This window comes from Pirellulales bacterium, from assembly GCA_035546535.1.
Taxonomy (GTDB): Bacteria; Planctomycetota; Planctomycetia; order Pirellulales; family JACPPG01; genus JACPPG01.
Genome location: DASZWQ010000064.1, coordinates 1 through 57,671, shown reverse-complemented (window position 1 = coordinate 57,671; position 57,671 = coordinate 1). Strand labels below are relative to the sequence as shown.

The window sequence follows — 57,671 nt, the reverse complement described above, 5'->3', positions numbered from 1 at the left end:
TGTACGCCGGCGAACACCGACGACTCGTCGAGCCAGCGGTGATGACAACTGATGCCGCCGCAGCACTGTCCACAATAAGGGCACGGTGTCAGATACAGCGGACGACCATACTCGTCGTACGTCACCGGTCCGCCATCGTCGTACCAGCCGTCCGCTCCATAGCCGCCGTCGTCGTAGCCGTCGCTAAAACCATCGGGGCCACCGGACATGCCGCCACCCGGCGCGAACCCATCATCGCCGTACGTGCCGGGAACGAAGTTGCCACCCGCTTGCGGCGGGTAGGTCATCGTGGGCGCGCCGTTCGGATAATACGTCGTATTGCCACCGCTCGGGCCCGGCACGAATTCGGCTTGCGGCTGCGGAGCACCGGCTGGCGGCAGCTCGTATTCCCGATTCATCGTCGATGCGGGGCGATATCGCGGTCGCGCGGCCATTCGCGGCGTGTCGTCGAGCAAATCGCGCTTGGGCAGCACGCCAAGGTTGGGACCGCTTTCGGCGCCGCTCTCGGCGCCTGGCCGGTAGGCCGGAGCCTCGGAAAGTTTCGCCCGCTGCGCCTGCTCGCGCGAGGCGCGCCACTGGTAGCCAACCGGCTGCACCTGGTCGTCATAGCGACGTGGCCCGCGCGGCGCGTGGTCATGACCGGCGTGTTCGTCGGTGCCGTGATCATGAAACTCGTGACTGTCGACCGCCGGTCGGCCGTCGCGCGGCCGGCGATAATCGTCTCGCGGCTGTTGCTCGGGCGCCGCATAGCGATCAGGCAGTCGCGGACCGCGATCGTTGCTCGCTTGTCGCTCGTCACCGTCGCGATAGGGACGCTCGGCCGGCGGCATGCGACGCGGCGGCTGCTGATAACGGGGGCGCGCGCGGTTGACCGTCTCGTAGCGCCGGGGATCTACCGGCCGCTCATCGTCCGCTTGTGCAGCTCGCGGCTCCGCACCTCGCGGGCTGTCGTAACGCCAGTTGCCGTTTTGCGTGGGGGCGCGTTGATAGTCGGGCAGCTCGTCGTAGGAGCGGCTTTGCGCGTGCAGCGAGTCCGCCACGAGCGCGATCGCCAACCCCGCGACCGATGCAATCATGCTTGACGCAAACTTCCCGAACCGCTCGTTCATCGCGCTCACCTTCATGGCCAGCTGCACGAAATCGCCGTCGTGCTAGCAGCGAGACTGTCGTTTAACAGCCAGGGTATCGGACGGGCCGCTGTGGCAACTTGACGTTAAACTCATCGCGACCGGAAAAATTTCGCCAAAGCCCGCCAATTCACGGACGCGCAAAGTGGCGTTGCTGGCAAGGTGGCGAGAAGGGACCGCCGATTAGCCGGCTGGCGTGCCCGCCGTGCCCGATTGGTCGCATCGTTCCCGTTCATGCGGAGCGCGAAATTGCCGCGATCACGCTTCGCCAAACGCCTGCTTGATCGCCTGCTCCAAGTCGTCACGCAGGTCTTCGAACGCTTCGAGGCCGACGCTCAGGCGAATCAGACCGTCGGTGATGCCGAAAGCCTGTCGGGCGACGGCGTCATAGCTAGCATGCGACATCGTGGCCGGAAGCTCGATGAGCGACTCCACAGCACCCAGGCTGACCGCCAGTCGGAAAAGGTGCGTACTTTCCACGAGCGCGGCGGCCTGCGCCAATTCACCGGCCAGCTCGAAGCTAAGCATCGCGCCGAAGGCGCCCTCCATTTGCCGGACGGCCACCTCGTGCCCCGGATGGCCCGATAGCCCCGGGTAATAGACGCGGTTGACGCGCGGGTGGCCGGCCAGAGAGTCGGCGATCTGGTGGGCCGTGCGCGATTGCTCGCGCACACGCAGTTCGAGCGTTTTCAAGCCGCGCGAACAGAGAAACGCGTCCCATGGGCCCATCACGGCCCCGGTGGCGTTCTGGATGTAATACAGGCGTTCCCCCAGGTCGCGATTCCGCACGACCAGTGCTCCGCCCAACACGTCGCTATGCCCGCCGAGATACTTCGTGGCCGAATGCATGACGACGTCAGCGCCCAGGCCAAGCGGCCGGGTGAGAACCGGCGAGGCGAACGTATTATCGACCCCCAGCAAAGCGCCCTGGGCATGCGCGATTTCGGCGCAGCCGGCAATATCGGTGATCGACATCAGCGGATTGCCCGGCGTTTCGATCCACAAGAGCTTCGTGGCCGGCGTAAAGGCGGCGGCCACGGCCGCCAGATCGGTCGAAGGCACGGTCGACACGCGCACGTGCGCGCGATCGAGAATCTTGTGCAGCAGGCGGTACGTCCCGCCGTATAAATCAGCGCTCGCGACGACGTGATCGCCCGGCGACAAGAGCATCATCACGCAATGCGTGGCGGCCATGCCCGACGCAAATGCCAGCGACCGCGTGCCCCCTTCGAGCGAAGCTAGTGTCGTCTCGAAGGCCTTGCGGGTCGGGTTGCCGGAGCGCGAGTAGTCGAACTCCAGGCTCGGGTGCGCGCCCGGCTGCACGAACGTTGTCGCCAGGTGCACCGGCGGAATGACGGCGCCGGTCTGCGGATCGGGCTCCTGCCCGACGTGAATCGCACGAGTACGAAATTGCATCAAACGGCTGTCCTCAAAGTGGCAGGCGGTTCGCCAAGGGTCCGCCGCGGATCGGCGGCGGAGTGCGTCGAGTTTCGAGCCGGCGCGGCACGAGCACGAACTAGCACAACTCTAGCTCGCCACGAGTCGGTCGAAGGCGCATTTCGAGTCGGCCAAGAGCGACTTGTAGCACGAATTTTCGATATCCTCGCCCATCAGCTCGACGTCGTAGTCGCCGTTGTAGCCTCCGCGAACCAGGCCGTCGACGATTTCGGCCAGCGGCACGTTTCCTTCGCCCAGACGGGCCCGATTCTGCTCGCGCTGCGGCGGCTCGTGCCCGTCGCCCAAATGCACGATCGCAATGCGGGGGGCCAGCTCACCGAGTTGCGACCGCACCTGATCGTCATGCCCGAAATGATAGGTATCGAACACGATCCGCAGGGCCGGATTGCCCACGGCCTCGATCAGTTCCAGCGTCTTGTCGATGTCCGTAAGAAATGTGAAATCGGTGGCGCAGCCTGGATGCATCGGCTCCAAAGCCAGCTGCACTCCCAGATCGGCGGCCAGACCGGATACCTCGCGCAGCGCGTCGCGCGCCAACCGCTTGGCGTGATTGTGCGTGTGCTGATACCGCGAGCCGGTGTAGACGACCAGGCAGCCGGCTTGCATCATCGCCGCCAGGCGGACGGCCTCGAAGGCGTCGTCGATGCTGTCGCGAAATGAGCGGCCGTCGCTGCCAGTGAAGCCGCCCGCCCACAACAGGCTCGACACGGCCAGGCCGCTTTCGGCCAACAGCTCGATTCCCTTCTCCTCGCCATAGTCGGACAGCTTTTGCCGCCAGACGCCGATGGCCGGAATGCCCGCGGCCTTATAGTGCGCCACGTCTTCTTCGAACGACCAGCGGTAGGTCGTCATTTCGTTCATCGACAGCCGTGCCATGGGCGAAGCGCTCCCTCGGAACTTTCATGCGGTCGTGCGCCGGCTGCCGGCGCACAAACGTCGATGAGCCACGCGGGGGCGATCCAGCCCTGGTCGCCGCGCACACGTTCGGCAGACCCGCACAAGCCCCGAGACGACCGCTCTCGTGACGGGATTCGAAATCCACCACCGGGCGTAGCGACTACCGCGCAGGCTGGTAGTATCCGCAATGCGGCCGCAGGTGTAAAGCGGCGGAGCTCTGCTGGCTACGCCCGTCCGCTTTCTTGCCGTAGCTTCATGTAATAGCGCTGCACTTCGCCCACGCAGGAACGACCGTCGGGCGCCAGCGACTGGCAGCGGGCTTCGGCAGTTTTCGCGCGCTCGACCGTCGCCCGCACGCGTGTCACGCCTCCTTCGCGGATATCCTGCTCGACGTCGTCGCGCGTCAGCCCGAAACAACTGCACAAGGGCGCCTCGAGATCCTTCGGCCACACCGGATATCGCAACTGTTCCACCGTGGCCACGCGCTCGAACGTGTCGAAGTACGCGACCTCGCAGCGTGGGAAGGGGCAGAACCAGGCCGTCTCGGACAGGTTCGCAAGCGCCGCAGCATCCAAATGTTCGCGCACTGCTTCCGCGGTCGCCGCCACAGCCAGCGATCCACAGCGCGGGCAGTGTCGCTGCCCGGTATCTTCCGGTTCGCGAACGAAGGCTTTGTTCATGTCTTTAGTCGATCTTCGTTCCAGTAACATGCACCGATTAGCCACCGAGCACACAGAGGTCACCGAGGGAATTTCTTTTGAACGCAAATCGCTGGATCGCGATCGCCCTCAGGCAAGCTCGCAAGATTCACCCCTGCTCCGACTCTGTGCTCTCGGTGTACTCCGTGGCAAATTTTCTCGACGGCAGATACCGGCCAGACGACTAGCTCATCGCGCGTGGCTGTTGCTGCGTGCTACAGTGGAAGGTGCCCAGGCCCCAGACAAGCTCGACGGCCCGCAGCCCACGCACCTGCCGGCCGGGAAAGAGCTGCGCGAGCCGCTCGATGGCGACCGCATCGGCTGGGCAATCGAATTGCGGCACGATAACCACGCCGTTGGCGACGTAGAAATTCATGTAGCTGGCCGGCAGTCGGCGGTCGTCGTAATACACGGCGCGTGGCATCGGAAACGTGACGACCTCCAGCGGGCGTCCCTCTTGATCGACGGCCGATTGCAGGCGGCGCAGGTTGTCGGCCAGCGCCTGATAGTTTTCGTCGGCCGGATCGTCTTCGAGCGCGGTCACGACCGTACGCGGCCCGACAAAACGCGCCAGCTCGTCGATATGCCCGTCGGTATCGTCACCGACAATGCCTTCGCCCAGCCAGATCACGTGCCGGCCGACGCCGTAATCGCGCAAGTAGCGCTCAACGTCGGCGCGCGAAAGGTGCGGGTTGCGATTCGGGTTCAGCAGGCACTGTTCGGTCGTGAGCACCGCGCCCAGCCCATTCACGTCGATCGCGCCCCCTTCGAGAATGATGCCCGGCTCGAAGCGGCGCATGCCGAGAAGGCGCGCGATCTTGGCCGGCACCTGCACGTCGCGGTCGAAGGGCGGATACTTGCCGCCCCAGGCGTTATAGCCCCAGTGCACAAGGGCCGGTTCGGCGCCTGCCGGACCTTGCAGGAACATCGGTCCGTGATCGCGCGTCCAAGCGTCGTTCGTCGCGATGTCGTGAATCGTGACTTGCGGCAAGTCGCCCACCATCGCGTGGGCCTGGGCCAGCACTTCGGGCCCTCCGGCCAGCACGTGTACCGGCTCGTGCGCCGAAAGGGTGCGCACCAGCTCGGCCCACACACCGGGAATCGGGTCAAAGTTGCCGGGCCAGCTTTCCAGGTTGTGCGGCCACGACAGCCAGGTCGCCGCGTGCGGCTCCCATTCGGCCGGCATGCGATAACCAAGCGAGGCAGGCGTTTCGACAGAGTTCATGGAGGGCCGACCAGAGCAGGCAGAGGCAGATGGCAGCGGGCAGTAAATCTAAAGTTAGCCGCCGAGCTTGCTCGGCGCTATGCAAGAATCATCGCGCGGTCGGCCAGCTTACCGCGCATGCAATTCGTTGGCCAGGAACGCCGCGATCGCGCCGTTGACCGCCGACGAATTCTCCAGCGGCGACATATGCCCCGCGCCCGGAATGACCGTGAATTGCGCCTGCGGAATTCCGCCGGCCAGTTTGCGCATTTCATCCGGCGGGCTGATGGCGTCTTCTTGCCCCACCAGGACCAGTGTTCGCACAGTAATCTTGGACAGTAGATCGGTCGAATCGGCGCGCTCGGCCATGCCGCGCAGCGCCGCTGCGATCCCGTGCGGATCGGTGGCGAGGATCATTTCGCGCACCGCCTCGGCCACGAGCGGCTGTTCCGCCCGCGTGCGAGGACCGAGCAACTTGGGAAGCATGGCCTCGGCGACCACGCCGGCTCCGTCGGCAAGGACGCGGTCCGCCGTCTGGTGCCGGCCGGCGGCCGCCTCGGGCGTGTCGGGCAGGCTGCGCGTATCGCACAAAATCATCGATCGCACCCGATCGCGATGGCGACGCCAAAATTCAAACGCCACGTAGCCCCCCATCGACAAGCCGCACAGGCATACCGATTGGCGAATGTTCATACAATCGAGAATGCCGGCCACGTCGTCGGCCATCTGGGCCATTGTGACCTTGCCGTCGGTGACCGTGCTGCGCCCGAAGCCGCGCAAGTCGGGGGCAACCAGGCGATTCGTCGCGCCCAGCTCGTCGAGCTGGCGCATCCACATCGAATGGCTCAGCGGAAAACCATGCAGGAAGACGACCGCGGGACCCGCCCCGCGCTCGTAGACGTTGAATTGAGCCTCGCCAACGCTGATGCGGCGCATGGGCAAATCCCTCCCTCGCGAAATCCTACGGCCCCTTGCGCTCGGATTTCTCCAGCTCAGACTTGAATAGTTTCAGTTGCTTGCGCATCTGGCCCGAGTGCGGATCCAATTCGATGGCTTTCGTCTGCGTCTCGACGGCGCGGACCAGGTCGCCACAAGCATAATGGCATCGCGCCAAGGTATCGAGATAGCCAGCCTCGGACGAGCGCCCTTCCTTGTCGTCGGACTGCGCGCGAATGATCTCCAGTGACCGCTCGCTGTTGCGCCGCGCCTCTTGCGGGTCACCTTCGGTGTTGGCGATCAACCAGGCCAGTTGGTTGTAGTTCGTGGCGTCATCCGGCGATTCCTGAATATCGCGGCGGAAAGACTCGATCGATTCGTTCAGCAAACGACGCGTTTTTTCTTTCAGCTCGGCGTCGAGATTCGGGTAATGATACATGGCGATCAATACGTCGATTTCAGTCGGATCATCCTCCAGCCCGGCTTTCAGCTCGACCAACTGCTCGGCGGTGTTTCCCTCGGCCAGGTAGCGACAGGCTTTGAAGAAGTGCATCCGCGCCCGCATCGTTTCGATCGGCCCAAAGCGGTTGGCCAGGTCCTGAACGTCCCCTTCCTTGTTCTTCTCTTTGGCTTCGCGGGCCTTCACGGCCTCTTCCCACACCTTGGCCGCCAGGGCATCGTCCCCCTGATCGTGTGCTAGCTCCGCCAGGCCACGCTGGGCAAAAAGCGTGATGAAATCGCCGGGCGCGCCGGTCGAGATGACGTGCATGTATTCCTGCTGGCACCACTTCAGCATGCCGCGGCGCTGCAGCTCGCGCGCGGCTTCGACGTGCTGCACCAGCTTGTCGAACGAGTTCCCCTCGTTCAATTTCAGGGCGCGCTCGGCCGTCTGCTGGGCGAGAGCTTCGTTCCCGCGCACTTGCTGTGCCTGGGCCAGCGTATAGAGCAGGATCGGCTCGCGGTCGATGCGGTCGGCAAAGCGTTTTGCCACGGTGTCGACCACGTCCCAGGCCTCTTGCTCGACCAGCCAGCGCACCAGTTCGGCCAAGGTTTCGCTGTGCCCTTCCTCGAGATCGACGATCTTCATCATCGAGGCCACGGCTTCGTCGCGACGATCAAGCTTCCGCAATACGGCGACCTGCTGCCGCCACAGGGCACACACGATCTGCGGCTGTGTGTGCTGCGGCATCGCGTGCTGCTCGAGCTCAGCCAGCTTGCCCCATGCTTCGATCGCCGCGGCGGGATCTTGCTGCGCGGCCAGGTACGTCCGCAGCCACTCGGCGGCAGCACGCGGGCTGTTGCCCAAAACTTCCTTGATCGTCTTTTCGCGGGCCGGCCAACTCTCTGCCCCGGGCTTTTTCTGTTCGATGATCGCCAGCGCGGCCAGCTTCGAGAGGACTGGCGATTTGTCGAACCGCACCAGCCGGCACAAAACCGGCAAGCCTTTGTCGCCGGGTATCTCGGCCAAGGGGGCGATAAGAGCGATGTGGGCCGCTTCGTCCTTGAGCCCGTAGTTGTGCAGTTGCTTTTTGACCTCCGGCGGATCGTCGGCCGTGGTCCACTCGATTTGCATCTGATTCACGAGCGCCTTGGCGCGCGAGGCAATCTCGATGTCGTCGTTCTCGGCGGCGACCTCCAAGGCGTCGAAGGCTTCGAAGCCGATCTTGCCCAGTTCCCCCTGGGCGCGCTCGCGCACGAAATAATCGTTGTCGCCCAGCCGCACGATCAGACCTTGGACGCGATCGGCGAGACCGGCATTGGGGTCGGCCGCACGGAGCTGGGTACCCAACCCGACCCCGGTCAGCAGGCCGGCAGCCGCCAGCAGGCGCGCTCGCGGGGCAATGGTAAACAGGCTGGCGAAGTACTCAAACATGCGCATTCTTCGGAAAAAGTCAGAACGGCAGCCACCTGTAGTTAGGATAGCTGAAAATAGGGGCCAGAGGGAAAGGGGGCCCGGGCAGGGCGACTCTGTAGCTGGGGTCCGTGACGCCGGTAGCGATACCATCGAATTTCGGCATCTTGGAAGCCGACGAGCGCATCCAGGGTCGCAGACCCCGGCTACAGTGACTTGCACCTACGCCGCTAATCCAGTTCCAATCACGGGGCCGGCAGGGCCAGTTGCTCTTCGATCGCCTGGTCGATCAGCTCCGGGCGGAATGGAATCGTGGGATCCGAAGGCGAAATGCGCTTCACCAGTTTCCCGTCGCGGCCGTAGATCGCGTAATTCGGCAGTGCCCCGTCGAAGTCGAATTCGTCGGCCGAAGATTCCGCCGCGCCCACTTTGCTGATCAGGTTCTCGAACGTTGCGCCTTTGTCGGCAAGGAACTTTTGCACGCTCTCGACCTCCGTTGGCTCGTCAAACGAGAGGGCGATCACGTCCAGACCGCGATCGCGGTTTTTCTGCCACAGTTCGACGGTATGAGGAAACTGCTTGACGCACGGTCCGCACCAGGTGGCCCAGTAGTCGACGAGCACCACCTTGCCCTGATGCGCGGCGATGGCCTTTTGATACTCCTCCTTGCCAACCACGGTGACCGGGATCGGCGCAGGCTTGCCTTCCTCGGCCAGCGCTTCGGTCTCGGATTTGCCAACTTTGCCCGCTTTGGATTCAGCGCCCGGATGTTCCTTGGCGCAGCCGGCGAGCATCAAGCAGGTCGAGAAAGCCAACCCGCCGAATGACAACGCGCAAGTAATTCGAAGGAGGCGCCACATCAGACGAAGCTCCCAGAGGAATCGTAGCGAACGCCGCCGTTCAGGACCGTAGCCGGACCGGGACTTTCTAGCGAGCGTATTCGATGCCGCAGCCCGTGGCGCGCGCTTCCTGCACCTCGGGGCTCTTACCCGACAGCACCGCGTCGAGTGCGTTGCGGACGTACGGCTTCTTCACTTCGTCAGCGGCCATCCAGCTATCGTCGATCGCGCCCATGTACACGACCTTGCGCTTGCCGTCGAGAACAACGACCTCGGGCGTCTTTTGCGCGCCGTACAGTTTGCCGGCCGCTTGCGTCGGATCGGACAAGTAGGGGAAGTTGAACTCGCGCTCTTCGGCGCGCTTCTTCATGTGGGCCAGGTTGTCTTCGTCGCCGCCGTTGACGCAGATGGCGATGACCTGCACGTTCTTGTCCTTGTAATCGCGCTGCAATTCGACGAGCCGCTGCTCGTATTGTTGCGCGACCGGGCAATGATTGCAGGTGAAGACGACCACGATCGCCTTGGCATCCTTATAGTCGGCCAGGCTGTGTTGCTTGTCGTCAGTGCCGACAATGTTGGCCAGCGACGGGGCGGTATCGCCGATGCTCAAAACCTTGTTGAACTTGCCGGCCACGGCCGTGCTTGCCAGCAGAACCACCAATAGAAAGGCGATTGCCGAAATCTTGCGCATCGTCGATCAACTCCTGAAAGTCAGGGACGAATAGGGATTTCACACAGGGAAACGCCCGGCGAAGCGGTCGGCAGGGCGCGTTTTCCACGGCGGGATTCGGGCGAGCCGTCAAAGGGCTTACCCCGAGTTTCACTAACTAGTTTCGCGGGTTCAGGAAACCATGTCAATCGAGCTATTCGGGGCAACCGCCGACGCCAGCGGAGCCCAATACGCCAAAGGTCGTAGTCGGTTGTTATCCCTTTTCCCCCGAGTAAACTCGGCCGGTAGCATGAGCAGAAAGTTGGGCGTTCGAATTTCGCGGCCACGGCCGATTGCTTAACGGAACTTTGTGGAGGTTACACCCATGCGTGTCGGCTTGTGGTTCATCGTACTTGGATGCACCTGGCACGGAGCGTGTTTCGCCGCCCAGCCGGCGGCGGGCGGCCTGCGCCTCAATCAAATCCAAGTGGTCGGCACGCACAATAGCTATCACCTGCGACCGCCGGCCGGAATCTTGAAAGCGGCCATCGCGGTGCGCAAAGATGCCAAGGATTGGGACTACTCGCGCCAGCCGCTCGACCAGCAATTGGACCAGGGCGTGCGCAATTTCGAGTTGGATTTGAACCTGTCGTCCGAAAAGGGGTGGCAGGTGATGCACGTGCCCGGCTTTGACGGCGGGACGACCGTGCCAACATTTCGTGATGCGCTCGAGACGATCAGTCGTTGGTCGAAAGCCCACCCGCGGCACGTTCCCATCTCGCTTTTGATGGAGCTCAAGGAAGAGGGATTTCAACTCAACAAGTCGTACAGGCGCCCCACGCCGGCCGACGTAATGCAACTCGACGAACAGCTCCGCGCCGTGTTTCCGGGGCCACGGCTCTTGTCGCCCGACGACGTGCGCGGCCAGCACAAAACGCTGTGGGAGGCCGTTCATGCTGGCAAATGGCCAACCCTGGCTGATGCGGCCGGCAAGGTCTTTGCCATCTTGCACGAAAACGGCGCCAATCGCGCTGGATATCTGGAAGGGCATCCGGCGCTCGAAGGTCGGGCGATGTTCGTCGAATCCGACCTCGAACAACCTCACTCGGCGGTCCTGATTCGAAACAATCCCAACGATCCGGCGATCGACGACCTGGCCCGGGCCGGCTATCTGATTCGTACCCGCGTCGACTCGCAGGGAAACATCCGCGCTGCCGGGCGCGAACAAGCGTTGCGCGGGGGAGCGCACATCCTGACGACGGACTACCCGCACGGCGAGATCGAAGCGGATCGTGCGTTCGGATTTCCGCGCCTGGCGCCCGCGCGGGTCAATCCCGTCACAGGTCCGACGGCGGCGCGCGGGAATGAATTGAGCGAGCCAATTCCGGAAAGCGGCAAGTAGCGCCGTAAAGGTGTGTTCGCCGCGCTACGGCGCACTCCCCATTCATCCATCAGTTCGATCGCATCTTCAGTAATGCATCGCTACCGCGGCGAGCCCAGACTTTTGCGCGGCTCGGCCACTTGTCTGATCTTGACGGAAATGCGGTATCTTCTTATTTTCTCCCGCCGCCAATTTCGTCCGTGCCTTCGGGGAACTGCACCTGCGAGGGGATATCGCTTTAATGAATAAACCCGCAGCTGGATCGGCCGACATCCACACGGCCGTCAATCATGGTTGCGATCTGTGCGGCGAGGAGCGCTTCGACGAGATCGCACGGCGCGATCGGCGCGTCCAGCCGCTTGCCACCGTTGTTTGTCGGTGCTGCGGCCTGGTGCAACACGCGATTCTGCCCAGCGCCCAGGAACTGGACACGTTTTATGCCCACGAGTATCGCCGGCAGTACAAAGGCGAGGTCAGCCCGTCGCCGCGGCGCATCATGCGGGCGTGGCGAAAAGGGGAACTAATCCTCGAGCGGCTGACTCCGCACCTGGCGCCCGGCGAGCGAATCCTCGAAGTGGGGTCCGGCATCGGCTGTACGGTGCAAGTCTTCGACCTGGCCGGCTACGACGCGCAAGGCATCGAACCCAACGAAGGCTTTTGCGCCTACGGCGCGACGAAGCTGCACGCCCGCGTCCGTATCGCTTACCTGGCGGACGTGCCGGCCGAGCCGCAGTTTGATGTGGTGCTCTTGGTACACGTGATCGAGCACCTTGCCTCGCCACGCCAGGCACTCGCTCAGATTTTTCAGATGTTGCGGCCCGGCGGGCGGCTGTATCTGGAATGCCCAAACTTCGCCGCGCCGTTCGCCGCCGTCGAGCAAATGCTGCACTTCGGTCACATTTACAACTTCACGCGCGGCACACTCGAGGCGGCAGCGCGCCGGGCAGGCTTTGAAGTTGCCGCCGAGTACGCGCTGGCCGACGATCCGAACTTGCGCCTGTTACTACGCAAGGCAACGCCGCAAGAGTCATTCCTGCCGGCCGACGGCTATGCGACGACCATGGCCGCCCTCCGCCGTGGCAGCGTCGCGCACTATCACCTCCGCGCGGATTATCTCCGCATGAGGCTCGGCATGCTGCGGCGCTATGTCGGCGAATACCTCTTCGCGCCGCGCTTCGTCCGGCGGCGCATCGCGCTGTGCGCCGCGTCGGCACGGGCTCGCGAGCTACGGATGGCTTCTCACGAGCGCTCGGCAGCGGCTTAGCTTCGTAAATCGCCATAACTGGCGAACACGTCGTCTCGTGGTTCAGGCGAGGTCGAAGCGATCGAGGTTCATCACCTTGCTCCAGGCCGCGACGAAATCGGTGACGAACTTTTTCTGCGCGTCGCTGCTTCCATAGACCTCGGCCAGGGCGCGAAGCTGGGAGTTCGATCCGAAGACCAGGTCGACACGCGTGGCGGTCCACTTTGGCTCGCCCGTCTTGCGGTCGCGGCCTTCGAACAGGTCAGCCTGCTGCGAGACCGGCTGCCACTGGGTGCGCATGTCGAGCAAGTTCACGAAGAAGTCGTTCGTCAGCGCGTCGGTGCGATTGGTGAAGACACCGTACGGTGTACTGGCGACATTGGCATTCAAGACACGCATGCCACCGACGAGCACCGTCATTTCGGGCGCGGTCAGCGTGAGCAATTGCGCCTTGTCGATCAACAGCGCCTCGGCCGACACGGTGTATTTGCCCTTCAGGTAATTGCGGAATCCGTCGGCGATCGGCTCGAGCACCGCGAAGCTTTCGGCGTCGGTTTGCTCGGACGTTGCGTCAGTGCGGCCGGGCGAGAAGGGAACGGTCACGTTCTGGTCGGCGTTTTTCGCCGCCTGCTCGACGGCAGCGCAGCCCCCCAGCACGATCAGATCCGCCAGCGAAACCTTCGTGCCGTCGGTCTGCGACCTATTGAACTCGTTTTGGATACCTTCGAGCGACTTCAGCACCTTGGCCAGTTGCGCCGGCTGATTGACTTCCCAGTCCTTTTGCGGCGCCAGCCGGATACGAGCGCCGTTCGCGCCGCCGCGCTTGTCCGAACCGCGGAACGTCGAGGCCGACGCCCAGGCCGTGGACACCAGCTCGGAAATGGAAAGGCCGGACGCCAGAATCTTGCCTTTCAGCGCGGCAATGTGCTGCGCATTGATCAACTTGTGATTCACTGCCGGCAGCGGGTCCTGCCAGATGAGCTCTTCGGCAGGAACCTCGGGGCCAAGGTAACGCGCGCGCGGGCCCATGTCCCGATGCGTCAGCTTGAACCAGGCGCGGGCGAACGCGTCGGCAAACTGGTCGGGATTCTCCATGAAGCGGCGCGAAATCTTTTCGTAGGCCGGATCGAATCGCAGGGCAAGATCCGTCGTGAGCAGACTCGGGGCAATGCGCTTCGACGGGTCGTGGGCATGAGGTACCGTACCAGCACCGCCACCGTTCTTCGGAGTCCACTGGTGTGCACCCGCGGGACTTTTCGTCAGCTCCCATTCGAAGCTGAACAGGTTCCAGAAAAAGTTGCCGCTCCACTTCGTGGGCGTGGTGGTCCAAGTGACCTCGAGTCCGCTGGTGATCGTGTCGGCGCCGCAGCCGGTGCCGAAGCTGTTCTTCCAGCCCAGGCCTTGCTGTTCGAGGCCGGCCGCCTCGGGTTCTGGTCCTACGTTCGAAGCGGGGGCGGCGCCGTGCGTTTTGCCGAAGGTGTGGCCACCAGCGATCAGCGCCACGGTTTCTTCATCGTTCATCGCCATGCGCGCGAACGTCTCGCGGATATCGCGCGCGGCGGCGACCGGATCGGGATTGCCATTGGGGCCTTCCGGGTTGACGTAGATCAAACCCATTTGCACGGCCGCCAGCGGATTCTCCAGTTCGCGATCGCCCGAGTAGCGACTGTCGCCCAGCCAGTTTGTTTCGGTTCCCCAGTAGACGTCTTGATCGGGCTCCCACACGTCTTCCCGCCCACCGCCGAAGCCGAAGGTTTTGAACCCCATGGTTTCGAGCGCCACGTTGCCCGCCAGGATGATCAAGTCGGCCCAGGAGAGCTTGCGACCATACTTTTGCTTGATCGGCCACAGCAGTCGTCGCGCCTTGTCGAGGCTGACGTTGTCGGGCCAACTGTTCAGCGGCGCAAAACGTTGCTGTCCACGGCCGCCGCCCCCGCGACCGTCGGCGATGCGATAGGTGCCGGCACTGTGCCACGCCATGCGAATGAACAACGGACCATAGTGGCCGAAATCGGCTGGCCACCAGTCCTGCGAATCGGTCATCAGATGCGCCAGATCCTTCTTGACTGCCGCCAGATCGAGGCTGCGGAACTCGGCCGCGTAGTTGAAGTCCGCGCCCATCGGATCGGACTTCGACGAGTGCTGGCGCAGCAAATCGACGCGCAGTTCATTGGGCCACCACTTGAGGTTCGACGTGCCGCCACCGGCCGTGTGATGGAACGGGCATTGAGTTTCGGTCGCCATGCGCTTTCTCCTTGATGTCACGGCTGTTCAACAGCCTATTTTTATGGCGCGATCTTCGTCGATCGCGCGGTACGTTTCGCAAATCATTTTCGAAAGCTGCCACGGCTTCAGGGAGTGCTGCTTCGTCCTTGCGACCGTGAGCGCGGAAGCTTCCGATCGCTCGAATCGTAACGCCCGCCTCGGGAGGAAACAACATGCGCAATTCGGGCCGAACGGAGAGGAGCCGGCATGGATGAACGCGCCTCCTTGCATGCCAAACAAGAACCGCCCGCGAATCGGTTGATTCGAGGGCGGTTCGAGGAACTGCGAGTCGCGCTGGCTTACGGAGTGATCGTATTCAAGAAAATCGCGCCGTGCCCATTGGCCAGCGTCACCGAGGTGACCGGCACGCGCGTGATCGAGCCATCCGAATTGAGGGGATACCAGGTCCCTGCCGGCAAATCATGCGTGGTGACCGTCGTGATCGTGTCCGTGTTCACTGTACCGGTGCCGTCGTCCGAGAGCGGCTTGAAGAGCACCAACGCGTTCGTATAGTTGCGGCCGATGACCTCGTAATAGTAGCCGCTCGCCGTGGGGTCAGGCACCGTAGGCCCACCGGCGAAAATGTAGCAGTCCCCCACCGGTTGACCGACATCCACGTTGATAAACGGTATCCAGCGATTCGGCTGGAATTGGTCGGGGTGCGTGGGGTCGGGCTGTACGTTCTCGGCACCAGTGTTGTTGCCGAACGGCTGGAAGTACGTGCCCGGACGAGCAAGGCAATAGTAATAGGCCAGGAACGCCATTTTCGTAAAGTCTTGCGGCGCCTGCGTGGAATTCGCATAGGTGCAGAAGGTATCCACAACCTGCACGGGCTCCGGACAGAAAAGGCCAGCCGTCGTATCAAGAACATTCTTGTTGTCCCAAAACCGCGACCAGCCGTCGGTGTCCTTCAGCATGTCTTCGCGCCAAGCCATGGGACATTGTCCCAAAACGCGTGCCGGCGCCGCCGTTCGACCCATGTTAAGGATGAAAAAGCGTTGTCCTCTGGGGCCGTGTGGAATAAACCGCCACAGTAAATTGAGCAGCCCGCCGTAACCCTCGCCGTAGCCGGTTGAATCCTCGACGGTCTGATTGACGCCAAAGCCGTTGTCGCCCACGGATGATTCGTCGAGGAACAGGCCGTCGTACATCGGGTAGGCCACGCGTATGCGATCCACGTATTCCGCGACCCACAGCTGCCAGTTGGAACTTTGGACGTTGGACCACAGCACGTTGGAGCCATAGCCGGTCACGAAACGTGATTGATACTTGAACTTGACTTGATTGCCGCTGCCATTCGTCGGCGATCCGGCGGCCGAGTACTCCGAGTCGTTCAGATAATTGTCACCGTCGAGGTCAAAGGCAGCCGGCCAGGTATGCACCGTGCCCGCCGGACTGGTGCCGCTCTGGTTCAAGTAATTGCTGGCGTGGCAATCGGTTACAATCGGCGTTGTGCCGGTGGCTGTTGTTCTTAGCCGGACGTAGTAGCCTTGCATGCCGGTCGAGGGTACGAGCGCCGGATTCGGGTATCTGAGCATCGCCGCACCGTCGGGCACGCTGTAAGCCTTCACCCAATCGGTGAGTAGCGAGGCGTCCCAGTGCATCCGGCCACTGGCCGTGCATCCGCTGGTGGTATCGCTCGCCAACGTGATTGTTCCCCACGTAGTGGGAACGCTGTTGGCATCAACCGCGGTGGGGTACTCGAGCACCGCGGTCCAGCCACCACTGGCGGGCGTCGAGAAGGTCCAATTGATTTCATCGAACTTCTCGGGGTAGCCCAGCCAGATGGCGTCGTTCATGTTCGCACCAAGCGTGACGTGGCTCGTGCCGTCGTTGAACTTCGTCGGGGCGCCGTCCAACGTGGAATGTCCCGGTTGCAGCGTATACAAACCGGTCATCGTGCTGGTGCTTGCGGTGTACGATTGAGCGTCCCACCACCACCGCACGGGGAAACCTTGAGCGCCAAAGTTCGTGCTCATAATGGCTTGGTTGGGGCTGGCGTGGAAGAAAGCATCTTCCCGATCGACCGATTGATCGTCGAGCCAATTGCAGAGATCAAGTATCTGGTACCACGACAGCTTGGTGACGCATACGTACGTCCCCACGCTCATCGTCGCCCCCGCCGCCTGGATGATCTCGACGTCGGATGGAGTACTGATCACGCCCAGGTCGAGCGACGATTCCGCCAAGACCTGGTCCGCCTCGCTCATCGATTGATACTGGTAGTGATACGTCTTGATGTGTGGAAAGTGATGGGCGATCGTCGGCAGCGTCAAGCCGGCCGCGTTGTCGACGTTGAACGTGATCGTGTCCGTGGATTGGCTCGAATAGCTGATCGTTTGCGCCGTGTAATCGGGAACTCCCCATTTTTCCGCCAGGTAACCTTCGACATGCTGGCGGTCGGTGGAACCGAGTACGTGGTTGAACGCGATGACCTCGGCGATCTCCAGGGTTCCGTAGAGCGCGGTGCCGCTGTATTTCAAGCCTCCCAGCGTGATGTTGGCTGTTCCCGACAAACTCCCAAACCAGTTGGCGCCATCGTTGCCCGTCGTGGTTGTGCCCAGCGAGATGCCGTTCATCCACATCTGATAGGCGGAACCAGTGCAACGCCATTGCATCAGATACATGCCATTGAGAACCATGGCCGAGCCGGTGCCGGTGGCAGAGATGTTGCGCGCTCCGTGGGCAGTCGACTGGCTGTTCATGTTCATCACAGACGACTGCGCCTGGCACTCCAACAAATTAGTGCTGTTTGACGCGGCGCCGAGCACGATGTCTCCCGTCGGGTTTCCCTGGAAATGGACGACCGCGAACACGTCACCCACGGTTGCCGAGAGACTGCTCGTGCTTTGCAAAAGCTGGTTACTCGATTGAGTAAATTGCGCGACCCCTTGGCCGTTGTACCGGTCTTCCGAATAGACCGGCGCCGACGACCCGGAAGGAACCGAAAAAGCAGCGTTGACGCCACTTTTGTCGTTGACGCTGGTCACCGTGCCGCTGGAAATGGTGAGATGGCTCGTGTCGGCAAAGTCCACCCACAGCACGCAGCCACTGATCGAAGTGGGGTTGATATTGCGAAACGTGCCGGTGTAGGCCGTCGCTTGGAGCGAATGCTCGCCTTGACTGCAAATCGTGCTATCGAAGGGCACGGTGGCCGTAAAGGGCGCACCGAAACCCTGCAAGGTGTACAGCTTGGTAAGGTTTGTCGTGCCATCGACGGTCAATTGGACGTAGTCGACAGGCGTGTCACACAAAATGGAAATGGTCGTGGCGCCGCTGACCGTTTAGTCGACGGTCGGTAAAGCAATATCCGTCATAAAAACCCTTCTCCGCGCTTGTTGAACGATCGATCGCCCTCTCACCTCGTTTTCGAAAAGCCTTGCGTCGCTAGCGGCCATCAGCGCTCCGCGCGCATCGCTACCTCCTTCTTGTGGCTAATGGGAGATTCACTTATCGCTTGCGACACGTTCGCAGCGACAGAACACGTGTAAGGCGGTGGCGATGCTAACAAACGACGATTCGATATTCAAATTGGAATTGGCCACTTCACGCGATGCTGCGAGCGCGCATATGCGAAGCGAAGTGAGGCGCGAGATCGCGTGCGTCTGAGCGCACTTGGACGTCAGCGGCGCGCAGGAAGGAGAACGGGCAAAGCTGGATCTCTTTATCGTCCTAGCGTTTTGGCCGCACGCCGTCATTCACTCAGCCGCGACTCAAACTCCGTGCGCCACACAGCCGCCAATCTGGGAATCCCGAGGATTTTTCGCAAATCGCTTGCCGCGGGCGTCTTGGTGAAGATCAACCGCAGCATGTCGGTGACCGAGACCCGACGTTCGTCCCTGTGGACAAGCTCGATCACATCGCCGGACCCGACCTGGCCCTCTTCGGTCACCGCGAAATAGATGCCCGGTCGGCGCGACTCGAGAAACGCTTTGATGATGTGCGGATCGCCGAAGAGGAGACCCAACTTGTAGCAAGGGAGCCGCGGCTGAGTCACGACCATTCGCGCCGTGCCGATGCGGTATTCGTCACCGATACAGACCTGATCCTCGAGAAGACCTTCGGTTGTGAGGTTCTCGCCGAACGCACCGGGAAGCAACGACCGGCCGACAACCGCTTCCCAGTCTGGGTAATGCTCGCGTGGGTAGGCATACACGGCTTTGTCAGGACCACCGTGTACGGTCAGATCGGCCTGTCGATCGCCATCGAAGTTCAAAGTGCGTAGCGCGATCCGACCCGCGACTGGCTTCTTGAAAATGCCCGTGGTCACGATCTCCCCCTGCCACGTCACCTCTTGCGGCATGCCGACATTGACGGACGCTACACGCATGGCTCAAGACTTCTGCATCTCGTTTGGATTTTGGAACGGTTATCGATTCTTGACATGCCGTGCGAGAAAGTCGCGCATCCGTCGTGCCATCTCCGGCCCGTTCGACTCGAGCGCGAAATGCCCCGCGTCGAGCAGATGGAATTCCAGATTCTTGAGATCGCGTTTGTACGGCTCGGCACCCGCCGCGGGGAATATCTCGTCATTCTTTCCCCACATGATCAACATTGGCGGTTGATGCCGGCGAAAATACTCCTGCCACTTCGGGTAAAGCGGCGGATTGCTGCCATAACTCAGGAACAGGTCGAGCTGGATCTCGTCATTGCCGGGCCGATCGAGCAGATACTGATCCGTCGTCCAGCCATCGGGCGCAATCAGCTCGGGCCGCGGCACTCCGTGCGTGTACTGCCATCGCGTGGCCTCGACCTTGAGAAACGGCCGCAGCGCATTTCGCTTCTCGGGGTTGTCCGGCTCCTGCCAGTATGCCTTGATCGGCTTCCAGAATTCGTTGTCCAGCCCTTCGACGTAGGCATTGCCATTTTGCACCACGATGGCCGTGACCCGTTCGGGATTTCGCGAGGCCAAGCGAAAGCCGACGGGCGCGCCATAATCCTGCACGTACAGCGCATACTTCGACAGACCAAGCGCGGCGGTGAACTCGTCGACAACATCCGCCAGATTTTCAAACGTATAGGCAAACTTGTCGCGCGGTGGCATCGCGCTGTGACCAAATCCAGGATAGTCGGGGGCCACCACGTGGAATTCTTCCCCCAGCGCAGGGATCAGGTTGCGAAACATCTGCGAGCTGGTAGGAAACCCGTGCAGCATAAGCACGGTCGGAGCTGCCTTTGGACCAGACTCGCGGTAGAAGATGTCCAAGTCACGGACTTTGACCGTACGATGAGCGACGCTTGCGGCGGTAGTCATGGAATCACCTCGATCCTGCGTAACAGTTCATTGGCCGCTGCTGTTCATCAAACCTCTTCCTGGCATTTAATTAGCGCTCTTTGATGATCTTCGTGGCAAGCGCCGGCAGGCTTGCGGCTACGAAGTCCGGTTGGGGTAGTCCCCTCACCGGCAGCGGCGCGTTACCGGGTCGCGTGATCAAGCCTGCCGAAAGTCCCGCGCTTTGCGCTCCGACCGTGTCCCAAACATGGGCGGCAATAAGGCAACAATCGGCCGGGGCCACGTCGAGATCTTGCGCCACCATGTGGTAAAGGATTGACGCCGGCTTGAAGGCACGTGCCGTCTCGACGCTGAACTGCCTTTCGAAGAAGTGCGCCAGACCGGCAGTCTGCAGCGGACACTTTCCGCTCGGACGGGAGGGCGAATTCGTCAACGTGACCATCCGAAATCCCGCTGCCTGCAATTTCCTCAGGCCACTGCCCACGTCCGGATGAGCAGGCATCGACAGCATTCCTTGTTTGAGATTCTCCAGGTCTGCTGGACTGACCTTTGCTTTATGAATTGTGGCAAGCATTTCGAACGCCCCTTCTCCAAGGGTGATGAAATCCTTGTACAGGCCTGCCAGGGTCAACGTCATGGAGTACAACACGAGTTGTCCGAACCATTCTCGCAACACGCGCTCGTCGCCGAACAGCCGCTGAAATAGCGGGTTCAACGATTCGATGTCGAGCAGCGTTTCGTTGACGTCAAAGATCAGGACCGACGGCCGCGGACCGCGCGGTCGGCCGCGTCTGGGCGTCGATCGCGGGGTTGCTTTGCCGCGAGAGCGGGCGTTCATTGATGAACCACCACCATTTTGCCGCCGGCCTCGTTGGCTTCCATGACCCGGTGCGCTTCGGCGATCTCTTCGAATCGAAACACACGGGTCGGTTTGGCATCGAGCCGTCCGGCCGCGACATCGGCGGCAATCTTCGCCAGTGGAACATCCGCGAGCGGAAAGCCCGGCGTGCCGAAGACGAAACTACCGAAGAAGGTCAGGTACACGCCGCTGGCCATTTGCAAAAGCGGATTGAAATCCGCGATCGGGGCGAGACCGCCGAGCCAGCCGGCCAGGCAGGAGCGCCCACCGCGCCGGAGCATCGCCAGCGAGTCGAGCAGGACGCTATTGCCCACCAGGTCGAGCACCGCATCGATCTTCTTGGCTTCGGCGATATGCTGCGATAGATCAGGCCGCTCGATCTCGCAGCGCTCGGCTCCTATCTTTTCGAGGTGGGCGAAGCGTTCCCGATTGCGCGTCGTGCCGATGACCCGCGCGCCGGCGTTGACCGCCATCTTCACCGCGGCTTGTCCGAATGATGAAGTCGCACCACGGATCACGAGCAACTGGCCCCTTTGAATGTCCAGATTCCGGAACAGGCACGTCCAGGCCGTGGCGTATGTTTCGGGAATCGCGGCTAGTTCCGCCCAGGGCAAGTCGGCGTCGATCAGCGCCACATTCGAAACCGGCGCTCGCGTGAACTCGGCGTAGCTGCCATTGATCGTGCGGCCCAATCCGCCCATCAGCGCGGCCACTTTCGCCCCAACGGGAAACTCGCCGCCGGGGCAGGATTTGACGAGGCCGACGCACTCGATGCCGCTCACATCGGCGATCTCGGCCCATTTGCCTTGGCGCATGTGCAATTCGGCATGGTTCAGGCCGAATGCCTTGACTTCGATCACCACGTGGCCCGCTTTGGGCTCCGGCTCGGGAATGTCGCGAATGACCAGGACTTCAGGGCCGCCGAAACCGGTTCTGAGAATCGCGCGCATGGCACACCCTCCCTTGCCCCACACTCCTCTCTTTACGTAACCGGTAAAATGATTGTATGGAAGTTACAAGGTCCGAGCAACCGCCTCGCGACACTTTTTCTGGTTACTATGGAAGTAGAGTTGTTACTGACCCCAAGAGGCTCCGTATGTCCGTGGACCGACCGCCGCCGTTTTTCGTCGGCAATCATTTGGCGCTCGATTTTCTCAATACGACCGCCGCACCGCAGGGTACGCCCGTCGATTGGCTGTGCGACGGGCAGGATTTGGTCCGCTGGCTCGTGAAAGCTCAGGTCATCGATCGGCTGGTGGTTGAAAAGAGCGCCAAGTGGCCGCGCGACGCCCTGGACAAAGTCGCGGGCGACGCCCGAAAGTTTCGCACCTGGTTGCGCAGATTTGTCACCTCGCGCATGGGGAAACCTTTGCGGACGACCGCTGCGGCGCTTGGCCCACTGAACGAGCGTTTAGCTCGAGATAAGAGTATTTCGCAGGTTGAAACGGTTTCCCGCGGCACCGCAACGAGACCCGGTCTGGAACTGCGTCGCGTCCACCACTGGAAGCGGCCCGACGAGCTCTTGGATCCTATCGTTTCAGCCGCCGCGGAATTAATCTGCCAGGAGGATTTCCGGTTCATCCGGGCTTGTGCCGGGCCCGACTGCATTTTGTTGTTCCTGGACCGCACCAAGGGGCACGCGCGGCGCTGGTGCAGCATGGCCGTCTGCGGCAATCGCTCCAAGGTGGAAGCGCACCGGGCGAGACATACGCGCCGAAAACGACATTCGGGTTAGCGGCGCCCCAGCCCCGTGAGCAACGACCGCTTATGCCTCCCGGAACTCGTTAGGACGATACTTGTCTGGACATCTATTGTCCACACAGATATATTCGGAGCCATGTCCCGACCCTCCGATCCACGATTTTCTTGGCAAGGATTCGCAGGTTACCTGGCCCTGATCGCCGGCGGCGTGGGGCTGTTCCTGTTGATCCGCGCCTTCGGCGCCCATCTGACGTCGCAAGCGGCACCCGCCGACGCGCGGCCCGTCGGACAGCCGCTGCCGGGCCAGGTCGACGTGGTGCTGCACGTCATTGCGACTTTGGCAGCCGTTGTTTTTTTCGGGTTTGTCTTGGGGCGCCTGTGCAAGCATCTGGGCCAGCCGCCCGTGATTGGCGAGGTTCTGGCCGGCATCATGCTTGGTCCGTCGTTGCTGGGGGTTATTTCGCCTGACGCACTCCACATGCTCATTCCCGCGGCGGCCGACGATCCGAAGGGTCAGGTGCCCGCCGCGTTGCGCGCGGTATCACAGCTGGGCGTCATCTTGTACATGTTCCTGGTCGGACTGGAGCTGAACGCGGCCCGCCTGGCGGGTCGGGCCCACGCGGCCGTGGCGGTCTCGCACGCCAGCATCGTGCTGCCATTTGTGCTCGGCGCAGCGCTGGCGCTGGGACTCTATCCCGTGTTTTCGCACGACGGGGTGCCATTCACGAGCTTTGCACTCTTCATGGGCGCGGCGATGTCGATCACAGCCTTTCCCGTGCTCGCGCGGATTCTCACCGATCGCAAGTTAGACAAAACGGAACTCGGCACGGTCGCGCTCGGTTGCGCCGCTGCCGACGACGTAACCGCCTGGTGCTTGCTGGCCCTGGTCGTGGGTGTCGCTCAAGCCAAGATCGGAAGCGCCGTGCTGGTGATCGGCGGCGCGCTGGCATTTATCGCGTTCATGTTTCTGATCGTCCGACCATTGCTTGGGCGACTGATTCCTCGCATGGAGAGCCGATCTGATGCGTTATCCCCGCTGGCCATCTCGGGCACGTTTCTGGCGGTGCTGTTGGCCGCCCTGGCTACCGAGGCGATCGGCATTCATGCCGTGTTCGGCGCGTTCTTGCTCGGCGCGGTGATCCCCCACGATAGCCGGATCGCACGAGAGTTCTCTATGAAAATGAAGGACCTGGTAACGGTCTTGTTGCTGCCCGCGTTTTTCGCATTCACGGGCATGCGCACGCAGATCGGCCTGGTCAGTGGCTGGGGCAATTGGTTGTGGTGCGTGGCGATCATCCTGGTGGCGACGATCGGCAAGTTCGGTGGCACGCTCGGCGCCGCGCGATTAACCGGCCTGAAGTGGCGCGAGGCGGCTGCCCTCGGCACGTTGATGAACACCCGCGGCCTGATGGAATTGGTCGTGCTGAACATCGGGCTCGACCTGGGCGTCATCAGCCCGACGTTGTTCGCGATGATGATCATCATGGCCCTGGTAACCACGGCCGCTACGGCGCCCGCTCTCGAGTGGTTGATGCCGTCGCTTGGCCGTGAGACGGTATCGCCGACGGATGAGCCGCAAACGGTCAATTCCTCGACCGCGAAGGCCGTCTGAACCGTCGCCTGGCCAACGTTTTCGGGTTCAGGCGGCTATTTCCGTCCTGACGATCGTCACAGACGGCCACGAATACAGGGCGAGGCTGTCCCGCACCGTCCCCAGAACCCGCTGATTTCAGCGAATGCGCCCGCTCGGGCGAGGTACCATTAACTTATTGACGACTTGTCGTTTGCCGAAGAAGGCACCATAACCTGATTCCTAATTAACTGCCGGCATAGGTCGAGGCGATTTAGGGCCATGCCCCGATGAACACGATTCTCGTCACCGGCGGTGCCGGATTCATCGGTAGCTCGTTCGTCCGGCATTGGCTCGATAACGGGCTTGGCCGCGTAGTCAATTTCGACAAGCTGACGTACGCCGGCCACCTGGCCACGCTCGCCGGCGTGATCGACCATCCGGACCATCATTTCGTCCATGGCGACATCGCGGACGGTGTGCTTGTTCGGCGATTGCTCACCGAGCATCGCCCGTGGGCGATCGTGCATTTCGCTGCCGAGTCGCACGTCGATCGCTCGATCGATGGGCCCGCGGCGTTTGTCGCAACGAACGTCGTCGGCACCTGGACGTTGTTGGACGCGGCCACCGGGTATTACACCGGCCTCTCCGCGGCCGAGCAGACGAGCTTTCGCTTCTTGCACGTATCGACCGACGAGGTCTTCGGCAGCGTAACGGGCGCGGCCGCCGAGGAAGCGGCGCCCTACGCGCCCAACTCCCCGTATGCAGCCTCGAAGGCTGCGGCCGATCATTTCGTCAGGGCGTACCACGAGACCTATGGCCTGCCGACGTTAGTGACGCGCTCTTCGAACAATTTCGGACCGTACCAGTTTCCTGAAAAGCTGATTCCGGTAGTTATCCAAAACGCACTCTCGGGACGGCCCATCCCGGTTTACGGCGATGGTCAGCAGGTGCGCGATTGGCTCTTCGTCGAGGATCATTGCCAGGCGCTCGAGATAATTCTGGCCGGTGGTGTTCCGGGTGAAACGTTCAACATCAGCAGCGGAGAGGAACGGACGAATCTCGACGTCGTGGGTGCCGTGTGCGATCTGCTGGATGAGTTGCGGCCCCATCCGTCGCGCCCTCACCGCGACCTGATTACGTTCGTACCCGATCGGCCCGGTCACGATCGTCGTTACGCCCTGGATTCGACGAAGGTGCGCCGTCAATTGGGCTGGCAGCCACAAGTGACTTTCGCCGACGGCCTGCGCTTTTCGGTCGCGTGGTATCTGGCGAACGCGGCCTGGACTGAAGAAGTCACGGGCGGTCGGCCACTTGCGCGTCTCGGTTTATCTCGACCGTCGGCGAGCACGATCCCATGACACCCCGCTCGGCCTTTCACAAAGGGATTGTTCTGGCTGGGGGCGCTGGCACGCGCCTGCATCCGGCCACGAAGGTCGTGAGCAAGCAACTGTTGCCGGTCTACGACAAGCCCATGGTCTACTATGCACTGTCGACCCTGATCGAGGCAGGCATCCGCGAGATCCTCTTGATATCGACCCCCAAAGATGTCCCCCTCTTCGAACGATTGTTGGGAGGCGGTACACAACTGGGATTGCGCATTACCTACGCCGCGCAGCCGCGGCCCGAGGGGATCGCCCAGGCATTTCAGATTGGTCGCGACTTCATCGAGCATGATAACGTCGCACTCATTCTGGGGGACAATATCTTTCACGGCGGCAAGTTCGCCGAGCGGCTAGCCGCTGCCGCCGCGCGACCGAACGGCGCCACGATCTTCGTAAAGCCGATACGCGACCCGCGTCGTTATGGAGTGCTCGAAACGGATGCGGCGGGCCGGCCGGTCGACATCCAGGAAAAGCCCGGTGAGACGGGGTCAAAGCTGGCAGTGACGGGCCTGTACTTCTACGACAACCAGGTCGTCGATATCGCGGCCTCCTTGAGCCCCTCGGCCAGGAACGAACTGGAGATCACCGACGTCAACCAGGCGTACCTCGAGCGCGGCGCGCTGCACGTCGAGGAATTGGACACCGAAACCGCATGGTTCGATGTCGGCACGCACGAAAGCTATCTGGCGGCGGCGAATTTCGTTGAGATGGTCCAGACCGAACGAAATGCGCAAATCGGCGCCATCGAAGAAGCAGCTTTTCAACAAGGTTTGATCACGGCCGAGCAGCTACTCGCCCTCGCGCAGCAGTGCGACAACAATTACGCCCAGTATTTGCGCGATTCGGCTCGGGCCGCGCTTCGCACCGGTTGACGCACGGTCATGACGTCACTGGCCGCGAAGCGCGCCTTTTTGCCGGCAAGCGCACGCCGGGATGGTTGAACGCGTGCTTCTGACGCTGCCCCTATTTCTTCTTGAGAAGCGCATTTGCCGCGTCTATTATTGCGCGATGCGCACCGTCAAGATATTGGAGCCGTTTGACATGGACGTAGCCCGCGGCGCGTTCAAGGAGCGGAAGAAGGCTCGCAAAGTCGCGCACAAAATAGCTCACTGGCCGCCTTGGAGATAGCGGTTGACTGCGAACGGAACAACCGTGGGTTCACCATTGGAACCAGCAACGCTGCCGGCACCTGGCGATAGAAGGCGGCTCACGCCGCTGCGGTGTTTCTTCGTTGGCATCGCGGCTGCCGTCGTGGTGCTCTTCGCGTTCTCCCCGCGGTTTGTCTTATGGCCCTGTTTGGCTATGGAGGAACCGCCGGTACGTGCGGCGGATTTTTCGCGAGCTGCCTGGTCGCTCGCGCAGCTCGACGATCCGTGGATCCCGATAGATGACGCCGATTACATGGTCATCCGGTGGCGACTGCTCTTTCCACTTGTCTGGCATTATCTGCAACTACCGCCTTGGCTCTACCTGGCGATGCCGCACCTCGGCTGTTTGCTTGTGTGCTGGCTGGTCGCATGGATAGCGCATCAGAGCTTAGGCAACTGGCTGCAAACGTGGATGGCGACTGTCATCTTCGCAGCGCTGCCCTGGTTCTTTGTCTCGACCGGCTGGCTGGCGTATTTTGATTCATGGCTGGTCGCGGGCTTGCTGGCAGCGGTATTCATTCCGTCCCGCTACGTGCTGGGATCGGTGTGCTTAGTGGTGCCGTGGATCGACGAACGCTTCGTATTCGCGCTACCTATCACGATGATGGCACGCGCGGTCGCTCTGTGGAGGATCGAGCAGAAGCAATGGCGCTCGACGCTACTGGACGCGGCGGTGGTCATTCTTGCCAGCATCCCCTACCCGACCGTCCGAGCCATCGCCTGGTTGACCGGTGACGCGCAGACGACCTCCTACGTGCAATCCCATTGGCAGCAGATATGGAACGTTTCATGGCGGAGATATGCTAGGGGGCTGTGGTCGGGATACCGGGTCGCATGGTCGATGTTCGCTGCGGCGATGTGGTTCGTCGGCGCGCGCTTGGGCTGGAAATGGGGCGCGGCCTTTGCATTCATGGTCATCGCGAGTTCGATTGGGTGTCTCTTTATCGCCGGCGATATGTCGCGGTCGCTGATGATCGTGAGCCCCGTATGCCTTTTGGGTGTGCTGGCCTGGAAGGAGTGCTGGCCGTCTACTCTCGCCCTGGCGCTGCCCCTCGTAATGACGGGAAATCTGCTGTTGCCCGCCTGGCATGTGGTTTGGACGTGGCCGGCGTCCTTGCCCATTGAATCGCTGCCTACGGAAATTTGGAGCTGGCGGAATCCGCCGCGGTTCATGCAAGCAGGCGAGCTCGCCAACCAGGGAAAGGCGCTCTTTGACGAAGGCAAACTAGTCGAAGCGCGCGAAAAATACGACGAGGCGATTCAATTGGACGACACCATCGCGCTGCACTACCTGCGGCGCGCCTTGATCAACATGCGTCTCAATGATCGGGGCTACGCCGCCGCGGACATCGAAAAGGTGCTGCGGCTCGATCCGCTTTATCCCGACGCTCTCTGCCTGCGCGCCAGGCTCCGTAAAGAGCAGGGCATTAAATCACCGTCGACTGCTGAGGATCTTCGCAATGCGCTGCGCATCGCCCCCGCGAATTGGGCGATGCGCGAAGAAGCCGAGCAACTCCTCGTGTACTTCACGGAAGACGCAAAACCCACATCAACGCGTCCCGCAGCCCGGTAGTGCTTCGCTCTGGAGTGAAGCACCACCTGATTCCCTGCCGGTTGACGCAGGCGGGGCAGAAGAAAAGCAAAACCAACCCGGCCGCCGCGATACCGGTCGCCAGACAAAGGCCCGCATCAATATGGCTAAAAAACACCCGGCTGTCCCGTAGGGTGCTCTGCGAGCACCAATTCCCAAAGTAGGGCTTGTTGCGCAAAATCGCACCCTACAGGCTGCCGATGCGCGAAAAACAGCTGCGGCCCGCCGATCAAGCCGCGCTTGCTCGGCCGCACGGCATCAACTAGATTTGAGCGCGCCCGACGGATCGCGCCCCGAAGCAGCTCGAGCGGATCCGATTCTGGGCTGCGTGGCGGCGCGCAAAAAAGCTTCCTTTCCTCAAAGCCAGCAACCGGCCGTTCTCGGCCGGGAGAGTTCTGCCATGATGCGCTTCTGGATGTGCGTCGCCCTGGTCATGTGCCTCGGCGTGTCGACGGTTCCATGGGCCTGCGCGGAAGAGGCGCCGGCCGATCAGCCCAAGGTTCATGCCGACGCGGCGACCGCGCCCTTGGCCATCCCCGGTTGGCTGAACCGTGGCGGCCAATGGGTGCCCGACGAGCCGTACGTCGCCGGTCAGCCGCGCGCGACCGGCTTGCAGGCGCCGTTTCCGCCGATGCGCTCGCTCGACAGCAACCCAATGACGCCCGAGAAAGTCGCCCTCGGGAAGCTATTGTTCTTCGACCCGATCTTGAGCGGGCAGAACAATATGTCCTGCGCCCACTGCCATCACCCCGATCACGGCTTTTCCGACGGCCGCAAACTGAGCATGGGCTACGGCGGCTCAGGAGTCGGCCCCGACCGCAGCGGCGGCCACGTTCTCGGTCGCAGCGCCCCCACATTGTGGAACGCCGCTTACCACAAGTGGCAATTCTGGGACGGCCGGGCCGATGACCTCGAGGCCCAAGCCAAGGGCCCCATCACCAACGAACACGAGATGGGCGAAAAGCCCGAAGTTCTCGTCCAAGAATTGCGCGCCATCCCCGAATACGTTACGGCCTTCCAGCAAGCCTTTGGCGGCAAGCCCGGAGAGGCAGTGACGTTCGACAACGTGGCCAAGGCCGTGGCGGCCTTCGAGCGGACGCTGCTGTCGTTCAACTCGAAGTTCGACCGCTACGCCGCCGGCGATGCCACGGCACTCAACGAGCAAGAACGGAGCGGCATGAAGGTTTTTCGTTCACTGAAGACCCGTTGCTTCGAATGCCATAACTTTCCCACGTTTGCCGACGATACATTTCGCGTGATCGGCGTGCCGGACAACGGCGAGCATGACCGCGGCCGGGCCGGCGTGCCGGGCGAAGGGCCGGACGGTGCTTTCAAGACCACGTCGCTGCGCAACATCGCCCTCACGGCTCCCTATATGCACAACGGCGCGTTCGACACGCTGGAAGACGTGATCAAGTTTTACGCCAAAGGGGCCGGCCGCGCTGAACCCAATCCGTCGCCGGGGCTCGACGATAAGATCGGCAAGTTCGACATCACAGATCAGGAGATCGCCGACCTGGTGGCGTTTCTGAAGGCCCTGACCGACACCTCTCTGCAGCCTGACCCGCCGCAAAAGGTTCCCAGCGGACTGTCCGTGATCGAAGTGAAAACGAAGGCCGAGCCCGCTCCTGTCGCGCGCGGACGTAGCGGTCGTGGGTCGGCGCCGAATGCGATTACATCCGTCGCGGCAGTCCCGCCTGTGGCCGCGCCAGTCCTGCGCGAACGCCCGCGACCGATCGCAAACTTGAATTCCGCGGGACCTCAATCCGCTGCGCCCGCTGGCGGCAGCACCGGCGGTGCGCCCCTTACGGGCTATTCGAGCGGCAACATGCACCGCGTGCCGGGCTTGGAAACCGTCGCTGTTGCGAATGCAACTCGTGCGAACAACGCATCGACAGAGCGTGCGCCGGGTACAGGACTCGATTGGGTCGCCGCGCTCGGCCACGCGCGCCCGGCCAGCCGAGCCTCGGCCACGTTCACCGTGCGGCCCGGGCAATCGATTCAAGCAGCCATCGACCGTTGCGCCCCCGGTGATCGCGTCGAGGTCGAGCCAGGCGTTTATCGGCAGACCGTGGCGATCGACCGCGACGGCGTGACCCTCGTCGGTTTGAATCGCGACGGCCAGCGGGCCGTGCTCGACGGCGGCAACCAACTCGCTGATGCGGTGCAAAGCTCGGCCAACGATCTGACGATCGAGGGCTTTGTCATTCGGCATTTCAAGGGCAATGGCATCTTGGCCAGCAAGGCCAGCCGGGTGGTCTTTCGTGACCTCATCGTCGACGACGCAGGTCTGTATGGCGTATATCCCGTCGAATGTGCCGGCGTGCTGGTCGAGGGTTGCACCGTCAGCGGCATCAGCGACGCCGCGATCTACGTCGGCAGCAGCCGCGACATCGTCGTGCGCAACAATGAAGTCTTCAACAACGTGGCCGGCATCGAAATCGAGAACTGCGTGGCGGCGCTCGTCACCAACAACAGCGCCCATCACAACACGGCTGGCATCCTGGTGTTCGTGCTGCCCAACAATCCCTCGAAGATCGGGCTCGACACCCGGGTGATCAATAATCGCTCGTGGGCGAATAATCACAAGAACTTCGGCAAGCCCGGCACTCTGATCGCTAACCTGCCGCCGGGCATCGGCATTCTGGTCATGGCGGCCGATCGCACCGAGGTGACGCAAAACTACATCGCCGAAAACGACTCCTACGGCATCACGGTCGGCGCTCTGACGCAGTCGACCGAAGGGCACAAGCTCGATATCGAGCCGAATTCGGACTACACGACGATCGCGTCCAACGAATATCGCGACAACGGCCGTAACCCCGACCCCCTCTATCGTGAAAAGCGCAAGGCCCCCGGCGGCGACCTGTACTGGGACGGCAGCGGCACCGGCAACACCTGGCGTGAGACCGGACCGCTGGTCACGTTTCCGGCCGACTTGCTCGGCGGGCAGAATGCCTCGGCCAAACCGTCCCGTAGCGCAACGTCGACGAATAACTGACGCCGCCACAGACTAATACTGGCCACAGAGATCACGGAGTTCACAGAGAAGACAACGTTTGTTCTGTGTGTCCTCGGTGCCCTCTGTGGCAAAATAAACCTGAACAATCAAGCTCATCCCCGATCGACAGGAGGTTTGCCATGAAGTCCTCGCTGGAATGGTTTGCCCTGGTCGCGTGCTTCGGCCTGTTGTCGCTCTGCACAGTTGCGGCTGCCGAAGAAGACAAGTATCCCGAGCGTAACGCCGCGGCTCCCGCCGTTACGCCCCAGAGTATTCGCGGCACGTTCCAGGTCGGCCCCGGACAATCGATCCAGGCGGCGGTCGATCGGGCCCGCCCGGGCGATCGCATTCAGGTTCTGCCCGGCACCTACAGCGAGTCGGTCACGATCGATTTCGACGATATCGAGCTGGTCGGCATCGTGCAGAATGGCGAGCGGCCGGTCTTCGACGGCAAGGGCAAAATGAACGACGCCGTGCTCGTCTCGGGCAATAACTTTGTCATCTCCGGTTTCGAAGTGCGCGACTACAAGGGCAACGGCGTGGTCGTGAACAAGGCCAAGAACGCAACGTTCCGCAACCTTGTATGCCACAACACCGGCAAGTACGGCGTCTACCCGGTGCTGTGCCAGGGCGTGCTCGTCGAAAACTGCGTTGTCAGCGACGTGTGGGACGCGGGCGTCTACGCGGGGCAGTGCCAGGACGTCGTGATCCAGAATTGCGAGTCGTACCGCTGCACGATCGGCATGGAAACCGAGAATTGCGTGAACGTGCTGATGGCCAACAACTCGGCCCATCAGAACTCGCTCGGCTTGCTCGTGGTGCTGCTGCCGGATCTGCCCACGACCGTCGCCTCGAACGCGCGCGTAATCAACAACCGCGTGCTGGACAACAACTACCCGAACCTGTCGCCGCCGGGCAACACGGTGAACCTGGTCGAGCCGGGCATCGGCATCGCCGTCAATGCTGCCGACAACACTGAAGTAACGAAGAACGAAGTGCGCGGTCATGGCTCATACGGCATCGCCATGTATGCACTAACCGACGTCTTTCCGCCGGAGCACAAGCTGAACGTCGAGCCGAACCCCGATGGCAATTACATCCACGACAACGCGCTGGCCGACAATGGTCAGAATCCGTCGAAGCGTTTGAAGAGCCTCGGTGCACCCGGCGGCGACTTGTTCTGGAGCGGCAAGGGAGTCGGCAACGGCTGGAACGAGACGACCGAGAAGAGCTTTCCGGCCAAGCTCCCGGCCTGGAGCGGTAACCCCGGCGCCGCCGGCGGCGGACGGTAGCACGCAGTGTCCGATGTTTCCCAGTCCGAACCGCGAGCGGCGACGTATCGCGAGCGCGTCGAGCGTTTCGATGCGGAAGCACGCGCCTGGCAGCGCCGCTCGGATCGTTTCGTAAACCTGCGCTTCGCGACGGCGGGCTTTGTCGTGGCCGCCCTCGCCATAGGTTGGTGGCAAGGGATTGCGCATATCGTGCCCTGGTTGATCGCGGCTGCGTTTGGCGCGCTTGCGTTCATCGTCGTCGTGGCCCGGCATCGCTGGATACGCCGGCGGCAGGAACGCGCCGCAGGATTGGCCACGCTGAACCGGCACGGCCTGGCGCGGCTCGATCGCGCCTGGAACAAGTTGCCTTCCGTCGCCACGCCGCCGGATGTGCAACTGACCGCGACGGCGCGCGACCTTGATCTGTTTGGCCCGGCTTCGCTCTTTCGGCTGTGCTGTCTGGCCGCGACTGGGCTGGGGCGCAGATGCCTGGCCGGCTGGCTGCTCACGCCCGCGGCGCCTGAGGAGATTTCCGCCCGGCAAGAGGCAGTCGCCGAGCTGGCCGCGCAGCTCGATTTGCGCCAGGAGCTCGCCTGGCGTGGCCAGGTGCTCGAGAGCTCGCGCGCGGCGGCCGACGTCGAACCGCTCGTGCGCTGGGCCGAAGCGACCGGCTGGCTCGCCAAGCGCCCGTGGCTCGTCTGGTACGCACGATTGTCGCCGATTCTGCTGCTCGCGCTCGTCGCCGTCTACGTGTTGGGCTTTGCGCCGGCCATGCTGCTCGGACAGGTCGTCGTGGGCTTGCACGTCGCTGTCAGTTATCTGCTGGTTCGCCACGTTCATGAAATCTTTCGGCAGATCGACACCGGCGAGCAGCAGTTGCACCGCTTTAGCGCGATGCTTGCGCTCGTCGAAACCTGGCCCGTCACCGCGCCGCAACTGCTCGGCTTGCAAAACCGGCTGTCGGCCGGCGGTCATCGCGCCCACGAGCAGTTGACGCGCTTGCGGCGGCGACTGAACCTGGCCGACCTGCGTTTCTCGCAAGTTGTGTACGGCGTCGTGCAGGTTATCTCGCTGTGGGACTTTCACGTGCTCTCGTCGCTGGAACGATGGAAACGGCAAGTCGGACCGCACCTGCGCGAGTGGCTGGATGCACTTGCTCAGTTCGAGGCACTGTGCTCGCTGTCGACGTTGGCGTTCGATAATCCATCGTGGTCGTTTCCCGTGGTCGACCCCAGCGGGCCGCGCTTGATCGCAGCGACCGCGCTGGCGCATCCATTGATTCCTGTTGCGCACGCCGTGGGGAATGACGTCGAGGTAGGGCCGGCCGGCACGTTCCTGCTGGTGACCGGTTCGAACATGTCAGGCAAGAGCACGCTCTTGCGCGCGATCGGTGTGAACCTTGTCCTGGCCCAGGCCGGCGCGCCCGTCGCCGCGCGACGGCTCTCGCTGCCGCGCGTGCTGGTTGAAACGAGCATGCGCATCGACGACTCGCTGGCCGACGGCGTATCGTTGTTTCTGGCCGAGTTGAAACGGCTCAAGGCCATCGTCGAGCAAGCGCGAAACTGCAATCGGCCAGGGGGGCCGGTGCTAGTGTTCCTGCTGGACGAGATCCTGCACGGCACGAACTCGCGTGATCGGCAGATTGCGGTCCGCCGCGTGGTCGATCGGTTGCTCGCGCAGCAGGCGATCGGCGCCGTCTCGACGCACGATCTGGAATTGGCCGCGGCGCCCCCATTGAGCGAATCGTGCCGGGCCGTGCATTTCCGCGAGACGTTCGAGGGCGCCGGAGCCGAGCGGCAAATGAAGTTCGACTACGAGCTTCGCCCCGGCATCGCCTGCACGACCAACGCATTGGCGCTTTTGGACATGGTAGGCCTGGCGGACGAGCAACATTTGCACGATCCGAACGAGAATGCATCCACAGATTTTGAAGAGCGACACTAGTCAGGTGATGACACCGACTCAATCCCTTTCAACCAAGCTGCGAAATCTGTGTAATCTGCGGACGCATTCTGAGTTCTCCTACGTCGAGCACACGCCTAGCCATCATTACCCATCGCCGCAGCCCCGTACTTGGCGAGTAAGCCGTTGACGATCTGCTGCGAGAGGCTCAGCGGCAGTACCGGCTGGGCCGCCGTGCCGGCATAGACGTCGATCTCCGAAATGAGCGCGGCCGCGAAGCCTTGCGCTCCATCGGATCTTTCGAAGTCGCCGATCGTGAGATTCGTGAGATTCGCCGAGGCCCCGAACCAACTGCCTGCGACCTGGTTGAAATCTGGCGCCGGCTGGGCCGATGTGCCACTATAGAGCGGCGAGACGTCCAGGCCGTTGACCGTCATGCCGTAGCCTTTGCCAGTGCCCATACCCCAGAAGTGCAAAACGTAAGTAACGCCGGGCTGCAGTATCACCTGACTGCCGCGCACATCGGTCTGAAAACTATCGTCGCGGAAACGCAGGCGAGGTAAGGGCACGCCACCGCCGGCGTCCGCCGGAACGATATTCGTCCCGGGATTGTAGGAAGCAAAGAACACGTAATCGACCGCGGTCGTGTCCGACGCCGCCGAGAAGAGCGTGTCTCCCTCGAAGTTGTCGCCGCCGCCGGTAAATTGCGCGACGATAAACACGTCGCCGCTGTCCTCGCTCGGCAGCACGGTCGAGGCGTACTTCAGCGCATCGTTGATGCCATTGAATTTGAGCGCCGGCTGGTTATTCATCGAGGGCACGCTCGCCAATAAATCGGGCGCTTGCCCCTCCGGGCTGGGCGTGAAGGCCGTCGGTAGCGTCCCCGTTCCCTTCCAGGACGTGACGATCTGCTCGCGCACCACGCCCGTCGGATTCTGCATTTGCGCGCCGGCCACGGCGTCGGTCGCAGGACCGCTGCCCCCAGTGAGAGCGAATGATTGCACAAGGCCGGCGCGCTGGCTGGCATTCATCTGCGCGTAGGGCAGTGTGTCTCCATGGAGCGATTGGATCTGCGACTGCGTCCTGGCCGTGGTCCAGATGTTCAGATTCGTCATTGCGCCGTCGATGTAATTGCCCAACCCGTTCCAACGACCCAATTCGAGGGGAATACCGGTCGAAGCTGCCAGCGATGTCGGCACGTTACCCAGGTCGAAGTTGGTCTGCTGCGGCACGCCATTAACGTAGATCTGCACCTGCCCGGCGTTATAGACGACGGCAATATCGTAGGTGACGCTGGCTTGCAAGTTGGCCCCGTGAGTCTCGACGATGCTTATCGCCTTGCCGCTGGCGTCGGCAAACCACACAGCGATCTCGCCTTGCTCTCCAGCATGTTGGCCGGTCGTGATCGCGATCGATCCGTTACTGCCGTAGTTCCACTTGGTGAGGAAACTGCGGTTGATGGCCAGCGTCGTCTGGCGGGCCTGGAACTCAATGGTCAATTGCTTCGCACCGTTGAAGATGCCGTCGAGCGTGGTGTTGTCGGGCTCGGTCATGTACTGACTCTGTGCCGCAGCGAACAGCGCGCCCCCCGGGGTCGTCGTAACGGTCGAGGACGCCGTGGCGTCGAGCCGAATTTCCGGGGTCGTTTGGATGGGTGTCGTCGTCACCGAAAACCGGTTCGTGCTGTCGCTCAGGCTCTCGCTCGCGGTACTCGTCACAAGTACGCCAAAAATCTGATCCTGGAGCGCGGCCGCGTAGGTGTACGACAACTGCACGTCGAAACCGCCGTTCGGATTGGCCACGATCTGCCCATTGGAACCGGGCGTGCCATTGAGCGTTACCGTGTTGCCGTCTCCGAGTGTCACTTGCGCTGTGAACTTGCCCGGCGTGGCGCTCGCGTCGGTGCTCGCGAAGTGGTAGACAACGACGTTGTGTAATGGCGTACCGACGACGGCCGTCGGCGGCGTTAAACTTCCTCCGATCAGCTGCGAGGAGGCGACGGAGAACGAGCTCGTGCTGGCCGTGGCGGTCATGCCTTCGCCGTCCGAAACCATGACACCGAACGTCTGATTCGCGAGCGTCGTCGTATAGGTGTACGACAATTGCACGTCGAAGCCGCCCGTGGGGTTGGCCGTGATGCGGCCGAATTGATTGACCGTGCTGGTCAACGTCGCCCGATGTCCATCTCCCAAGGTGACGACCGCCGTGAACGCGTCGGCCGTCGCCAGCGGGTTTCCGTCCGTGAAATGGAAAATCGTGGCATTCTTGATCGGCACGTTTTGAACAGCCGCCGGCGGTGTCAACTTTCCAGCCGTAAGCGGGGCATCCGCCACGGAAAACGTGTTCGTGCTGATGCTGGTGCTCTGGCCGTTCGGGCCGTTGACTTGCACCGTGAACGTGGCATTCGCCAAAGTCTTCAAATACACGTGCGATATCTGAACGTCGAATCCACCGCCTGGATCGGCGATGATGCGACCATTCGCTGTCGGAGTGCTGTTGAGAGTAACGTTCGTTCCGTCGCCGAGGGTAACGAGCGCCGTATAATCGCCGGCCTTTGCCGTGGGATTCGCGTCCAGGAAATGCGATACGGTAACGTTCGTGTACGTGGTCCCTTCGACGGCGGCCGGTGGCGTCAACGTACCTACCGCGAGCGTGCCCGCGGCCCTGCCGAATTGCGACGAGATCAGGGCCAGATCTTGCGCGTTGACGATGCCGTCGAAATTCGCATCACCGGCCAGCGGTTGGTTGCCGTGCTGCAACCAATTCGCGCTGACCAGCGCCAGATCCTGAGTGTTGACGATCCCGTCGCCGTTGACGTCGCCCGTGGGGCGCGCTGAGGTGACGCTCAACAGATTGCGGGATTCAAGAGCCTCGAATCGTAATCGTCGTCCGCCAGGGCGAAGGTAGCGCTGTGTTCCCAACGGTATGTCCGTGATGCAAGACCCCTTCTCAGCCGCCAAGCCTAAAAGAATTCTCCGCAGGCGCCAAACAATCTGCCCACCCTCAGGTCTGGACAGATGACAGCGGCCTGCTCCTTGGAATCGTCGTGGCGGCGCGTTTGGCGGCAAAGCGACAAGGTACCGTGCCGCTCATGGATGCTTCGTGACCACTTTGCGTCACGGATGGCCGGGAAGCAAGAGGCGGATTACGACCGTCGGGTGCCGGCTGGCTTAGGGCGAGCAGCCGCCGAGCGCAAGTCCAGGAACCGGAATCTTACCGCCGCCGGCTATTCCACCGTGACGCTCTTGGCCAGGTTGCGCGGCTTGTCGACGTCACAGCCTCGCAGTACCGCGATGTGATAAGCCAAGAGTTGCATCGGGATGGCGGAAACGATGGGTTGCAGGAAATCTTCGACGGTGGGAATCTGAATCACGTCGTCGGCCAGCTCCGCCGCCTGGGCGCCCGCTTCGCAAGTGATGGCGATCACCGGACCACCGCGCGCCTTGATCTCTTCCATGTTGGCGATCACTTTGTCGTACACCACGCCGTGCGGGATGAGGAATACGCTGGGCGTATTCTCGTCGATCAACGCAATCGGGCCGTGCTTCATTTCTGCGGCCGGATATCCTTCGGCATGGATGTAGCTGATTTCCTTGAGCTTCAAGGCGCCTTCCAGTGCCGCCGGGAAATTGAACTGCCGGCCCAGGTACAGGAAGTTGCCGCACTGGTAATACTTTTCCGCGATGCGGCGAATTCGATCGTTCTCATTCAACACCTGCCGCACCTTCTCCGGCAGCTCCTGCAAGCGCTCAATGACTTTCATCCCCTGGGAAAAGCTCAGGTGCCGTAGACGCCCGAAGTACAGAGCCAGCATCGTCAGCACGGCGACTTGAGAGGTGAATGCTTTGGTCGAGGCCACGCCAATTTCCGGACCGGCGTGCAGATAGATTCCGCCGTCGGCCTCTTGCGCGATGCTCGAGCCAACGACGTTGCAGATGGCCAGGGTCGGATGCCCCTGCCGCTTCATTTCCCGCAAGGCCGCCAGGGTGTCGGCGGTTTCGCCGCTTTGCGTGATGGCAAACACCAGCGTGTTATTGTCGATCGGCGGATTGCGGTAACGCAATTCGCTCGCGTATTCCACTTCCACGGGCAGCCGGGCAAATTCTTCAATCAAGTATTCGCCGACCAGGGCCGAATGCCAGCTTGTGCCGCAGGCCGTGAGAATGATGCGATTCACGCTGCGCAACTGCTGCGGCGACAGGTTCAAGCCGCCGAAATGCGCCGTGGCCTCGTCCACCGACAAGCGGCCGCGCATCGCGTTGCGCAACGTCTCGGGCTGCTCGAAAATCTCCTTGAGCATGAAATGCTCGTAGTTCCCCATGTCGACATCGCCGGACTGCAACTCTAGCGTCTGTACGCTGTGATGCACTTCGCCCTGATCGCGGTGAATGACGCGCAGGCTGTCGGCCGTGACGACCGCAATCTCATGCTCGGCCAGGTAGACGATCTTGTCCGTGTAGCCCACCAGCGGCGAAGCGTCGCTGGCGACAAAATGTTCGTCCTCGCCCACGCCGACCACCAAGGGGCTGCCTTGCCGGGCGGCGATGATCACATCGGGATAGTCACGGAAGATGATCGCCAGCCCGTACGTCCCCTGAAGCTTCGCGAGCGCGCCGCTGACGGCGGCGATCAGGGGTTCGTGCCGATCCGCAGCGCTGCCACTGCCGTTATGCCCATGATGCGCCAATTCCTTGGCCAGACAGTCGGCCACAAGATGGGCGACGACCTCGGTATCTGTGGCGGAGTGGAACTCGTAACCCGCGCTCAATAGATACTCTTTGAGGGCGCGGTAATTCTCGATGACACCATTGTGTACGATCGCCAAATCGTGCCGGCCGCCATAGTGCGGATGAGCGTTGGCGTCGGTCGCCGCGCCGTGCGTGGCCCAACGCGTGTGCCCGATGCCGATTTGCCCGTCGGCGGGCTCGTCGGCCAGAATGTTCACCAGGCGGTCGAGTCGCCCGGCGGCCTTGGCCAGCGCAAACTCGCCCGACGGCGTGATCGTAACAACGCCCGAGCTGTCGTAGCCGCGATATTCCAGGCGGCGCAGCCCTTGGACGAGGAACTCACTGGCGTTGCGAAAGCCTACGTAGCCGACGATGCCGCACATGGAAGCACCCTATGAGGCTGGGGGAACGGCCAAAACGACCGCGCGACTCATTGATTCTACAGCCGCCAAGGGCGAAACCTAGTTGGTTTTCACCCGCTGGGGCGACGGACAACCTTCACGGCCTGTTAGCACGGACATTCCGGGCTATCAGCCGTTACAGGAACAAGCTGGGCAGGGAAGGGACAGGACGGGAGAACGACGGGAAAGGAGAAATCGATAGTCCGATTGTAGTCAGGTTACCCGGGGTCGTCACGCTTCTGCCCCTACGCTGCCGCACAAGTTTTCGTTCAAAATCCGCGGCTCGCATGGTTGCGAACAGCCTATTCGGCAGATTTGTCACGCGCGCGCCAGAACGATCGGCGTAACCGGCCTGCCGACTTGCGATGGTCGATGTGCGACCATGCCGCAGGCAGCTTTCACCCGTCCACGCCAGCGTTACCCAGATGTGGCAATTTGTCATCGCGGCAATGAAAACGGCGTTTTTCACGGCCGAAACGAGAATCGACAGCCACTTATTGACGCCGCCCGAGGCGATTGCTAACTTCTGGGCTCGTGCATTGGTGGCCGGTTGGCTCCGTTTTGAGCCGGCCGGCAAACAGGGAACTCCGGTGTAATTCCGGGACGGCCCCGCCGCTGTAACCGAGTGCTACTTAGGGAAGCTGCTTCAAGCCATTGTCGTGCGGCCTGCTAACGCGAGTTAGCTGCCGGTACGACGAGAAGGCCAGCTCAGCCCGAGCTCGGGAGTCAGAAGACCTACCAATGCGGTGCTCGGCAGCTTCTCCGCGAGGGACGGAGGCTGCGGAAATTCGGTCTGTCGAAGGACGCCGCTAATCGCACGCTTGCTGCCCTGATCGGCCCACGCGGGATCCGTCATGCGCGGTTGCTTGCGCAACCGTGCGCCAAGGTCGCGCGTTGCTCGTCGCTCGGCATGCGCGCGTGCGCGGTGAAACAGCCATGATCGGGTCGAAGCTTGCCAGCCGTTGCCGGGCAAATCGCGGATTGTCGACCCGTGGCTTCAGCCTGGTCGAAATCCTGGTCGTGATCGCCATCATCGGCGCGCTGACGGCGCTGCTCCTGCCGGCGGTGCAGCAGGCGCGGGAATCGGCCCGCCGCGCGGCCTGTGGCGACAATCTGCGGCAGATCGGCATCGCGCTCGCGAACTATCACGATAGCCTGGCCGCGTACCCGCCGGGCTGCACCGATCGTAATGTCCAGCAACTCGCCTGGTCGCTATACGTTCTCCCGTATCTCGAACAGCAGAACATTCGCAGCCAGTTCAATACGTCGTACCGCTACGACAGTCCGGTGAACGCACCGGCCACGAGTCAGGTGATCGCGGTTTATCTCTGCCCGTCGACCAGCCGGCTGACCAATGACCGCGACGGCAATTTCACCGGCAGCTTGCCTCTCACGCCGGGCGCCATGCGCGCCTGCAGCGATTATGGCGGAATGTTTGGTAACGGGCTGCTGCCGCTTTCGCTCTATGCCAACGGCGTGATGCTTTACGACCGCAGCATTCGCCAATCAGAAATTGTCGATGGCCTGAGTCACACCATCATCATCGCCGAGGACACGGGCCGGGGCAGCTTGACGGGTGGCGAATGGGCCAATGGCGAAAACATTTTCGATTCGACCAAGAGCGTGAACATTTTCCAGGACAACGAAATCTGGTCTGACCACGTCGGCGCCGCCCAGGTGCTGATGTGCGATGGCAGCGCCCATTTCCTTGATGCTTCGATTGATTTCAAGGTCCTGGGGCCTCTCTGTACCCGCGCGAATGGCGATGCTGATTACTTGATTGAATAGCGGCCCGCACGGCCGCTGACACCCATGATGCTCCTCGAAAGGAAAGATTCCATGCAATTTGATTTTTTCGAACGTACCTGCCTGATGATCGTCCTGGCGGGTGGCTGCTTGCTATATGCCTCGACGCCCGTGGTCGCCGCTCCGTTTCTTGCGCCAGGCTTCCAGACGACCGACCTCTCGTCGGTTACGACCAACGCCGCAGGTGTGGCTTACAGCCCGGATGGCACGTTGTACATCGTCGAGGGTTCGTTTAACTCGCCGTCGCATACGATCGACGTCGTGCATAGCGACGGTTCGCTCGGGACGCCAATTCAAGTGCAGGATACGAGCGACTTCGGCGGCTTCGGCAGCGTCGGCGGTGTCACCTGGGATCCGATCACGGGCGGTTTGCTCATCACCGACTCGGATGGTGGCGATTATCTATTTTCCGTGCCCGTGACGGGCTCGATCTCGAGCGGACACGTCAACGTCACGCCCAGCACGATTTTGAGTGATCCCGGCTTCAGCGTCGTGCCGTTTATTTCTCAAGTTGCGGTGCGACCGAATGGCGACATCTTCGTTTCAGACGCCGCCGGAGGCCCGGGCATTCAGGGACCCGGAGCGTCGATCTACGAAATCAACCGCTCGACGGGCGCGGCGAACCCGGTGATCAATACCGGACAGGATTACACCGCCGGCATGGGCTTCGACTCGCAAGGGCACCTGATCTATCAGACCGGCGCTTTTAACTTCAGCGGCGGCCCTCCCACGTCATCGATTTTCCAGGTCACGCTTTCCGGTACCGGCGACGCGACGGCGACCAGCGGTTCTCCGCAGTTATTAACCTCCAACGTCGGTAGCTTCGACCTGGCCGTCACCTCGGGCGATCACTTGTTGGTAACCGGTAGCGTGCCGGTATCGACCGACAGCGGCGCCAATCCCTACACCTTTGGATTGTTCCAGCCGGGCCTGGGGAGCAACGCAGCCGACGGCATCCTCAGTCTGCCGACGGCCAGTGGCAGCGAATTCGGCGAAAGCCTCGCTTATTTGCCAGGCACGACCGATTTCGCCCCCTTCAGCGGTGCAGCCGGCGGGCGCGTGGCCTTTGTACTGAGTCAATCGGGCCCGGGCGCTGGGTTTAGTGACACCGTGATGGTCGTACAGCCGGTCCCCGAGCCGGCCACCGCCGCCTTGGCTGCCGTCGCCCTGGTGCTGGTCGCGGCGGGCATTAAACTGCGGCGATGAACCGCGAGCCCGCAGATTTCTCGTCCGTTGCCCGGCAGCATAACGCCCGTGCGTGGGATGCGCTGGTGTCGCGGCAGCAGCGTTTCACACGGCCGGCGCGCGACAGCGACATCGCCGATTCGCCCGCCACGGTCGCCGGCGATTCCTGGCTCGAGGAAGGTGTCGCCCGCCGGCGCGTCCTCTGCCTCGCCGCTGGCGGCGGGCGGCAAAGCGCGTTCTACGCGGCAGCCGGCGCGCAGGTGACGGTCGTCGACATCAGCCCCGCCATGCTCGCGCTCGATCGCGCCGTAGCGACCGAGCGCGGATTGAATATTCGCGCGGTGGAAGCGTCGATGGACGACCTGTCGTGCTTTGCGGCCGACGAATTCGACATCGTCATCCAGCCGGTCAGCTCTTGTTACATCCCTGACGTATCGCGGATGTATCGCGAAGTGGGACGCGTGATCGCGGCCGGTGGTGTTTATATCAGTCAGCACAAACAGCCCGGCAGCCTGCAGGCCGACGTACGGGCAAGCGCGCGCGGCTATGAGCTCGTCGAGCCCTATTATCGTAACGGACCGCTACCGCCGGTGGCCCAAAGCCCGCATCGCGAGGAAGGGACGCTCGAATTTCTGCATCGCTGGGAAGAGTTGATCGGCGAAATGTGCCGCGCCGGCTTCGTCATCGAGGATTTACTCGAACCGGTTCATGCCGATGCGCAATCCTCGCCGGGCGAATTCGCGCATCGCAGCCGGTACGTGGCGCCATATGTCCGGATCAAGGCGCGGCGCAAGCCGAAGTCGCCCGTCGACACGTCTCGCGGCGGATCGCCCGGGCTGTGGATGCCGTGACCGTCGCGACAATCGGCAAATGATGTTTTTCGACCACCGCGGTGGTTGAAAATTGGGGCGGCAGCGGGGATGATTGAGGCGATTCATCCGGCCCGAGACACTCGCATTCCCGGCCGGTGTCATTGCACCACCTCCCTTAGTTCGACGGATGATTTGCCGTGCCCCGATCTATTTTGCAAGAGGTGTGCGCTCTCTTGGGCCAGGCCGTTGCCGGTAATCCGACACAGTACATGATGGAGAAATTGTTCATCCATCATGGTCTCGATTGGCGTTACCTGACGTTGGAAGTCACGCCCGAAAATCTGGGGGATGCGATTCGCGGCATCCGCGCGCTGGGCTTTCGCGGGGCCAACATCACCAAACCGCACAAGGTGCCCGTTCTCGAGTACCTCGACCGATTGACCGACGCCGCGGCCTTGATCGGCGCTGTGAACTGCATCGTTCGCGATGGCGAGCAATTGGTCGGCGAGAACACCGACGGCAAGGGCTTCTTGCAGTCCTTGCGCGGTGTCGTTGATCCGGCTGGAAAACGCATCATGCTCTTGGGCGCCGGCGGCGCGGCCCGGGCGATCGCCGTCGAACTGGCGCTGGCTGGCGCGGCCACGATCTCGGTCGTCAATCGCTCGATCGAGCGCGGGCAATCGCTGGTCGATCGCTTGAACGAAAAGACCCACACGCCTGCGGCGCTCATTCCCTGGGAAGGCGATTTCCGCGTCACTTCCGATACCGACGTGCTCGTTAACGCCACGTCGATCGGTCTGAACGACGAATCGGCCCGCGTACCGGTGAACCTCGACGCGGCGCCGCGGCACCTGGTCGTGGCCGACGTGATCGCCAGCCCGCCGGTCACGCGGCTGGTGCGCAAGAGTCAGCAGGCCGGCTTCAAAACGCTCGACGGCGTGGGCATGATCGTCAACCAGGGGGCGATCGGCTTCAAACTATGGACCGGCATCGACGCCGACGTGCAGGTCATGCGCGACGCCGCCGAGGAATTCGTCGAGTCGTAAGAGCGACGCCCCTCGGACTCAGCGGTTGAACAAGAACGCCGGGCTGTTGATTAGCGCCCACGCCAGATCCTGTGCACCCTGCAGCCGGTATTGACCGTGGGCCTGCCGGGCCGTTTCGAGCGTGGCGTTCAAACGCAACCATTCAGCATCCTGGCTGCGGAAATGCGCCGTGATGGCCGCTTGCTGTTCCGGCGTGCGCTTGTCGGCCGCAATCACGAGCGCCTCGGCCACGGGGGCCGGAAGCGAATCGAGCTTCACCGGCCGCGGCGCGTTTGTTGCCATGATGCGGAATCGGCCGAGCGTGTGCTGCCCGCCGTACGGTTGATCGAGCACGAGTGACAAGACGCTCCCTTCGGCCGTGCCGATGTCGGCGGCCGTTTCGAAAATCGCCAGGTGCGATTTGCCAGCGGCGGTGGCGACGGCCCAGCCCGAGTTGCCGTCTCCATCGATGGCGTTGGCCGCTGGATAGCCTTCCTGGGAGAAGTCGGCCACGCCCCCTTGCAGCGCCACAGCTTTGCCCGCCGCCAGATCGGCCAAGGGCGCCGCGGTCACTCGCACATTTCCAAGCACGAAGTTTCCATTCGGAGCGCGTCCCGGGCCGCCCGATGGCAGGCTCGGATCGGCCAGAACCTCGATGCGCAAAGCGGTGATGCCTGCCAACCGCGTCGTACCGACGATCGTGTACGTATCCTTGTCAGGGCTCACACCAGTGGCGGCGATCGAGCCATCCGGCTGCGGCGTCAACGTCGTTCCCGCCATCGACGTAGCCGATGCCACAGCGAGCGGCGTCCAGGTCACGGGCTGCTGCTCTTTTTCCCACGCAGCTTGCCGTGCCGGCAATTGTTCGCGCTCGAACGCATCGACTTTGGCCTGCAACAGGTTGTATTCTTCTTTCGCCGCGTTGATCGCAGCGACGCCCGCGGCCGATTCCTCGGGCTTTGGAAAGCGATTCAAAATCGCCACGAACAATTCTTCGACAAGCTTCGAGTCGTCGGCCTGCGCGCCCACCAGCGACGCGATGCGATTTTGCGGATCGGCAATCGCTTCGGCGATCGTGGGACCATTCACCAGGTTCAGCGCCTGACCGAGCATAACGCCGGTCGAACGTTCGCACTCGCAGGCGCTTTCGCGCGGCGGGCGGCCAAACAGATTCAAAAAGCCGTCGGCCAGTTCCACGCCGCTATCGGGCAACTGCGTCGCCAGAAAGCCCTCGGGCACGCCCGGCAACTTTGGCCGCGAACCGGTCGCCGCGTGTACGGCGTCGTACAGCGTCTCGGCCGGCAAGCGCCGCGCCAGGGCGTGTGCGAAGTTGATGTCATCGTCCTGGTTCCACTTGTTCGTAGTGATCGACTGCTGATAAACGCGCGACTTGCAAATCTCGCGGAACAGCTCGCGCACGTTGAACCCGCTGTTGATGAAATCGGCCGTCAGCCGATCGAGCAGCTCGGGATTCGTGGGCGGATTGCCGGCGCGAATATCGTCGATCGGTTCGATGATGCCGACCCCCAACAGGTAGCTCCAAATCCGGTTCACGTAACTCTTGGCGAAATAGGGGTTGTCCTTCGACGTGATCCAGTGCGCCAATTGGTCACGGCGCGAGGGCGCCGCGGCGGCGCTGTCCGACCCTGCGTATTGGTAAGGGAACTTGGGCGGCGTGACTTTTCCGGTACGCTCGTGCGTCACTTCGCCGGCTCCCTGGTCATAGACGATTTCCGACAGCGGTAGCGCCTGCTCGACCGCGGTGCCGCCGATCTTGCGATCGGCGAATTCGGGATCAGCCTTGCGGCCCACGTGCGCGAAATACGCCGCTAGCTGGTAATACTGGTCCTGCGTCCAGCGCTCGAACGGGTGATCGTGGCACTTGTTGCAGTTGAAGCGCACGGCCAGGAAGAGCTGCGTCGTGTTCTCCATCACGTCCGCTGGCGCGCGAAGGACCTTGTAGTACGACGCGGGCGGATTCTCCATCGTCGAGCCCGACGCCGTCAGAACGCTGTACACGAACTGATCGTAGGGCATGTTGTCCGACAGCGCCTGGCGAATCCAGTTTCGAAACGCCCAGGCTCCCTCTTCGCCCAAGAACTTTCGGTTCACTTGCAGCAAGTCGGCCCACTTGTTCGTCCAGTGGTCGACGAATTCCGGTCCGCCAATCAGCCGATCGATCAATTCCTCGCGTTTGAGCCTGGTTTCGCGCGTGTCGGCGAGAAAGGCCCGCACCACTTCCGGCTGCGGGGGCACGCCCACCAGGTCGAGATAGACGCGGCGGACAAACTCGGCGTCGGTGCACAGGTCGCTGGGCAGCACCTTCACCTTCTTCAACTTGTTGTAAACCAGCGTATCGAGGTGATTGTTGGCCGGTGGATCCTGCCAGGCGAAGCCGCTACGATCGCCCATCACGACGACGGTCGTGGCTGCATAGGCCCCTTCGTAGCGGGCCAGAAGCGACGCCTCTCCGCGCCGCGTGCCAGTGGCCAAACCTTGCTTGTCGACCTCCACCACGTCGGTCAGGCTGCTTTCCAAGAATGCTTCGGCCGTGACGTCGCGCACTGCCCCATCGGCGTAAGTGGCCATCACGATCACTTGCTGCTTCATGCCCGGCAGCGGGATCTGCGGTCCCTGCGGATAGACGTCGATCTTGGTCACTCGGGGCGTGTCGAGATTCAGCTTCACGCCGGCCGCGATCCACGCGCGCAGCAGCTCGTAATACGGCTCGCCCGGATGCGTCAGCACGCCGCCCACGTGCGGCACGCCGCCCGACGGTTTGAGCAGCATCAGGCTCTGATCGGGCGCGGCGCGGTTAAAGCGCCGGCCGGCCAGATCGTCGGTCAGGGCGCGATGATCGAAGAGCGGATCGTAACCGCGCAGCGAAAGTTTGAACCCGTTCTTGCCGTTGGCCGCGCCGTGGCACGTGCCGGCATTGCATCCCATCTTCGACATGGTGGGCATCACGTCGCGTACGTAATCGACCGGATAATCGGCCGCGTACCCCGCGACTTTGACCGGCACGTCCGCTGTTTGGCCTGCTAGCGAAATGCGCAGCGCCGTTTCACCGTCGGCCACCGGTCGCACCAGGCGGTGATCGTTCAGTTTCACCAGGCCCGCGGGGTCTTCGACCTGGGCCATGCGCGTGACGTCGATCCGCGAACCATCGGCCGAGACGCCCGTAATGAGCAGTTGCGCATAAGCGTAGCGGTTGGCCAGTGCAATCGATGCGGGCAGGACCTCCAACCTGGCGAGCTGCATCCCCTCGGGCAGCTTTTCAAGGGCCAGCTCGTCGGCTGCGAAGGTCGAAGCAGTCATAACCACCAGCCCGGCCACGATCAGCACCGTGTTTCTCGCCAGGCGTCCATATCTTGTGCGATTCATAGCGATCAGCTCTGTGGAGTTATGGATCGATCGATGAATTTCGAGTTTCGTTTGGGAGTCGTTATCGCGCAGCTTGTTGCGCCGCGGCCGGCGCGAGCGGCACCGGCATGAACTCGCGCAACATACTGCCTGACGTGGGATCGTAAATGCGCACCATGCCGTCGAAACCGCCCACGGCGACTTCCTTGCCATCAGGCCGGAAAGCGACGCTGTAGACCGCGCCATGCTCGGTAGCAAAACGCGATACCAACTTCGCATCGGCTTCGTTATAAACCCGCACTTCGCCGGCACCGTCGCTTGAGCTGCCGGCCACGATGCGCGAGGCGTCGGCGCTATAGCGGACCGAAAAGATACGGCCTGGCATCGCCTCGAACGCGCGGATGAGGTTGAAGTCGTCGCCGATTTGCCGCGCCTTGGTGCGGTGCATTTGATAGATCTTCGGCGTTCCGTCCGCCCCGCCGACAAGCAATTCGTCATTCTTCGGGTTGCGGTCGATCGTCATGAGCCCGCCCTTGAGCGCGCCGGGCGTGATGCTGGTGATATTGTCCACGAAACGCTCGGTGGCGACTTCGTTCAACTTCATCGAGCGATCGCGACTGATGCTCACCAGGTGCGAGCTGTCGGCGGAAAATACGGTATCGAGCACCCAATCGTTGTGCGCGCCTTGAAAAAACACCTGCTTGCCGCTCGCCGCATCGATCGCGCGGCAGGTGTTGTCGGCACAGCCGAAGGCGACCTTGCCGCCGTCGCCGGACCAGCTCGCGCCGTAGATCGTGTCATAGGTAACCAGCACCGATTGCTTCAGTTCACCGCTCGCCACGTCCCAGATCTGCAATTCGCCGAAACGACCCGGCGAACCACCCGTCACGGCCAGCCGCTTTCCGTCGGGCGAGAAGCGGGCCGACTCGATCCGTTCGGACAAGCCCACCAGCCGCGCCGCAATACTGCCGGACGCGCCGCCGGCGCCGTCCGCTTTGTGCAATAACACCTCGTGATAACCCGAAACGGCCAGCAGTGCGCCGTCGGGCGAATAATCGAGCGACGTAATCACCGGCGGCGCGGCATAGACGGGCGGATGATCGCGATCGATGGCGATCTCGGCCGCGTCCGGCGTGTCATCCTTGGCGCCCTCGGCGATCCACCGCCGCACGAGGTCGATCTGATCGGGCTTCAGCGCCGGCGCGCCCTTGGGCATGGCCGGCGGATCGTTCCCGCTGGGCAGAATCTGCGACAATAGCTCGCTGTCGTCCGGCTTGCCCGGAACTACACCCGCCTCGCCACTCTCGCCCCCCTTGACCAACGTGGCGTAGCTGGTGAGCGTGAGCCCGCCCAAGGCCTTGGCCGGCTGATGACACCCCTGGCAGCGGTCTTGCAGGATCGGGCGAATGTCGCGAAAGAAGCTGACCGGCGGACGCTCGGCGGCGGGCTTGGCATCCTCGGCGCGTATCTCACTATTCAGGAAAAACAGCGCGACAACGAAAACAGAAAACAGCAGGCGCGCGAGTTTCATCCGCGACCTCGAATAGTTGGCTTCAATGGGTTACGGCGGGCAGTTGCGGATCAAGGGACCCGGGCGATCGCGTCCACGGTCGGCAAGTTTCGACTTGCCACGGCGGGAGTCGCAAAATGCCGCGCAGGCCCTCTGCGACCGGAGTGGACAGTGACGTGCGCCGGCTCCGGCGCATATCCCCTCATCCCGCTAATATAAGCGGAGGCGGAATGGCGAGGCAAACAGTTTGCCGGAGCCCGAAATCCCCGGGTTTCCCGGGCGACTCTCTGTCGTATCGAAACTTTCTCAGCTTACCGCGGCGGTTTCGCCCGCCCCAGCAACGCCGTCGTCGATCCAGACGGTTCGCCGCATCGCTGCGCGAATCGCGAAATACAACGCCAGCCCGATCGGCCCGAGCATGAACGTGCCAATCAGGCACGGCACGATCAAAAGGTGCGAGATGCCGCGGCGGCGCGAGTCGCGCACCTCCCAACTGCCGATGAACAAGTCGAACGCGAGGTAATGAATCCAACCCGCCAGGAGCAGCGCGTCGACTTCGAACAATCCGCGCACGCCGGCCAGGCTATGGAAGTTTCCGTTACCGTTCGCCAGATTCGTGACCATCAGGTACGCGTACATAAGCGCCAATATGAGCGGAATGACAAACGGCGCGATTAGCTGCGTGGCCCACCGCCACCATGGAACGAAAATCAAGAGCAGCCAGCCCGGAAGTGCGATGGCGCCGGCAATGCTGAAGAGCGTTTCGAGATTCATGACGGCCCCGTGGCGACAAGAATGAGGTTTGGCCAAGCCGCCCCGCTGCGGCTCGCTCGCGACGCGCCGCCAGTCTATCATCGGGGCATGCACGAGCCTATTTCGCAAGCAGTGCCGACCAGGTTCCAGAGTCGGCGATGCTCCTTTTCTGGTTTCGCGGCCTTGCACTGCGAGTCGGCAAGAGTCGGCACACCGCTGCTTGCCATTCTGTGGGTTGCATTCTGCGCCGCGACGGCCCTTGCCGCGCGGCCGAACGTGCTCTGGATCTGTGCCGACGACCATGCGGCCTACGTCATGGGGGCCGATGGAAACGAACGGGTGCGCACGCCGCGGCTCGATCAACTGGCCGCCCAAGGCACCCGTTTCGCCCGCGCGTATTGCAACGCACCGGTGTGTACCGCCTCGCGTCAGTCGTTTTTGACCGGGCGTTATCCGCACAGTGTGGGCGTGACGGTGCTGAAGACGGCACTATCGGAAAACGAAACGACACTGGCCGAAATTTTGCGGGATGCCGGCTATCGCACGACGAGTATCGGCAAGATGCACTTTAATAGCGCGCTCAAACACGGGTTCGACACGCGCATCGACATGCCTGAGTATCAGCGCTGGATTGCCACACGAAAGCGCGAGCCGCTGCCCGAGGGCGTTGCCGTTTTGCCGGCGTGGAAACCATTTCAAGATCCGGCGCGGATCTGGCTGAACAGCTTTTGCCGCCCGTATGCCGCGCACGACTCCGACATGGCAGGGACGTTCTTCGCCGGTGAGGCCGCGCGCGCGTTGCAAGCCGCCGGCGAACAGCCCTTCTTCCTGATGGTCAGTTTTTACGAACCGCACTCGCCGTTTCATTTTCCGGTTGAGTTCCGCGGGAGGCATGACCCTGCCCAGATGCCAGTCTTCCCGCTCGGCGCCGACGACGACGCGCAGATTCCCGCGATCTTCCGCGATCTGACTTCTGCCGAGAAGCAAGGGATTGAGGCGGCGTATTACACGTCGGTCGAGTTCCTCGACAAGAACGTGGGCCTGGTGCTCGACGCCCTGGCGGCCGCAGGCCATGCCGACGACACGCTGGTCGTCTATACCGGGGACCACGGCTACATGCTTGGTCAGCACGGCCGGTTCGAAAAGCATTGCAGCTTCGAGCCAGCCATCCGCGTGCCGCTTGTTATGCAGCTGCCGGGGCGCGTGCGCGCCGGAACCGTCTCATCGGCATTGGTCGAACTGATCGACGTCGCGCCGACGATTCTCGACGTATGCGGCGTCAATATGCCGGACGCGGTCCAAGGGCGCTCGCTCGCGCGGTTGCTCGATGGCACGGCCGATAGGCATCGCGATTGCGTCTTCATCGAATACGCCGAGAACGAGGAAGCCGCGGTGCGCACCGATCGGTGGAAACTGGTCTACTCGACCGGCCGGCGCGAACGGCAAGATGGCTACGCGACCGGCCGCCCGTTACCGGGAAAGACGGTGTGGCTGTTTGATATGCAGGCCGATCCCGACGAAATGACGAATCTGGCCGCGCGCCCGGAGCGTGCTGCGCTCGTCGCGCAGCTGACCGAGAAACTCGCCGAGCACATGCGCGAGGTGACGCCGGCGGCTAACGATCTGCCGGCCGGCGCAGACGCCGACACCGTCCTGGCCCGCTGCCTGCCGCCGGTGGAAGAGATGAAAACGGAGAGCGCCAAACAGTAGGGTGCGCTGTGCCACCCCTTTCAAGCTGTCATCGAGGATCTGCTTCGGCTACAAGTGTATGATTTTTCAGGAGTTTGAGCATTGACCACAAGCGCGTTGACCGATCGGACGCAGGATGCGTTGCGCTGCGATACACTCTCGTCCGGGAAAACATGGGAGAATTCGATTTCGTCGTGGCGCGACGCGCGCCGCAACGCGTCGAGATCCGTCGAGCGCGTCCACGCGTCTCGCTCCGGTTCGATCGCGTTCCACATGTACGAAGACATTGCACATCATGGCTTTGCGTTACGCGACGTGAAAACGGTAGCGGTAATACAAGCATTCAAAATGACAGCTTGAAAGGGGTGGGTGCGCTGTGCGCACCACCCCGTTTCGACTTCGGTGCTCACAGAGCACCCTACGAAATTGCCGTTTGCCACGCGGCACTTGTGGACAAGCCACCAGTGGCACACATGTCGCGCGGCCGTGCCTTGTAATTCTCCTCGGAGGCGAAAACATCATGCCCGACACATTTCGCGTTGCGGTGATCGGACGAACCGGTCGCGGCGATTACGGACATGCCATCGACACCGTCTGGGCCGAGGTGCCTGCGACCAAGGTCGTGGCGGTGGCCGACGACGACCGCATGGGCCTGGCCGCGGCGGCAAAGCGCTTAGGCGTCGACCGCACGTACGCCGACTACCGGCAGATGCTCGACGAGGTGAAGCCCGACATCGTGGCGATCGCGCCGCGCTGGGTCGATCAGCATCGCGACATGACGGTGGCGGCCGCCGAGCGCGGGATCCACATCTTCATGGAAAAGCCGTTTTGCCGCTCGCCGGCCGAATCCGACGAAATCATCGCCGCCTGTGAGCGCACGCACACACGGCTGGCGATCGCGCACCAGACGCGTTACAGCCCGAAGATCGACGTGGTGCGCGACATGATCGCGGCCGGTCGCATTGGCAAGATTCTCGAGTTGCGCGGCCGCGGGAAAGAAGATCAGCGCGGAGGCGGCGAAGATCTCTTCGTGCTCGGCTCGCACATCATGAACCTGATTTGCACCTTCGGCGGCGCGCCGCAGTGGTGCTTCGGCACAGTGGCGGTCGACGGCCGGCCAGCACAGCCTGCCGATGTGAAGGAGGGGCCCGAGGGATTGGGGCCACTGGCGGGCAATAGCGTGAGCGCCACGTATGGCATGCCCGACGGGGTCACCGCTTATTTCAACTCCGTGCGCGGCGGAGGGCAGTCGTCGCGGTTCGGCTTGCTGATCTGCGGTTCGGCGGGATTGATCGAAATTCAAACTGGCTACGTGCCCAACGTGAAATACCTCGACGATCCCAACTGGTCGCCGGGCCGCAGCGGCCGCGCATGGCAAGACATATCGACGGCCGGACTAGGCCAGCCCGAGCCGCTCGCCGACGGCAGCGCGCTTGCGGGCAACAAGGTGGCGGTTTTGGACCTGATCGACGCGATCCGCGAAAACCGCGAACCGAAATGCAGCGCCTACGACGCGCGCTCGACCATCGAAATGATCATGGCCGTCTTCGCCTCGCACGTCGAACAAGGACCGGTCGCCATGCCGCTTGCGAACCGACAGAACGCGCTGGCGGCGTGGAAATGAATTACACCACGGAGACACAGAGGCACGGAGAAAATGCAAAACGATGGATGGCGAAGCGCTTAGCGATAGTTGATGAGCGAAGAGGAAGATGTTCGCCGGTACCGATTTCTTCCGCTCATCATTTTGCATTCGTACTTCCGCATTTTCTCCGTGTCTCCGTGGTGCAACATCTCCTAATGCGGCATCGGCGTCGGCGACCAGACCGGCGTCGGGCTGTTCCAGGGTTGTTCTTGTTGCAGTGTCGACGAAGGTGAGAACAGCCCTTGCTTCGCGCCCGTGCTCGGGCTGAGGGCGCCGCGCACGCCCAACAGCTCGGGATGCCGGGCGATCTTGTTCGAGAACTCCCGGGCGTCGCGCACCACGGGCTGCAACTGCCGCGTCAGGTTCTCGATGTTCTGCACCGACGAGCTCACGCGCTGATACAGCTCGGGGTTATTGATCAACTGCCCCAGCGAACCGTTGGGATCGTTGATCGAGGTGCTGAACTGCTCGAGCTCGGTCATCACGCGATCGAGCTTGTTCATCGTACGGTCGATCGTATCGACCAGTTCCGGGCCGCGCTGGCCTAGCGGCCGGGTCAGTCCTTCCATGTTTTGCAGGTTGCGGTCCGCTGCCTGCAGCGTGACTTTGAAGCCGTTGACCGCCTCGCGCGTGTCGCGCAGCACGTCCGGCAAGTCGTTCAGTGCCTGTTTGAGTTTCTCCTGTGCGCCCTTGTCACCGATCACGGCGTTCGTGTTGTCGGCAATCAAGCGGATTTGGTCCAGCGCCAGTTCCGCCTTGTTGACCACGCGCACGATCTGCTCGTCGTTGTTCTCCAACAGGTCCGACACGCGATGCGCCAACTTGCCAATCTCATCACTCGTGGTCGACACGCTCGACACGGCCGTGGCCAGGGTCCCTTCCAGATTGCTGATCGCCTGCGCGGGATCGACGGTCGAAATGCCCACGATCCGGCTGCCACTCTCGATCGGCTCGCGGGGCAACTTGTCGTTGAAGCCGACGAATTGGATGACCGCGTCGCCCCCCAGGAGCGAGCTGCCGACCTGGCAGATTTCGTTGGTGTACAACTTCACGTGCGAATTGATTTCCGCCGTGATTAGCACGCCCGAGTCTTCCAGCTCGACGTCGGTGACGCGGCCGATGAGGATGCCGCTTTTGCGCACGGGGGTATCGCGCGAAACGCCCAGCGCCTGGCGGAACGTGATATAGACCGTGTTGCGCGGCGTGGTGAAGTTGGGCAGCGAGCCGAACAACACCACCAGGATGCCAGCGATGATGAACGTCGCCAGCACCATCACGCCCACCCGAAACTGTACGACTCTTTCGTCCATGATTTGCGTCTGGTGGGTTAGCTATTGTTGCGGCTGGCGGCCATTTCGCGCATTTCCATGAGGCGTTCGCCCGCCTCGCCATGCACGAATTGCCAGACGCGCTTGTCAGGGCAAGTCTCGAGGGTTTTCGGCGACCCGTCGTAGATCATCTGGGCATCGTCCGACCCAAGCCGGGCGATCGGAAAGAGCATGACGACGCGGTCCGTCACCTTCTGCGCCGTGTGCATGTCGTGCGTGACCACGATGCTGGTCACGGGATAGCGCTCGCGCGTGCGGATGATCAATTCGTTGATCACGTCGCTCATGATCGGATCGAGCCCCGTGGTCGGCTCGTCGTAGAGCATGATCTCGGGATCGAGTGCCAGGGCCCGGGCCAGACCGACGCGTTTGCGCATGCCGCCCGACAGCTCGGCCGGTTTTTTGGCCAGCGCCGTCGTGGGCAACCCGACTTCGGCAAGCCGTTCGAGGACGATCTGGTGAATCTCTTCGGGTGTCTTTTTCGTGTGTTGCCGCAGTGGGAAGGAGACGTTCTGTTCGACGTTCATGCTGTCGAATAGCGCCGCCTGTTGAAACAGAAACCCGAAACGGATGCGCTGCCGGGTCAGCTCGCGGTCGCCGACCTTGGTGAGGTTGACGCCGTCGAACAGCACTTCGCCGCGCGTGGGATGTACCAGGCCGATAATGGTCTTCAGGAGCACGGTCTTGCCGCAACCGCTTTCGCCGATCAGCCCTAGCGTCTGCCCGCGTGGCACGTCGAGGTTGATGCCGCGCAGCACGCGCTGCCGACCGAATTGCACGTACAAATCGTGCACTTCGACCAGGTTGCGGTCGGCTGCTTTCTGGTCTTTAGGTCGCGAGGTGCTCACAGCAACGACGTCCCTTGCGGCCAGAGAAAGTAGTAAACCGAGTCGAGAAAGATGCCCAGGAAGAAATCGAGCATCAAGATCACGACGAAGGAATTGACAAACGCGCTATAAGCCGCGCGGCCCACCCCTTCGGCCCCCGGATCGCAATGAAACCCGCGATGGCAACTGATCAGCGCGATGGCGGCGCCGAAGAACAGGCTCTTGAAAACGCCGCCGAAGAGGTCAAACGCGCCGACGAATTCTTGCGCGTTTTCCCAGTAGTGGTGATTGTCGATGCCCAACAGCTGCGTGCTGTAGAACCAGCCGCCGACCACGCCCATGAAGTCGGCCATGATCGTCAGCGTGGGGATCAGGAACAGGCAGCCGATGAACCGCGGCACGACCAGGTACTGCACGGGATTCGCGCCCATACTCGACAGGGCGTCGATCTGCTCGGTGACGCGCATCGTGCCTAGCTCGGCAGCCATGGCGCTACCGACCCGTCCGGCCAGCATCGTGGCGGCCAGCACCGGGCCCAACTCGCGGACCAGCGACATATTGATGATCGCACCGAGCCGGGTTTCCAAATGAACGATGCGGAATTGCGAATAACTTTGCACGGCCAGCACCATACCGATGAACGTGCCCGTCAGGGCGACGACCGGCAGGCTGAGCACGCCGATCTGGTAGAAGTTCGGCAACAGGGTTTCGCGCCGCGGCATCCGTGACACCAGCCACAAAAACGTCCGGCCACCAAAGATCATGATGTCGCCGAGCGCCGCCACCCACGTGATCACCATGTCGCCCAGGTCGGCGATCCAGGCTGCCACGGCATGGGACAGGGACCAGCGTCGGTCGCTCGGGTGGAGCGGTGCTTGAACAGCGTCAGGGGTCATGATCGACGAATGGGTCGCAACGAGAGGTGAAAACGCGAGCGCAGCGTGAACGGTCGCGGCACGAGAATCATAGGCATCTACGATTACTTCGTCCCGCAGCACTGGCCACCTGCAGACACGTGGGCGGCTGGTGCGACTCGGCAGTTTGGAGCGGCAAAAGCGATCGAACAGTTCGCGGTTTTGGCAGCCTGCGGCGTAACACAGCGAGGTTCTGACGCGCCTCCGACGGGTCAGCAAGCTTCCTGTGCGACGGTGCTTGCAGCTAATGGCCGCGAGTCGCTCGATCGGCTACCATTTGAGCGGCTGGCGTGCGTGGTCGTTACTGACAGCACTTCAAACCTCTAGAGGGCACTCTCATGCTCACGCTAGCACTGCCATCGCGCGCCGCTCGGCGGCTAGGCCAACTCACAATCGTTACCGCAATGTTCGCGGGCATCGATGCGTCCGCCAGGGCGGGCGACGAATCGTCCACGGGCGGCGCACAGGCGCCGACGCGCACGCTCGGCGTGGTCCTCTATCCGCGCTTCGAGCTGTTGGACGTCTATGGTCCGGTCGAGATGTTCGGCGCCGTAGGTAATCGCGTGAAGATCGTCATGGTCGGCTACCAGGCCGGGCCGATCACAAGCGCGCAAGGGCCGAAGGTCGTGGCTGATTACGCGTTCGATAATTGTCCGCCGCTGGACTTGATTCTCGTGCCCGGCGGATTCGGCACCGCCACGCAGTTGGGGAACGAGCCGCTGTTGACCTGGCTGCGCGATCGCGCCGAGCGGGCGGAGATCGTGATGAGCGTTTGCTCGGGCTCGGCGCTGTTGGCCAAGGCCGGATTGCTCGACGGCCGCCGCGCGACTTCGAACAAGCAATTCTTCCAGTTCGCCGAGAAGCAAGGACCGAAGGTCAATTGGGTCAAGGAAGCGCGGTGGGTCGAGGACGGCAATCGCGTGACCAGTTCGGGTGTCTCGGCCGGAATGGATATGGCCCTGGCCGTGATCGCGCGGCTGTACGGCGAACAAACGGCCGAACGGGTCGCCCATGGCACCGAGTACCAGTGGCACCGTGACGCCAACGTCGATCCTTTCGCTAAATTCGCGAAATAGGCCGTCCGGCTTGTTAGCGCGGAAAGGCCTAGAATTTGGAGGGCGAAGGCTAAAAAGGGCTCCTGCCGGATGGCAGCGTCCCAGCTCTGTGTTGTTGGGCTTACCGGTCGTGTCTGCAACTTCGACCAGCTTTTTCGAGAAAGCGCTGGAAGTCAATGCAAATGCCATCGAAGAAACAGGCTGTACTTAAACGCATCAAAAACCTCGAAGAAGCGATTGTTAAGGGGCGCGAATATCTCGACGATGGTAAACATGCCGACAGTACTGTCCGGTTGAACTTTTTTGATTTTGTTTCAAGTAGTTGGCCAAACGCAACTTGCATTCAAGCATGAGCGCGCACGACTTCAAATTGATCGCTGAGAATGAACCACTTTGTTCCGGTTTAGTCGGGCAAAGGGTC

General features: G+C 62.3%; 40 protein-coding genes and 1 riboswitch (1 of these 41 running past the window's edge). Of the genes, 17 read left to right on the top strand and 23 right to left on the bottom strand.

From position 1 onward, the window contains the following. The 9 genes from VHD36_08730 to VHD36_08690 form a co-directional block, all read right to left on the bottom strand. On the bottom strand, positions 1-1,109 hold the 5' portion of the coding sequence (locus tag VHD36_08730) for a DUF6666 family protein (protein HVU87394.1). It extends 742 nt beyond the left edge of the window; the window shows 1,109 of its 1,851 coding nt (coding positions 1-1,109); its start codon is at positions 1,107-1,109; its stop codon lies beyond the left edge, outside the window. Between the two features lie 276 nt (positions 1,110-1,385). Then, positions 1,386-2,543: a PLP-dependent aspartate aminotransferase family protein gene (locus VHD36_08725; GenBank protein ID HVU87393.1), complete on the bottom strand. Its 1,158-nt coding sequence runs from the start codon at positions 2,541-2,543 to the stop codon at positions 1,386-1,388. A 111-nt stretch (positions 2,544-2,654) separates the two neighbouring features. Continuing rightward, positions 2,655-3,461: a sugar phosphate isomerase/epimerase family protein gene (locus tag VHD36_08720; GenBank protein HVU87392.1), complete on the bottom strand. Its 807-nt coding sequence runs from the start codon at positions 3,459-3,461 to the stop codon at positions 2,655-2,657. Positions 3,462-3,706: 245 nt separating this feature from the next. Next, positions 3,707-4,162, bottom strand: a complete 456-nt coding sequence (locus tag VHD36_08715) for a hypothetical protein (GenBank protein HVU87391.1) — start codon at positions 4,160-4,162, stop codon at positions 3,707-3,709. 202 nt (positions 4,163-4,364) lie between these two features. Beyond that, positions 4,365-5,405, bottom strand: coding sequence for an agmatine deiminase family protein (locus tag VHD36_08710; GenBank protein HVU87390.1), 1,041 nt, complete (start codon positions 5,403-5,405; stop codon positions 4,365-4,367). Between the two features lie 108 nt (positions 5,406-5,513). Continuing rightward, entirely contained in the window at positions 5,514-6,320 is an 807-nt protein-coding gene (locus tag VHD36_08705) for an alpha/beta fold hydrolase (GenBank protein HVU87389.1), read from the bottom strand. A 25-nt stretch (positions 6,321-6,345) separates the two neighbouring features. After that, a complete protein-coding gene (locus tag VHD36_08700; GenBank protein ID HVU87388.1) occupies positions 6,346-8,193 on the bottom strand; it encodes a hypothetical protein in 1,848 nt (615 codons plus the stop codon). A gap of 224 nt (positions 8,194-8,417) precedes the next feature. Next, positions 8,418-9,032 carry a TlpA disulfide reductase family protein gene (locus VHD36_08695; protein HVU87387.1) on the bottom strand — a complete coding sequence of 205 codons (615 nt, stop codon included), beginning with the start codon at positions 9,030-9,032 and terminating at the stop codon, positions 8,418-8,420. A 67-nt stretch (positions 9,033-9,099) separates the two neighbouring features. Then, a complete protein-coding gene (locus VHD36_08690; GenBank protein HVU87386.1) occupies positions 9,100-9,702 on the bottom strand; it encodes a thioredoxin family protein in 603 nt (200 codons plus the stop codon). 343 nt (positions 9,703-10,045) lie between these two features. Here VHD36_08690 and VHD36_08685 point away from each other — a divergent pair, with 343 nt between their 5' ends. Beyond that, positions 10,046-11,062 carry a Ca2+-dependent phosphoinositide-specific phospholipase C gene (locus VHD36_08685; GenBank protein ID HVU87385.1) on the top strand — a complete coding sequence of 339 codons (1,017 nt, stop codon included), beginning with the start codon at positions 10,046-10,048 and terminating at the stop codon, positions 11,060-11,062. A gap of 220 nt (positions 11,063-11,282) precedes the next feature. Continuing rightward, positions 11,283-12,305, top strand: coding sequence for a class I SAM-dependent methyltransferase (locus tag VHD36_08680; GenBank protein HVU87384.1), 1,023 nt, complete (start codon positions 11,283-11,285; stop codon positions 12,303-12,305). A 42-nt stretch (positions 12,306-12,347) separates the two neighbouring features. On the opposite strand, the gene katG is transcribed toward VHD36_08680, so the two are convergent. From katG to VHD36_08650, 6 genes are all read right to left on the bottom strand, one after another. Then, entirely contained in the window at positions 12,348-14,528 is a 2,181-nt protein-coding gene (katG, locus tag VHD36_08675; GenBank protein HVU87383.1) for a catalase/peroxidase HPI, read from the bottom strand. Between the two features lie 320 nt (positions 14,529-14,848). Next, the gene (locus VHD36_08670) at positions 14,849-17,803 is read right to left on the bottom strand and encodes a hypothetical protein (protein HVU87382.1); all 2,955 of its coding nucleotides are present in this window, start codon (positions 17,801-17,803) and stop codon (positions 14,849-14,851) included. A 440-nt stretch (positions 17,804-18,243) separates the two neighbouring features. Continuing rightward, entirely contained in the window at positions 18,244-18,879 is a 636-nt protein-coding gene (locus tag VHD36_08665) for an MOSC domain-containing protein (GenBank protein HVU87381.1), read from the bottom strand. A 39-nt stretch (positions 18,880-18,918) separates the two neighbouring features. After that, positions 18,919-19,803: an alpha/beta hydrolase gene (locus VHD36_08660; GenBank protein HVU87380.1), complete on the bottom strand. Its 885-nt coding sequence runs from the start codon at positions 19,801-19,803 to the stop codon at positions 18,919-18,921. 70 nt (positions 19,804-19,873) lie between these two features. Beyond that, entirely contained in the window at positions 19,874-20,620 is a 747-nt protein-coding gene (locus VHD36_08655; GenBank protein HVU87379.1) for a haloacid dehalogenase type II, read from the bottom strand. Next, positions 20,617-21,591, bottom strand: a complete 975-nt coding sequence (locus VHD36_08650; protein ID HVU87378.1) for a zinc-binding alcohol dehydrogenase family protein — start codon at positions 21,589-21,591, stop codon at positions 20,617-20,619. Before VHD36_08650 ends, VHD36_08655 begins: the two co-directional genes overlap by 4 nt. Before the next feature lie 146 nt (positions 21,592-21,737). Here VHD36_08650 and VHD36_08645 point away from each other — a divergent pair, with 146 nt between their 5' ends. The 8 genes from VHD36_08645 (at position 21,738) to VHD36_08610 (ending at position 34,252) form a co-directional block, all read left to right on the top strand. Further along, positions 21,738-22,376, top strand: a complete 639-nt coding sequence (locus VHD36_08645; protein ID HVU87377.1) for a CGNR zinc finger domain-containing protein — start codon at positions 21,738-21,740, stop codon at positions 22,374-22,376. 102 nt (positions 22,377-22,478) lie between these two features. Further along, the gene (locus VHD36_08640; GenBank protein HVU87376.1) at positions 22,479-23,954 is read left to right on the top strand and encodes a cation:proton antiporter; all 1,476 of its coding nucleotides are present in this window, start codon (positions 22,479-22,481) and stop codon (positions 23,952-23,954) included. A gap of 248 nt (positions 23,955-24,202) precedes the next feature. After that, entirely contained in the window at positions 24,203-25,273 is a 1,071-nt protein-coding gene (gene rfbB, locus VHD36_08635) for a dTDP-glucose 4,6-dehydratase (GenBank protein HVU87375.1), read from the top strand. Further along, positions 25,270-26,169 (top strand): glucose-1-phosphate thymidylyltransferase RfbA, encoded by a 900-nt coding sequence (gene rfbA / locus VHD36_08630; protein ID HVU87374.1) that lies wholly within the window; start codon positions 25,270-25,272, stop codon positions 26,167-26,169. The genes rfbB and rfbA overlap by 4 nt, the downstream gene beginning before the upstream one ends. 430 nt (positions 26,170-26,599) lie before the next feature. Then, positions 26,600-28,018 carry a tetratricopeptide repeat protein gene (locus VHD36_08625; GenBank protein HVU87373.1) on the top strand — a complete coding sequence of 473 codons (1,419 nt, stop codon included), beginning with the start codon at positions 26,600-26,602 and terminating at the stop codon, positions 28,016-28,018. A gap of 418 nt (positions 28,019-28,436) precedes the next feature. After that, a complete protein-coding gene (locus VHD36_08620; GenBank protein ID HVU87372.1) occupies positions 28,437-31,037 on the top strand; it encodes a parallel beta-helix domain-containing protein in 2,601 nt (866 codons plus the stop codon). Between the two features lie 140 nt (positions 31,038-31,177). Next, a complete protein-coding gene (locus VHD36_08615; GenBank protein HVU87371.1) occupies positions 31,178-32,329 on the top strand; it encodes a parallel beta-helix domain-containing protein in 1,152 nt (383 codons plus the stop codon). Positions 32,330-32,335: 6 nt separating this feature from the next. After that, entirely contained in the window at positions 32,336-34,252 is a 1,917-nt protein-coding gene (locus VHD36_08610) for a hypothetical protein (GenBank protein HVU87370.1), read from the top strand. A gap of 95 nt (positions 34,253-34,347) precedes the next feature. Here the strand turns inward: VHD36_08610 and VHD36_08605 are convergent, their stop codons facing one another. Together VHD36_08605 and glmS are read right to left on the bottom strand one after the other, a co-directional pair. Further along, the gene (locus tag VHD36_08605) at positions 34,348-37,059 is read right to left on the bottom strand and encodes a LamG-like jellyroll fold domain-containing protein (protein HVU87369.1); all 2,712 of its coding nucleotides are present in this window, start codon (positions 37,057-37,059) and stop codon (positions 34,348-34,350) included. A 377-nt stretch (positions 37,060-37,436) separates the two neighbouring features. Beyond that, positions 37,437-39,320, bottom strand: a complete 1,884-nt coding sequence (gene glmS / locus VHD36_08600; GenBank protein ID HVU87368.1) for a glutamine--fructose-6-phosphate transaminase (isomerizing) — start codon at positions 39,318-39,320, stop codon at positions 37,437-37,439. 552 nt (positions 39,321-39,872) lie between these two features. Next, a riboswitch (cobalamin riboswitch) is annotated at positions 39,873-40,096 on the top strand. Between the two features lie 178 nt (positions 40,097-40,274). Between glmS and VHD36_08595 the strand changes: the two genes are divergently transcribed. The 4 genes from VHD36_08595 (at position 40,275) to aroE (ending at position 44,187) form a co-directional block, all read left to right on the top strand. Next, positions 40,275-41,126: a DUF1559 domain-containing protein gene (locus tag VHD36_08595; protein ID HVU87367.1), complete on the top strand. Its 852-nt coding sequence runs from the start codon at positions 40,275-40,277 to the stop codon at positions 41,124-41,126. A 51-nt stretch (positions 41,127-41,177) separates the two neighbouring features. Beyond that, positions 41,178-42,350, top strand: coding sequence for a PEP-CTERM sorting domain-containing protein (locus VHD36_08590; GenBank protein HVU87366.1), 1,173 nt, complete (start codon positions 41,178-41,180; stop codon positions 42,348-42,350). Then, the gene (locus VHD36_08585; protein HVU87365.1) at positions 42,347-43,180 is read left to right on the top strand and encodes a class I SAM-dependent methyltransferase; all 834 of its coding nucleotides are present in this window, start codon (positions 42,347-42,349) and stop codon (positions 43,178-43,180) included. The genes VHD36_08590 and VHD36_08585 overlap by 4 nt, the downstream gene beginning before the upstream one ends. Before the next feature lie 158 nt (positions 43,181-43,338). After that, complete coding sequence (gene aroE / locus VHD36_08580; protein ID HVU87364.1) at positions 43,339-44,187, top strand: shikimate dehydrogenase; 849 nt, start codon at positions 43,339-43,341, stop codon at positions 44,185-44,187. Between the two features lie 18 nt (positions 44,188-44,205). Here aroE and VHD36_08575 read toward each other — a convergent pair whose 3' ends face one another. From VHD36_08575 to VHD36_08565, 3 genes are all read right to left on the bottom strand, one after another. Next, entirely contained in the window at positions 44,206-47,550 is a 3,345-nt protein-coding gene (locus VHD36_08575; GenBank protein ID HVU87363.1) for a DUF1549 and DUF1553 domain-containing protein, read from the bottom strand. Positions 47,551-47,611: 61 nt separating this feature from the next. Then, positions 47,612-49,060 carry a c-type cytochrome domain-containing protein gene (locus VHD36_08570; protein HVU87362.1) on the bottom strand — a complete coding sequence of 483 codons (1,449 nt, stop codon included), beginning with the start codon at positions 49,058-49,060 and terminating at the stop codon, positions 47,612-47,614. 285 nt (positions 49,061-49,345) lie between these two features. Next, positions 49,346-49,813, bottom strand: coding sequence for an ABA4-like family protein (locus VHD36_08565; GenBank protein ID HVU87361.1), 468 nt, complete (start codon positions 49,811-49,813; stop codon positions 49,346-49,348). A gap of 255 nt (positions 49,814-50,068) precedes the next feature. On the opposite strand from VHD36_08565, the gene VHD36_08560 reads away from it, so the two are divergent. Then, the gene (locus VHD36_08560; protein HVU87360.1) at positions 50,069-51,502 is read left to right on the top strand and encodes a sulfatase; all 1,434 of its coding nucleotides are present in this window, start codon (positions 50,069-50,071) and stop codon (positions 51,500-51,502) included. A gap of 499 nt (positions 51,503-52,001) precedes the next feature. Continuing rightward, positions 52,002-53,105: a Gfo/Idh/MocA family oxidoreductase gene (locus VHD36_08555; GenBank protein ID HVU87359.1), complete on the top strand. Its 1,104-nt coding sequence runs from the start codon at positions 52,002-52,004 to the stop codon at positions 53,103-53,105. 173 nt (positions 53,106-53,278) lie between these two features. On the opposite strand, the gene VHD36_08550 is transcribed toward VHD36_08555, so the two are convergent. The 3 genes from VHD36_08550 to VHD36_08540 are packed head-to-tail and all read right to left on the bottom strand — an operon-like array spanning position 53,279 to position 56,081. Next, complete coding sequence (locus VHD36_08550; GenBank protein HVU87358.1) at positions 53,279-54,436, bottom strand: MlaD family protein; 1,158 nt, start codon at positions 54,434-54,436, stop codon at positions 53,279-53,281. Between the two features lie 17 nt (positions 54,437-54,453). Further along, the gene (locus VHD36_08545) at positions 54,454-55,302 is read right to left on the bottom strand and encodes an ABC transporter ATP-binding protein (GenBank protein ID HVU87357.1); all 849 of its coding nucleotides are present in this window, start codon (positions 55,300-55,302) and stop codon (positions 54,454-54,456) included. Beyond that, entirely contained in the window at positions 55,299-56,081 is a 783-nt protein-coding gene (locus VHD36_08540) for an ABC transporter permease (GenBank protein ID HVU87356.1), read from the bottom strand. Before VHD36_08540 ends, VHD36_08545 begins: the two co-directional genes overlap by 4 nt. A gap of 452 nt (positions 56,082-56,533) precedes the next feature. On the opposite strand from VHD36_08540, the gene VHD36_08535 reads away from it, so the two are divergent. Further along, positions 56,534-57,271: a DJ-1/PfpI family protein gene (locus VHD36_08535; protein ID HVU87355.1), complete on the top strand. Its 738-nt coding sequence runs from the start codon at positions 56,534-56,536 to the stop codon at positions 57,269-57,271. Positions 57,272-57,671 lie beyond the last annotated feature (400 nt).

Coding starts and splice junctions, on each gene's coding strand:
- VHD36_08725 (HVU87393.1), bottom strand. CDS start 2,543: ATGCAATTTCGTACTCGTGCGATTCACGTCGGGCAGGAGCCCGATCCG.
- VHD36_08720 (HVU87392.1), bottom strand. CDS start 3,461: ATGGCACGGCTGTCGATGAACGAAATGACGACCTACCGCTGGTCGTTC.
- VHD36_08715 (HVU87391.1), bottom strand. CDS start 4,162: ATGAACAAAGCCTTCGTTCGCGAACCGGAAGATACCGGGCAGCGACAC.
- VHD36_08710 (HVU87390.1), bottom strand. CDS start 5,405: ATGAACTCTGTCGAAACGCCTGCCTCGCTTGGTTATCGCATGCCGGCC.
- VHD36_08705 (HVU87389.1), bottom strand. CDS start 6,320: ATGCGCCGCATCAGCGTTGGCGAGGCTCAATTCAACGTCTACGAGCGC.
- VHD36_08700 (HVU87388.1), bottom strand. CDS start 8,193: ATGTTTGAGTACTTCGCCAGCCTGTTTACCATTGCCCCGCGAGCGCGC.
- VHD36_08695 (HVU87387.1), bottom strand. CDS start 9,032: ATGTGGCGCCTCCTTCGAATTACTTGCGCGTTGTCATTCGGCGGGTTG.
- VHD36_08690 (HVU87386.1), bottom strand. CDS start 9,702: ATGCGCAAGATTTCGGCAATCGCCTTTCTATTGGTGGTTCTGCTGGCA.
- VHD36_08685 (HVU87385.1), top strand. CDS start 10,046: ATGCGTGTCGGCTTGTGGTTCATCGTACTTGGATGCACCTGGCACGGA.
- VHD36_08680 (HVU87384.1), top strand. CDS start 11,283: ATGAATAAACCCGCAGCTGGATCGGCCGACATCCACACGGCCGTCAAT.
- katG (HVU87383.1), bottom strand. CDS start 14,528: ATGGCGACCGAAACTCAATGCCCGTTCCATCACACGGCCGGTGGCGGC.
- VHD36_08665 (HVU87381.1), bottom strand. CDS start 18,879: ATGCGTGTAGCGTCCGTCAATGTCGGCATGCCGCAAGAGGTGACGTGG.
- VHD36_08660 (HVU87380.1), bottom strand. CDS start 19,803: ATGACTACCGCCGCAAGCGTCGCTCATCGTACGGTCAAAGTCCGTGAC.
- VHD36_08655 (HVU87379.1), bottom strand. CDS start 20,620: ATGAACGCCCGCTCTCGCGGCAAAGCAACCCCGCGATCGACGCCCAGA.
- VHD36_08650 (HVU87378.1), bottom strand. CDS start 21,591: ATGCGCGCGATTCTCAGAACCGGTTTCGGCGGCCCTGAAGTCCTGGTC.
- VHD36_08645 (HVU87377.1), top strand. CDS start 21,738: ATGTCCGTGGACCGACCGCCGCCGTTTTTCGTCGGCAATCATTTGGCG.
- VHD36_08640 (HVU87376.1), top strand. CDS start 22,479: ATGTCCCGACCCTCCGATCCACGATTTTCTTGGCAAGGATTCGCAGGT.
- rfbB (HVU87375.1), top strand. CDS start 24,203: ATGAACACGATTCTCGTCACCGGCGGTGCCGGATTCATCGGTAGCTCG.
- rfbA (HVU87374.1), top strand. CDS start 25,270: ATGACACCCCGCTCGGCCTTTCACAAAGGGATTGTTCTGGCTGGGGGC.
- VHD36_08625 (HVU87373.1), top strand. CDS start 26,600: ATGGAGGAACCGCCGGTACGTGCGGCGGATTTTTCGCGAGCTGCCTGG.
- VHD36_08620 (HVU87372.1), top strand. CDS start 28,437: ATGATGCGCTTCTGGATGTGCGTCGCCCTGGTCATGTGCCTCGGCGTG.
- VHD36_08615 (HVU87371.1), top strand. CDS start 31,178: ATGAAGTCCTCGCTGGAATGGTTTGCCCTGGTCGCGTGCTTCGGCCTG.
- glmS (HVU87368.1), bottom strand. CDS start 39,320: ATGTGCGGCATCGTCGGCTACGTAGGCTTTCGCAACGCCAGTGAGTTC.
- VHD36_08595 (HVU87367.1), top strand. CDS start 40,275: ATGATCGGGTCGAAGCTTGCCAGCCGTTGCCGGGCAAATCGCGGATTG.
- VHD36_08590 (HVU87366.1), top strand. CDS start 41,178: ATGCAATTTGATTTTTTCGAACGTACCTGCCTGATGATCGTCCTGGCG.
- VHD36_08585 (HVU87365.1), top strand. CDS start 42,347: ATGAACCGCGAGCCCGCAGATTTCTCGTCCGTTGCCCGGCAGCATAAC.
- VHD36_08575 (HVU87363.1), bottom strand. CDS start 47,550: ATGAATCGCACAAGATATGGACGCCTGGCGAGAAACACGGTGCTGATC.
- VHD36_08570 (HVU87362.1), bottom strand. CDS start 49,060: ATGAAACTCGCGCGCCTGCTGTTTTCTGTTTTCGTTGTCGCGCTGTTT.
- VHD36_08565 (HVU87361.1), bottom strand. CDS start 49,813: ATGAATCTCGAAACGCTCTTCAGCATTGCCGGCGCCATCGCACTTCCG.
- VHD36_08555 (HVU87359.1), top strand. CDS start 52,002: ATGCCCGACACATTTCGCGTTGCGGTGATCGGACGAACCGGTCGCGGC.
- VHD36_08550 (HVU87358.1), bottom strand. CDS start 54,436: ATGGACGAAAGAGTCGTACAGTTTCGGGTGGGCGTGATGGTGCTGGCG.
- VHD36_08540 (HVU87356.1), bottom strand. CDS start 56,081: ATGGTGATCACGTGGGTGGCGGCGCTCGGCGACATCATGATCTTTGGT.
- VHD36_08535 (HVU87355.1), top strand. CDS start 56,534: ATGCTCACGCTAGCACTGCCATCGCGCGCCGCTCGGCGGCTAGGCCAA.